The sequence below is a fragment of the Bradyrhizobium sp. USDA 4452 genome, assembly GCF_054063575.1.
In genome coordinates this window covers 4,127,332-4,183,636 of sequence record NZ_JBSSGK010000001.1, presented here as the reverse complement: position 1 = coordinate 4,183,636, position 56,305 = coordinate 4,127,332, and the positions used below count along the sequence as shown (strand labels likewise).

The following is a 56,305-nucleotide window of genomic DNA, read 5'->3' as shown; positions in this document are numbered from 1 at the left end:
CGACCTGCCGGCGATGATGAACTTCAAGCAGCAGGGCATCGACGGCAACGTCAAGGGCGTCGAGTTCCTGATGAAGAAGAACAAGATCGACGTCCTCAAGGGCACCGGCAAGATCCTCGGTGCGGGCAAGGTCGAGGTCTCCGGCGACGGCAAGTCCGAGACCGTCGAGACCAAGAACATCGTCATCGCCACCGGCTCCGACATCGCGCGGCTGAGGGGCATCGACATCGACGAGAAGCGCATCGTGTCGTCGACCGGCGCGCTGTCGCTGGAGAAGGTGCCCTCAAACCTTCTGATCGTCGGCGCCGGCGTGATCGGGCTCGAGCTCGGTTCGGTCTGGCATCGTCTCGGCGCCAAGGTCACCGTGGTGGAATTCCTCGACCGCATCCTGCCCGGCATGGACGGCGAGGTGGCGAAGCAATTCCAGCGCATCCTGGAAAAGCAGGGCTTTACCTTCAAGCTCGGCGCCAAGGTCACGTCAGTCGACACCTCGGGCAAGACGCTTCAGGCCAAGGTCGAGCCGGCCGCGGGGGGCGCTGCCGAAACCATCGAAGCCGACGTCGTGCTGGTGTGCATCGGCCGCGTGCCCTACACCGAAGGCCTCGGGCTGAAGGAAGCCGGCGTTGCGCTCGACAATCGCGGCCGCGTCGAGATCGACGCGCACTTCTCGACCAATGTGAAAGGCATCTACGCGATCGGCGACGTCGTGGCCGGGCCGATGCTGGCGCACAAGGCGGAAGACGAGGGCGTTGCCTGCGCGGAGATCATCGCGGGCCAGGCCGGCCATGTGAACTACGACGTCATCCCAGGCGTTGTGTATACCACGCCGGAAGTGTCGTCGGTCGGCAAGACCGAGGAAGATCTCAAGCAGGCCGGCGTCGCTTATACCGTCGGCAAATTTCCGTTCACCGCGAACGGCCGCTCCAAGGTCAATCAGACCACCGACGGCTTCGTGAAGGTTCTCGCAGATGCGAAGACGGATCGGGTGCTCGGCGTGCACATCATCGGCATTGAGGCCGGCGAAATGATCCACGAAGCCTGCGTCCTGATGGAATTCGGCGGTTCGGCGGAGGATCTGGCGCGCACCTGCCACGCCCATCCGACCCGCTCCGAAGCCATCAAGGAAGCCGCGCTTGCGGTGGGCAAGCGCGCCATCCATATGTGATCGAACATCCCGGTGCGAGCCGGGTCGAGATCACAGTGATGTTGCGCCGTCTGCTTCAGCCGTTCTGGGTCCTGCTTGCGATCATCTTCCTGATCGAGGCCTGGCTATGGGATCACGTCGAGCCGATCGTGGCCCGGGTGGTGGCGTGGATCCCGCTGCGCGCGCTCAAGCAATGGCTTGCCGAACGGGTCGATGCGCTGTCGCCGGCAATGACGCTGATCGTTTTCGTGGTGCCGCTGATCCCGCTGTTTCCGCTCAAGCTGGTCGGCCTCTGGCTGCTCGCGAATCAATACTGGTTCAGCGCGTTCTCGCTGATCCTGTTCGCCAAGATCGTCGGCGTCGGCGTTACCGCATTCCTGTTCGACGTGACGCGCTCGAAACTGCTGGAGATGCCTTGGTTCGAGGCGCTCTATAACTTCGTGATGGCGCTGCGCGCCAAGGCCACCGCGCTGGTCGAGCCGGTCAAGCGGCGCATCCTCGAGATGATCAGGGGCGATGGTGACGGCTGGACCGCACGCACGCTGCGCCTGATCGCGCGCTTCCGCAAAAGCGTCCACCAGACCAGCAAGATCCTCTGAGCAACGACCTCGTCTCGTCATCCTGAGAGTCTGACTCTGAGGAGCGCGTAGCGCGTCTCGAAGGATGAACAGCCCGGCTGGTGGCCGTCGATCCTTCGAGGCTCGCTTCGCTCGCACCTCAGGATGACGGGCGCATAGTTCTATCCTCGTCATTGCGAGCGAAGCGAAGCAATCCATAGCTCGGCAGAACGGACGGATGGATTGCTTCGTCGCTATCGCTCCTCGCAATGACGGAAATGCAAGGACTCACATCCTCTCAGGATGACGGCGCCGGAGCTGTGGGCCTCAATGCAGATGCAGCAGATGCGGCTGGAACAGGCCGAGCAAGGTCATCGCGACGCCGGCGAGCGTCACCAGGCCGGACACCCAGGCCAGCGCGGCGATGCCGGTGATGATGGTCGCGGAAGCCAGCACGATGGCGATCTGGAAAGCGGCGGAGGCAAGCTCGAAATGATGATATTTCGCGGTGGCCTCGTCGCGCTCGTGCTCGGCGTGCTTGGCGCGTTCGGAGAGCTGCTCTGAACCCTCGCCGGTCTCCGGCTCCGAGCGGTAGCGCGCCGCGGTCTTCTGCCAGTCGTCGATCTGCTTCTGCAGCGCGGCCTTGGCCGCCTCGTCGGTGGTGGTCGCAAGGTTCAGCTTGCCCTGCTCGGCTGCGGTCTGCACCGCGGTGCGGCGGATGCTCTTGGCCTGGAAGAAGGCCCAGAGGTTGGAGGCTTCGACGTTCTTGCTGATCGATTCGGTCTGGGCGCCCTTGCCGAGCGTTTCCGACAGCGCCAGGCAGAGGGCGATCACGGCAATCAGGAGCGCGATCTTCTTGTTCTCGCCCGACGCATGCTCGGCATGCTCCGCGTGCTCCATACTTTCCTGTGCGCTCATGATTCCCCCTCCGGATGAGACCGCGCCACGATTGCCGAATGCGGCGCACAAGGCAAGTGCCGAGCGATTTGTGGCAGCCGTATGAATATGAACGACGCAAGATGAACGGCGCCTTGGTGCCAACCCCGCGCCGTATTTTGAACTAAGGTCCGGGCGTTCAGCCGCGCGGATGCGCGGAGCGATAAACTTCCAGGAGGCGCTCGCTGTCGATGCCGGTGTAGATCTGCGTGGTCGACAGCGATGCGTGGCCGAGCAATTCCTGGATCGCGCGCAAATCGCCGCCGCGGCTCAGCAGATGCGTGGCGAAGGAGTGCCGCAGCGCATGCGGCGTTGCGCTGTCGGGCAGGCCGAGCGCGCCGCGCAGCCGCTCCATGGTGAGCTGGATGATGCGCGGGCTCAAGGGTCCGCCGCGTGCGCCGACGAACATCGGCCCGGTCGGGCTGAGCTGATGCGGACAGATCGCCGCATAGTCCGCGATCAACTGCAGCACGTTCTGCAGCACCGGCACCATCCGGGTCTTGTTGCCCTTGCCGGTGACGACAAGCACGTCGCCTTCGCCCGGCTTCGGCACGTCGCGGCGCTTCAGGCCCAGCGCCTCGGAGATGCGCAGACCCGAGCCATAGAGCAGAGCCATCACGGCGGCGTCACGCACCAGGATCCAGGTCTCGCGGGTTTCGCCGGCGCGCTCGTCGGCGTCGGCAAAGCGTTTCGCGGCTTCCATGTGGATCGGCTTCGGCAGGCTCTTCGCCACCTTGGGGGCGCGGATAGCCGACAGCGCACCGACCTTGCCCTTGCCTTCGCGCTCCAGGAAACGTCCGAACGAGCGCAGGCCCGCCAGCGCCCGCATCAGCGATCGCCCACCGATCTCGTCGGCGCGGCGCATCGCCATGAAGGCGCGGACATCGCTGGCCTCGAGCGCGGAGAATGCCGCAAGCGTCACGCGCCCGCCCCAGTGCCCGGCCAGGAAGACCAGGCATTGCCGTACATCGCGGGCATAGGCCTCGAGCGTCTTCGGCGACAGCCGCCGCTCGGCGCGCAGATGCGCCAGCCAGCGCGTCATCTCCTGCGTGACCGTGACGTCGGCGCAGTCGAGCTCGAGCGGTGGGATGGGCTGATCGGTTCTGGCCATGTCTCGAGGGCTGTTGGCGCTGCTAATCTCCTGATTATATCGCACTGCCTTCGTTTACTGTTCGCTAAGACCGCGCAGCGGTGCTAGCCCGACCGGGTTCAAGGTTTCTGATTCAATGGACCACCCTACGAGCCCCAGCCCCGTCCCCGCATCGACGACACGCGTAGTCGACGTGCTGGTGCCTGTCGCGCTGAACCAGACCTATTCCTACCGCGTGCCGCGCGGCATGGAGCTTGCGCCCGGCGACGTGATCTGTGTTCCGCTCGGACCGCGCGAGGTCGTTGCTGTGGTGTGGGCCGAGAACGCCAGGCCGGATCCGCGGCTGCACAACCGGCTCAAGGACGTCAGCGAGAAGCTCGATGTTCCGCCGCTCCGCGCGGAGCTGCGCCAGCTCGTCGACTGGGTCTCCAATTACACGTTGTCGGCGCGCGGCATGGTGCTGCGGATGACGTTGCGGATGGGCGAGAACCTCGGGCCGGAGCGGATGCGGCTCGGGGTGCGCCTGGTCGGCGAGCCGCCGCAGCGCCTGACGCCGGCGCGCCGGCGGCTGATCGAGGTGCTGTCGGATGGCTTGCTGCACGGCAAGTCGGAGGCGGCGCGGGAGGCCGGCGTCAGCTCGGGCGTGGTCGATGGCCTGGTCGACGAGGGCACGCTGACGGTCGAGGCGATGCCGCCGCCCGCGCCGCCTCCGATTCCTGATCCTGCCTTTGCGCAGCCGGATTTCTCGCGCGAGCAGCGCAGCGCGGTCGATGTGATGCGGACGCTGGCGGCGAGCGGCAGCTTTCACGTCGCCCTGCTCGACGGCGTCACCGGTTCGGGCAAGACCGAAGTCTATTTCGAGGCGATCGCGGAGAATATCCGCCGCGGCAAGCAGACCTTGATCCTGATGCCGGAGATCGCGCTGACCGGCCAGTTCCTCGACCGTTTCGCGCAGCGCTTCGGCGTGCGGCCGCTGGAGTGGCATTCGGAGCTCACGCCGCGCACGCGGGCGCGGAACTGGGCGGCGATCTCCGAGGGCAAGGCGCCGGTCGTGGTCGGCGCCCGTTCTGCGCTGTTCCTGCCCTATGCCGATCTCGGCCTCATCATTGTCGATGAGGAGCATGACCAGGCCTACAAGCAGGACGACGGCGCGCATTATCACGCGCGCGACATGGCGGTGGTCCGCGCGCATATCGCAAAGATCCCGATCGTGCTGGCGTCGGCGACGCCCTCGGTCGAGAGCGAGGTCAATGCGCGCAAGGGGCGCTACCAGCGCGTCGCGCTGCCGTCACGGTTCGGCGGCCAGCACATGCCGCATATCGAGGCGATCGACATGCGCCGCGCGCCGCCGCCGCGCGGGCGCTTCATTTCGCCAATTCTGGCCGAGCAGATTCGTCATGCGATCGAGCGCCGCGAGCAGGCGCTGCTGTTCCTCAATCGCCGCGGCTACGCGCCGTTGACGCTCTGCCGCGCCTGCGGCCACCGCTTCGCCTGCACGATCTGCGACGCCTGGCTGGTCGATCACAGATTCCGTCAGCGGCTGGTCTGTCATCACTGCGGCTTCTCGATGCCGCGGCCGAACATCTGCCCGCATTGCGCCGCCGAGGAATCGCTGGCTGCGGTCGGCCCCGGCGTCGAGCGCCTGCAGGAGGAGGCCGCGAGTATCTTTCCCGAGGCCCGCACGATGGTGCTGTCGAGCGACCTCATCACCTCGATCGAGACCATGCGCAGCGAGCTCAACGAGATCGCCGAGGGGCGCGTCGACATCATCATCGGCACCCAGCTGGTGGCCAAGGGGCACAACTTCCCGCGGCTCAACCTGGTCGGCGTCATCGATGCCGATCTCGGCCTCAGCAACGGCGATCCGCGCGCCGCCGAGCGGACGTTCCAGCTCTTGAACCAGGTGGTCGGCCGTGCCGGCCGTGAGCAGGGCCGCGGCGTCGGCTATCTGCAGACCCATCAGCCGGAGCATCCGGTCATCAAGGCCTTGATCGCCAACGACCGCGAGGCGTTCTACGCCAGCGAGATCGATATCCGCGAGCGCACCGGCTATCCGCCGTTCGGCCGGCTGGCGAGCCTGATCGTCTCCGCCGGCGATCGGCCGACGGCGGAGGGCTTCGCACGCAAGCTTGCGGCGGTGGCGCCGCTCGACGAGCGCATCCAGGTGCTCGGCCCCGCCGAGGCGCCGCTTGCCGTCATCAAGGGCCGCTACCGCTTCCGCCTGCTGGTGAAGTCGCTGCGCAATGTCGACCTGTCGCAATATCTGCGCGAATGGCTGGAGGCGGGTCCCAAGACCAAGGGCAATCTGAAGCTCGAGGTCGACGTCGATCCGCAGAGCTTCCTGTAGGCGAGCCACCAAAGAAAAAGCCTGCCGTCATTTGCGACGGCAGGCCTTTGGCGCGAGGCAGGCCTCGCGGCCGATACGCAACGCAACGCTTACTGAAGCGCTTACGAGACGACCTCGGCGGTGACGCGGCCGACGCCGCGGCCGGTCAGGCCGATGGCCCGGGCTGCGCCGGTCGAGAGGTCGAGCACGCGGCCGCGGACGAACGGGCCGCGATCGTTGATGGTGACGACGACGCTGCGGCCGCCATGGGTGACGCGGAGCCTGGTGCCGAACGGCAGCGAGCGGTGGGCGGCGGTCATGGCGTTCTGATTGAAGCGCTGGCCGGAAGCGGTGCGGCTGCCCGACTCATTGCCGTAGAACGAGGCCATCCCCGAGAATGAGTGGCCGCCGGACGGCTGGACCGATGCATTGGCGTCGCGCCAGGACGAACCTTCGGCGCGAGCCTGATGATGATGATGGCGATGATGGTGGTGCCTGGACTTCGCGGACGCCTCCGTCACGCTGCCCCCGACCAGAATAGTTGCGGCTACAAACGCAAGCGCCGTACGCGAGCGGGTCACATTGCCCGCCGCCTTCTTGATATTCAGCATTGATAAGACCCTCAGACAGTATTGCCACTAACGTGGCAAGTGGAACCCCCGTCCCTTCGTTGACCAAGGCCGTTTGGTTTCGCAATGAGGCACGAATTGGGCAGTAAATCCTGATTGTCTCCGGTTGAAATATCTTGTTACCGCCTTGGGGTATTCAATCGAGGTTCCGTAATCTTGTGCATTAACCAATTTTTAACGATCAGCATACTTACTTATACTGATTAAACGGCTGACGGTAAGTTTTCAGTAAGTAATAGCCAAATGAAACGGCGGCGCGCTTCGGGTTCCTTGCGCGCCCGGCCATAGGCCCATGCAAATTTCGATGGAACAAATCCGCGTCGGCGCGCATCGGAGCGGTTGCGCTGAATTTCCGCGCGTCGAATTTTTCTGATTCGACCGTCCGCTGCGGTCGCCAAAAACCGCGTGCGACAAGGCGGCTCTCACGATGCCGTCATGTTGCACCTGCGCGATTGCTATGTTAGCAAAGCCGCGATTTTAACGGTCCCGGCACGTCCTGTGTCGGTCGAAAATCGAAGTCCCGCTTGAATTCCAAGGGCTTGGATCGCTAGGCGCTGCTTTGGTGGCGACGGTTTTTCCCTTGCGAGTTTGACAGCAAAAAAGAGCGAGCTCGTGGCTGCTGAAGATCCGTCCGTTTCGGGAGTGTCCGGTCGTTACGCAACGGCCCTGTTCGAGTTGGCGCGCGACGAGCAATCCGTCGATCAAGTCCGGGCCGACCTCGACAAGTTCGAGGCCATGCTCAACGAGAGCGCCGATCTCAAGCGCCTCGTCCGCAGTCCGGTGTTTGCCGCGGACGCCCAGCTGAAGGCGCTGACCGCGGTGCTCGACAAGGCCGGCATTGCCGGCACGTCGGCAAAATTCCTCAAGGTGCTCACCGCCAATCGCCGGCTGTTCGCCGTGGCCGATGTGATCCGCGCCTATCGCGCGCTGGTGGCGAAGTTCAAGGGCGAGGCGACAGCGGAAGTCACCGTCGCCGAGCAGCTCAGTGACAAGAATCTCGACGGGCTGAAGGCCGCACTGAAGTCAGTGACGGGCAAAGACGTCGCGCTCAACGTGAAGGTCGATCCCTCCATTATTGGTGGCCTGGTGGTCAAGCTCGGCAGCCGCATGGTGGATAGTTCGCTTCGCACCAAACTCAATTCGATCAAGAACGCGATGAAAGAGGCAGGCTGATGGACATCCGCGCCGCAGAAATTTCTGCGATCCTCAAGGACCAGATCAAGAATTTCGGCCAGGAAGCCGAAGTCACCGAAGTTGGCCAGGTGCTGTCGGTCGGTGACGGTATTGCCCGCGTCTACGGTCTCGACAACGTTCAGGCCGGTGAAATGGTCGAGTTCGAGAACGGCACGCGCGGCATGGCGCTCAACCTCGAAACCGACAACGTCGGTATCGTGATTTTCGGCGCCGACCGCGAGATCAAGGAAGGCCAGACCGTCAAGCGCACCCGCGCGATCGTGGACGCGCCCGTCGGCAAGGGGCTGCTCGGCCGCGTCGTCGACGCGCTCGGCAACCCGATCGACGGCAAGGGCCCGATCCAGGCCACCGAACGCAAGCGCGTCGACGTCAAGGCGCCCGGCATCATTCCGCGCAAGTCGGTGAACGAGCCGATGGCGACCGGCCTGAAGGCGATCGATGCGCTGATCCCGATCGGCCGCGGCCAGCGCGAGCTGATCATCGGCGACCGTCAGACCGGCAAGACCGCGATCGCGCTCGACACTATCCTGAACCAGAAGCCGCTCAACGCCCAGCCGGACGAGAGTCAGAAGCTGTACTGCGTCTACGTCGCGGTCGGTCAGAAGCGCTCCACCGTTGCGCAGTTCGTCAAGGTGCTCGAAGAGCAGGGCGCGCTGGAATACTCGATCGTCGTTGCAGCGACCGCGTCCGACCCGGCGCCGATGCAATACATCGCGCCGTTCACCGGCTGCACCATGGGCGAATACTTCCGCGATAACGGCATGCACGCCGTGATCATTTATGACGATCTGTCCAAGCAGGCCGTCGCCTACCGCCAGATGTCGCTGCTGCTGCGTCGCCCGCCGGGCCGCGAAGCCTATCCGGGCGACGTGTTCTATCTGCACTCCCGTCTGCTCGAGCGCGCCGCCAAGCTCGGCAAGGATCATGGCTTGGGCTCGCTGACGGCGCTGCCGGTCATCGAAACCCAGGCCAATGACGTGTCGGCCTACATTCCGACCAACGTGATTTCGATCACCGACGGTCAGATCTTCCTGGAAACCGATCTGTTCTTCCAGGGCATCCGTCCCGCGGTGAACGTCGGTCTGTCGGTGTCGCGCGTCGGTTCGTCGGCGCAGACCAAGGCGACCAAGAAGGTCGCCGGCAAGATCAAGGGCGAGCTCGCGCAGTACCGCGAAATGGCGGCGTTCGCGCAGTTCGGCTCCGACCTCGACGCCTCGACGCAGCGTCTGCTCAACCGCGGCTCGCGTCTGACCGAGCTCCTGAAGCAGCCGCAGTTCTCGCCGCTGAAGATGGAAGAGCAGGTCTGCGTGATCTGGGCCGGCACCAACGGCTATCTCGATGCGCTTCCGCTCAACAAGGTGAAGGCGTTCGAGGATGGCCTGCTGTCGCTGCTGCGTGGCAAGCACGTCGAGATCCTCAACGCGATTCGCGACAGCCGCGATCTGTCCGACGACAGTGCTGCCAAGCTGAAGGCGGCGGTCGACGGCTTCGCCAAGACGTTTGCTTAACGAGTGGGGCGTCGCCCGGCTCGCCGCCGGGCGTGACGAACAGAGGCTTGCGATCTGACCATTGTGGTCGGATCGCCGGGGTGAACGAAGAATGGCGTCACTAAAAGACATGCGGGTCCGCATCGCCTCGACCAAGGCGACGCAGAAGATCACCAAGGCCATGCAGATGGTCGCGGCCTCGAAGCTGCGCCGCGCGCAGAACGCCGCCGAAGCGGCGCGGCCCTATGCCACCAAGATGGATGCGGTGATTTCCAACATCGCTGCCGCGGCCAACGGCTCGCCCGGCGCGCCGGCGCTGCTCGCAGGTACCGGCAACGACCAGGTGCACCTGCTTCTGGTCTGCACCGGCGAGCGCGGCCTGTCCGGCGCTTTCAATTCCGCCATCGTGCGTCTGGCGCGCGAGCGGGCGCAGTCGCTGCTCGCGCAGGGCAAGGAAGTCAAATTCTTCTGCGTCGGCCGCAAAGGCTACGAGCAGCTGCGTCGGACCTATGAGAAGCGGATCGTCGAGCATCTCGACCTGCGTTCGGTACGGCAGATCGGCTTCGTCAACGCCGAGGACATCGCGAGCAAGGTGCTGGCGCGGTTCGAGGCCGGCGAGTTCGACGTCTGCACGCTGTTCTATTCGCGCTTCCAGTCGGTGATCGCGCAGATCCCGACCGCGCAGCAGATCATTCCGCTCGAAGTGGCGGCGCCCGCGGCCGGCGTGGCTCCGACGACCTCGTACGAATACGAGCCGGAAGAGGATCAGATTCTCGGCAGCCTGCTGCCGCGCAACCTCGCGGTGCAGGTCTTCCGCGCGCTGCTGGAGAACAACGCCTCGTTCTACGGCGCGCAGATGAGCGCGATGGACAGCGCGACGCGCAACGCCGGCGAGATGATCCGCAAGCAAACCCTGATTTACAACCGAACCCGTCAGGCCCAGATCACGAAGGAGCTGATCGAGATCATCTCCGGCGCTGAGGCGGTCTAAGGCAGATTTTCGAAGGAGAACAGTTCATGGCTACAGCAGCCAACCAGATCGGTCGCGTTACCCAGGTCACGGGCGCCGTGGTCGACGTGCAGTTCGAAGGCCACCTTCCGGCGATTTTGAATGCGCTCGAGACCAAGAACGGCGGCAACCGCCTGGTGCTCGAAGTCGCGCAGCATCTCGGTGAATCGACCGTCCGCACCATCGCGATGGACATCACCGAAGGTCTGGTCCGCGGCCAGGAAGTCATCGACACCGGTGAGCCGATCCGGGTGCCGGTCGGCGAAGGCACGCTCGGCCGCATCATCAACGTCATCGGCGAGCCGATCGACGAAGCCGGTCCGATCAAGTCCGACGGCCTGCGCGCCATCCACCAGGAAGCGCCGACCTACACCGACCAGTCGACCGAAGCGGAAATTCTCGTCACCGGCATCAAGGTCGTCGACCTTCTTGCTCCGTACGCGAAGGGCGGCAAGATCGGCCTGTTCGGCGGCGCCGGCGTCGGCAAGACCGTGCTGATTCAGGAACTGATCAACAACGTCGCGAAGGCGCACGGCGGTTACTCCGTGTTCGCCGGCGTCGGCGAGCGGACCCGCGAAGGCAACGACCTCTATCACGAGTTCATCGAATCGAAGGTCAATGCGGATCCGCACAATCCGGATCCGAGCGTGAAGTCGAAGTGCGCGCTGGTGTTCGGTCAGATGAACGAACCGCCGGGCGCCCGCGCCCGCGTCGGTCTGACCGGCCTGACGGTCGCCGAGCACTTCCGCGACCAGGGCCAGGACGTGCTGTTCTTCGTCGACAACATCTTCCGTTTCACCCAGGCGGGTTCGGAAGTGTCGGCGCTGCTCGGACGTATTCCGAGCGCCGTGGGCTATCAGCCGACGCTCGCCACCGACATGGGCGCGCTGCAGGAGCGCATCACCACCACCCAGAAGGGTTCGATCACCTCGGTGCAGGCGATCTACGTGCCGGCCGACGACTTGACCGACCCGGCGCCCGCCACTTCGTTCGCGCACTTGGACGCCACCACGGTGCTGTCGCGCGCGATCTCGGAAAAGGGCATCTACCCGGCGGTGGACCCGCTCGACTCGACCTCGCGCATGCTGTCGGCGCTGGTCGTCGGTGAAGAGCACTACAACACCGCGCGCCTCGTCCAGCAGATCCTCCAGCGCTACAAGTCGCTGCAGGACATCATCGCCATCCTCGGCATGGACGAACTGTCGGAAGAGGACAAGCTGACGGTGGCTCGCGCCCGCAAGGTCGAGCGCTTCCTGTCGCAGCCGTTCCACGTCGCCGAAATCTTCACCGGTTCGCCGGGCAAGTTCGTCGACCTCGCCGACACCATCAAGGGCTTCCGCGATCTCTGCCAGGGCAAGTACGACCATCTGCCGGAAGCGGCGTTCTACATGGTCGGTACCATCGAAGAAGCCGTCGAGAAGGGCAAGAAGCTCGCCGCGGAAGCGGCCTGAGCTTCAGGATGTCGTCATCGCCGGACTTGATCCGGCGATCCATCGAACCAAAACTTTTTTGACTGATGGACCCGCGGGTCAAGCCCGCGGGTGACAGCGCAAAGAACGGAAAGACCATGGCCACCTTCCACTTCGATCTCGTCTCTCCCGAAAAGCTCGCCTTCTCCGGTGAGGTCGATCAGGTCGACGTTCCCGGTGTGGAGGGTGATTTCGGTGTGCTCGCCGGCCACGCTCCGGTCGTCGCCACGATTCGTCCGGGTATCCTGACCATCACGACCGCCGGCAAGCGCGAGAAGGTGATCGTGCTCGGTGGTCTCGCCGAGGTGTCGGATAAGGGCCTCACCGTGCTCGCCGACGTCGCGACCACGATTGCCGAACTCGATCGTGCGAAGTTCGCGGAGACCATCAAGGAGATGGAAGAGAAGCTCGCCGAGAAGGAAGGCTCTGAGCTCGATCACGCGATCGAGCGGCTCGACCACTTCAAGAGCATCCAGCACGAGCTCAACACCACGGCTATGCACTAAGGCGCGATTGCCGGCTGCGATCGCGCCATAGCGTCGAGTGAGCCGGCCCCTTCTGAAATCGCTCACACTTTTCCAGCTATCGTCTGCCAAGATTTGATGCATTCAACGCTCGCCAAACCCCGGCGTGCGTTGAGTGCCTGTTGCGCCCTGAGCCGTCTGACGGCATCGTGCCGGCATATTTTCTGGGTTCCGCGGCTGGCACTCATGAAACGTAAGATCGCAGCGACCATTGCGGCGGATATTACGGTCTGGTCCGCTCCACGCGATGTCTGCGCCAGGCGCGACAGCCATTGCCAATGCGAACGGCTCCGCGGTCGGTCGGAACCAGGCGGCAACCCGGAACATGTGAAGCAGCTTACAGCGAGGATCGGGCACACATGCCAAGCTGCGCCGCGATGACGAACTGGCCCGACCGCATCGCGATTTCATCCCCCGACGTCACGGACAAGAAGCTGTGCTGACTTTCTCGACCGACGCTCTCCGCCCGCAGGACCGCTTCGAGCACTGGTGCGACGTGCGCGGCAAAAACCTGTTCGGCGTTACCATCGAGCTCGAGCGCGACAGGCGATCCGATTTCCACGGACGCTTTTCCGCGACGCCGGTCGGCGATGCCGTGCTGGCGGAAATGTCGGCTTCGTCCTACCGCGTCAGCCGGACGTCATCCGACATCGGGCGTGTTCCGAGCAACAGCCTGCATCTCGGCTGGCAGGTGCGCGGCCCCGGCCACATGAATATCGGCCGCGACCGCGTCCAGTGGGTCGGCAACGGAGATATGGTGTTCGGCCATTCCAATCTTCCGTTTGCCTCGACGCCCGATCGGACCGACGGCTTTCGTTTCTTCAGCCTCAAGATTCCCGTCACCGACGAACTCGTGCTCGGTGCCCGGATCGAGGACGTGCCGCTGGTCGCGCTGGCGCGCGATGCGAGCCTGACCCGGCTGGTCGGAGCCATGCTCCGCTCCATGACGCGTGATCCGGCGCAAGCCGGGCAGTTCGCCGACGAGGCCACGCATATGGTGCGCCTGGCGCTGCTTGCGCGCGGACGGGTGCGGCCGCGCCAGGATGAGATCCGCGCCGCGCTGCATGCGGGCTACCTCCATGCTGCGCGCGAAATCCTGCTGCGCGATCTGCATCGTGCCGCGCTCACGCCGGCTGCGGTCGCCGCCGAGCTCGGCATTTCACTGCGGCAGTTGCATGCCCTGTTCGAGCCGACCGGACTGTCGTTCGCGCGAACGCTGACGGCGGCCAGGCTGAAGGAGGCGAAGCGGCTGCTCTCGTCGATGCAGGAGCCCGGCATCGACGAGATCGCGTTCGCGTGCGGCTTCGACAGCATCGCGACCTTCTACCGCGTCTTCCGCGCGACCTATGGCATGACGCCGGGCGACGCGCGGCGCCTTCCGTCGCAGGATCAGCACGCGCATGATCCGGAGAGTGCGAAGCGGCTTTCCGAAAAGATCGTGCTCGCACAAGCGTATAAAGCACGATGACGGTTCAACCTGATCTCATCGCGCTTTAGCGAATTCCGCGAACCGGATCGCGACTGTGCGATAGACCTCGCGGCGGAACGGCACCACGAGGTCGGCGACGCGATCGAGACGCTCCCAGCGCCATTGATCGAATTCCGCGGGCTGGCCGTTGCGCGGCGTCAATGGATCGATCTCGTCGTCGCATCCGGTGAAGCGCAGCGCGAACCATTTCTGCCGCTGGCCGCGGAATTTGGCGAGCCGATGCGATGCCGGCCCGTCATAGGCCGGGAATTCGTAGCTCAGCCAGTCGGTCTCGCCGAGATAGTCGGCATTGACCGCGCCGGTTTCTTCCCACAATTCGCGCATCACGGCCTGGCGCGGATCCTCGCCGTCGTCGATGCCGCCCTGCGGCATCTGCCATTCGAGGCCGGGCAGCACGATCTCCGGACCGTCGTCCTTGATCCGGTGGCCGATCAAAACGCGTCCGTCGCCGCTGAACAGCGCGATGCCCACATTGGGGCGATAGGGTTTATCTGATGACATTTCGACCGGTGCGCCGCGCGTTGATCTGGCCGATTGCCCGGCCAATTACTTGGCCGCCAGACCGGCGAATTCCTTCACGACGCGCTCATAGACCGGACGCTTGAACGGCACAATCAGCTCCGGCAGATTCTTCATCGGCTCCCAGCGCCAGGTGACGAACTCGGCCTTGTGGCCGCCGCCGGGGTGGGCGACGTTGATCTCGTTCTCGTCGCCGGTGAAGCGCAGCGCGAACCACTTCTGGCGCTGGCCACGGTAGCGGCCCTTCCAGGCGCGGCCCGCGACGGTGCGCGGGATATCATAGATCAACCAGTCGGAGACCTCACCGAGCTTCTCCACGGATTTGATGCTGGTCTCTTCATAGAGCTCGCGCCGGGCGGCCTGAAACGTATCCTCGCCGGGATCGACGCCGCCTTGCGGCATCTGCCAGACATGCGCGTCGTCGACATGCTCAATGCCGCCGGCACGGCGTCCGATGAAGACCAGTCCGGCCGTATTCAGCAGCATGATGCCGACGCAGGTTCGATAGGGCAGGTCTTCATAACGTGCCATGCCGCCGCTACCTCGCAGTTCCCGGCGCCACTCCGACCCGGCCCCCCGGCAAGGTCTTGAGTTGCACCAACAGATTGATCTCTAGCCCGATTTTGATTTCAGCATCGCGGTTGTCAATGGCACGAGCATGATGCCTTTGGAGTCCAATGTCTTGAGCCAGGCGCCGAGCCGCTCGATCGAGACCGGCAGCGCCGAGGCGACGCCCACGGCCGTGCCGCGTTCCTTGGCGATCGTTTCCAGTTTGACCAGCGCGCGGTCGATTTCCGCCGATGTCGGCACCACGTCGATAGCGAAATCGGCCTTGGCGAACGGCAACGACTGGCCGGCCGAGAGGCTCTGCGCGACGCTGCGCGGGGTGGAACCGTCGTCGAAAAAGCTCAGGCCGCGCTTGGCCGCTTCGCGCACGATGGGCTGCATCACGGGATCGGTCGCGACGAACCGGGCTCCCATGAAATTGGCGATCCCGGCATAGCCCTGCAGGCGGCTGAGGTGCCAATAGAGACGATCAAGGTTCTGCTCGGCACTCAATGTGGTCAGCAGGGTCTGCGGGCCCGGATCGTTGTCGGGATAGTCGAACGGCTCCATCGGGATCTGCAGCAGGATCTCATGGCGCTGGCCCCTCGCGCGTTCCGCGAGTTTGCCGGGATCGGCGCCGTATGGCGTGAAGGCCAGCGTCACCGCCGGCGGCAGCTTCATGATGGCGTCAGTGGTCTTGGCGGCGCCGACGCCGAGGCCCGCGACCACGATGGCGACCACCGGCATCCGGGCCGCCTTGGCGCGGTCGGCCTCGCCCGCATAGACCGTGAACGGCTTCAGGCCGTCAGCGACCACCGGGATCATGCCGTAGCGCGACTTTTCCAGCAGGCGGGGGTCGATCCCGGTCATCGCCAGTGGCGGCGCGTCGCCATCCATCGCCTTTTCGGCTGGATCGCCGGCGCCGATCACCACGTCCTGGCGCTTGCCGCTGGAGCCGTCGATGATGGTGACAGTCCTGGCATCGTTCTTGGCGTCGCCGGCTGCGGCCGGACCCTTGGCAGCGGATTTGACCGCCGGCTCCGCCGGGGCCTGCTTGTCGTCGGAGGCCGGGGGCGGGGGATTGCGCAGCGTGATGCGGGCCATCGGCTCGCCGCCGAGCGGATTGTCGTTGAACAAAGCGACACCGGCGAAACTGACCAGCACGAGGCCGAGCAGGACGGCGAGCGCCTGCATCGCCGTGAACGGCAGACGGAAACGGCGCGTCCTGCCCACGGTGTTCTGCCCAAGCGGCGTACTCAGTTCGTCGGCCGCTTCTGCCATGACCCTCCCCGAATCAACAGCGCGAACGATAGCACGATGCGGTGCATTCCCGCGCGCCGGCCGCCCCGTCAAAGCACCGGCGGCGGTGGACGGCGAAAACAGAAAGGGCGGCCCGAGGGCCGCCCTGTTCGTCGAATCAATTGGATGGGATCAGTTCGCGGACTTGTTGGCCGGCTTGTCGGCGGCGGCCTTGTCGCCGGGCGCCTTGTCGGACGGGGCGGCTGGTGCCGGTGTTGCGTTCGAGGTCGACTTGATGCCGTGCAAGAGGTCGTCGGCCATCTTCAGCGCCTTGTCGTCCTTGGCGTCCGGCGGGACGTAGGACTGCGAGCCGGTCTTCTCGTCGCCATCGTTCTTCAGATGGCCGCGCAGCGAGGCCTCGCCCTTGGTGTCGGTGCGCGCCTTCAGCTCTTCCGGCACGTCCTGCAGCACCTCGATGTCGGGCACGATGCCCTTGGCCTGGATCGACTTGCCCGACGGCGTGTAGTAGCGCGCGGTGGTCAGGCGCAGCGCGCCGTTGCCCGAACCGAGCGGAATGATGGTCTGCACCGAGCCCTTGCCGAACGAGCGGGTGCCGACCAGGGTCGCACGCTTGTGGTCCTGCAGCGCGCCGGCGACGATTTCGGAGGCCGATGCCGAGCCGCCGTTGATCAGCACGATGACCGGCTTGCCCTTGGTCAGGTCGCCGGGATGAGCGGCGCGACGCTGGGTTTCCTCGGCATTGCGTCCGCGGGTCGAGACGATCTCGCCACGCTCCAGGAAGGCGTCGGACACGGTGACGGCTTCTTCGAGAAGGCCGCCGGGGTTGTTGCGGAGGTCGATGATGTAGCCCTTCAGCTTGTCGCCGATCTGGCCCTGAAGGTTGGCAACCTCCTTCTTCAGGCCTTCGGTGGTCTGCTCGTTGAAGGTGGTGATGCGGATATAGGCGATGTCGTCGGCCTCGACGCGCGCACGCACCGAGCGGACGCGGATGTTGTCGCGCACCAGCGTGACGTCGATCGGATTGTCCTGGCCCTTGCGGATGATCTTGAGCTTGATCTTGGTGTTGACCGGGCCGCGCATCTTCTCGACCGCCTGGTTCAACGTCAGGCCCTGCACGGCCTCGTCGTCGAGTGTGGTGATGATGTCGTTGGCCATGATGCCGGCCTTCGAGGCCGGGGTGTCGTCGATCGGCGAGACGACCTTGATCAGACCGTCTTCCATCGTGACCTCGATGCCGAGGCCGCCGAACTCGCCGCGGGTCTGCACCTGCATGTCGCGGAAGCTCTTGGCATCCATGTAGCTCGAGTGCGGGTCGAGGCCGGACAGCATGCCCGAGATCGCGGACTCGACGAGCTTGCTGTCATCCGGCTTCTCGACATAGTCGCTGCGCACCCGCTCGAACACGTCGCCGAACAAATTGAGCTGGCGATAGGTGTCCGACGTCGCGGCGCGCGCGCTCGATCCCATCAGCACAGCGCGGGGCTGCGTGACGAAAAGCGTCAGGGCCGCGCCGGTGGCGGCGCTAAGGAGAATTACCGAAGTCTTGCGCATCATCCGCGAACCTTTTCGCCTTCATTTGCGGTCCACCATGGACCTGGATCGATTGGAGTGCCGTCTTTCCGGAACTCGACATAGAGCACTGGCTGGCTCGCATTGGTCGCGAGAATCGATGCAACCTGGGATGTCGACCCCATGGTCGCAACCGGCTCCCCCGTTAGCACAAACTGGCCGATGTTTACCGAAATACGCTCCATCCCGGCGATCAGGACATGATACCCGCCCCCGGCATTGAGGATCAAGAGTTGTCCATAGCTGCGGAAAGGACCAGCGTAAACAACCCATCCGTCACACGGGGTTGTGACCTGCGCGCCCGGTTTGGCGGCCAAAGAAATGCCTTTTTGTACGCCGCCCGCACCGTCGGAACCGCCAAATTCGCGAATCTTGGTGCCGTTCACCGGATAGGAAAACAGGCCTTTGGCCGAGGCGAAGGCGACCGCCGGGCTCATGCGGGCCGGATCCTTGAGAGCACCCAGATTCGGCTTGCCGTTAACGGTTGCCGGGGCCCCCTGGAGGCTGGCCGTGACGGCGGCCTTCGCCGCGCTCTTGAGGTCCTGCTCCATCTTGGCGATCAGGCTCTGCAGATCGGCGGCCTGCTTCGACAGCGCGATGGCGCGGGCGCCTTCGGCTTCCATGTCCTTTTCGGCCGCGCTCTGCTGCCGCTGCCGTTCGTCGACCAGTGCGGCCAGGCGGGTCTGGTCTTCCTTCAGCTTGTCGCGGTCGGCCGCCAGCGCATCGCGCTCGGTCGAGATGGTCTTGCGCAGCGCCACCAGTTCGCCGAGATCGGCCGCCAGCTTCTCGGCGCGGACGCGCAATTCCGGCACCACCGCGCCGAGCAGCATCGCGGTACGCAGCGATTGCAGCGCGTCCTCGGGCCGCACCAGCAGCGCCGGCGGCGTGCGCCGCCCGGCGCGCTGCAAAGCGGCCAGCACCTCGATCACTTCGGAGCGGCGTGAATCGAGCGAGCCGCGAATGTCGCGCTCGCGGCCGTCGAGCGGCTGCAGACGCGCTTCGGCATCGGCGATCCGCGTCTCGACGCCGCGCACCTGGCCGGCAATGTCGATCAGCTGCTGGTTGAGCTTGCTGCGGTCCTGGCCCATCGCGGCGATGTCGGCCTTCAGCTTCTCCTGCAGCTCGGTGGCCTTGCGCTGTTGTTCGCGCGCGGCCTCGAGCTCCTGCTCGCGCTGCTTGATGGCGTCCGGCGATGTCTCCGTTGCGGCCTGCTGTGCCGCCGGGGCGGGTTGTGCGGGTGGTGCCGCTTGCGCATACGCTGCTGCCAGCGGAGCGGCGGCGAGCATGATGATCGACACGGGCAGGGATGCCGGCAGCCAGCGCCGGCACGCGGTGCCGAGATGCGAATCCGAAGCTGTGTCCCGCTTGTGCTGCATTCGCGTGGGTTCAGCGCTTTCGACTGTCCGTCACCGCGGCTCAGGCGCGATGATAGGGATGGCCGGCCAAAATGGTCGCGGCTCGATAAATCTGTTCCAGAAGCATGACGCGGACCATTTGATGCGGCCAGGTCGCGGAGCCGAATGCAATACGCAACGAAGCCTTGCGCTGCAATTCTGGCGAAAGTCCGTCGGCGCCGCCGATCACGAAGACAGTATGCGCTGCTCCCTCGTCGCGCCAGCGGCCGAGCTGCTGCGCAAAGCTTGCGCTGTCGACGCTCTTGCCGCGTTCGTCGAGCGCGACCAGCATGTGCTTCTCAGGCAGCAAGGCCGCGATCGCCGCGGCCTCCTCGGCGATGCGCGCGCCCGTGTCGCGCGCGCGGCTCTCCGCAATCTCGTGGACGTCGAGGCCGCGAAACCCGAGCTTGCGGCCGATATCCTCGAAGCGCTCGCGGTAACGCTCGGCGAGCTCCCGTTCAGGGCCCTGTTTCAGGCGGCCGATGCAGATGACGACGAGGCGCATCAGCGCAAGCTATATGCGCTGCAGCCGATTCGCATCGGCTTCGATACGCCTTAGACCGCCGCGACCGCCGGGTTCTGAGTCCACAACCGCTCGAGGTTGTAGAACTCGCGCACCTCAGGCCTGAACACGTGCACGATCACGTCGCCGGAATCGATCAGCACCCAGTCGCAATTGGGCAAGCCCTCGACGTGGATGTTCTTGACCCCGTTTTCCTTGAGGCTCTTCGTCACATTTTCCGCGATCGCGCCAACGTGCCGGTTAACCCGGCCGGTGGTGACGATCATGTAGTCGGAATATGCGGATTTGCCGCGAAGGTCGATGGTGACCGTTTCTTCCGCCTTCATATCCTCGAGGCGGGAGAGGATCAGGCTCAGCGTCTTGTCGGCATCCGGTTTGTCGGCATCCGGTTGCGCCTGCAAGGCCGCGGTTTTCGTCGATGTTTTACGCGCAGTCTTTGGACCTGAAGTCTTTGGAACCTTGGGTAAAACAGACTTGGACAATACAGATGTGGCCAGGGACCATTCCTTTCACTGTATCGCGGGCGCCGAATCCTCGGCCCCACGCGCCATACTACGCATGTGGGGTTAATGGTTTCAATATTCCAGTAACCCTTTTGCGCTTCATGCCGTTCTCCAGCTCCCATCCGGGTTCCGCAGTCCGGTCGAAGACAGATTGGATTTCATTCCTGTCAGGAAGACCCAGGCCGGCGCCCGTTGGTCGGCCAGCCGTGTCGCCTGATTTTCGGGCATGCGATAGCGCGAAAGCGCCTGCGCCGCTGGTGCGGCAAGGGCGCGGAAACTCTGGGGCGGACGGTCGATCACGGCAATCGGCACATCGGACGCGATGCGCCGCCAATCTTTCCAGCGATGAAATTGCGCGAGATTGTCAGCGCCCATGATCCAGACGAAGTGCACGCCGGAGACGCGGCGGCGCAAGTGGATGATCGTGTCCACAGTGTAGCGGACACCGATGACAGCTTCGAGACAGGAGATGTCGATGCGCGGATCGTCGGCAACGCGGCGCGCAGCCGCGGCGCGCTCGTTGAGCGCATGCAGGCCGTCGTGGTTCTTCAGCGGATTGCCCGGCGTCAGCAGCCACCACACGCGGTCGAGCTGCAGCCGCTTGAGCGCGAACAGGCTGATGGCGCGATGCGCGGCGTGCGGCGGATTGAAGGAGCCGCCGAGCAGCCCGATGCGCATGCCGTTGGTGTAGAACGGAAGCGCCTGCGCTGCGGATAACGGCACGGTGGAAGCTTGCTGCAAGGGGCTACCGTGCGCGTGCGACAATGATCACGGCCGTGTCTGCCCGGTGCCGTGGACGCGGTACTTGAAGCTCGTCAGTTGCTCGGCGCCGACCGGGCCGCGGGCGTGGAATTTGCCGGTGGCAATTCCGATCTCCGCGCCGAAGCCGAATTCGCCGCCGTCGGCGAACTGGGTCGACGCGTTGTGTAGCACGATCGCCGAATCGACTTCGTTGAGGAATCTCTGCGCTGCAGCGGAATCCTCCGTCACGATCGCATCGGTGTGATGCGAGCCGTGATTTTGAATATGCGCGATTGCATCATCGAGACTGTCGACGATCTTCGCCGAGATGATCGCGTCCTCATATTCGGTGTTCCAATCCTCGTCGGACGCAGGTTTCACCCTGCTATCGGCGCCTTGCACGGTGTCGTCGCCGCGCACCTCGCAACCGGCCTCGATCAACATCTCGACCAGCGGCTTCAGCTTGGTCGCGGCAGCGTTGCGATCGATCAGCAGGGTTTCGACGGCGCCGCAGACGCCGGGACGGCGCATCTTGGCGTTCAGCACCACCGACTTGGCCATATCGAGTCTGGCGCTGGCATCGACGTAAATGTGGTTGACGCCCTCGAGATGCGCGAACACCGGAACGCGCGCTTCCGCCTCGACGCGTGCGACCAGGCTCTTGCCGCCGCGCGGCACGATCACGTCGATGCCGCCGTTCAGTCCCGTCAGCATCAGGCCGACGGCGGCGCGGTCGCGGGTCGGCACCAGGGTGATCGCAGCCTCAGGAAGGCCGGCTTCACGCAGGCCCTGCACCAGGCAGTCATGGATCGCGCGGCAGGAGCGGAAGCTGTCGGAGCCGCCGCGCAGGATCACGGCGTTGCCGGACTTCAGGCACAGCACGCCGGCGTCGGCAGCGACGTTGGGGCGGCTTTCGAAGATCACGCCGATCACGCCGAGCGGCACGCGGACGCGCTCAATGGTCATTCCGTTCGGACGCTGCCAGCTTTCGGTGACGGCGCCGACCGGATCGATGATCTCGCGCACGGTGGCAACGCCATCGGCCATGCCGTCGACGCGCGCCGGCGTCAGTGTCAGCCGGTCGACGAAAGCGGAGCTCATGCCGCCGGCCCGCGCCTCGGCGACATCCTCGGCATTGGCGGCGAGAATGGCCGCAGCGTTGGCGCGGATCGCGGCTTCGATCGCGGAGAGCGCTCGGTTCTTCTGCTCCGGCGGCGCCAGCGCCAGCACGCGCGCAGCGGCGCGGGCCTTGGCGGCGAGGTCGGTCATCAGGGCGGCGAGATCGGCGTTGCCGTCGATTGCCTTCAGGGGGGCGCTCATGAAACTACCAGCTTTGGACTAAGGCCATGTTCTAGCATGGCAATTGAGGGGTGGCGAGGCGCGGAACCGGCATGGCAGGTGGGCGGCAGGCCGCCCGCTCGGCCAATGGCCGACCCGACCGCCTATTTCGGCGGGATCGTGCCTGCCGGGCCGATCACGAGGTCGTCGCGGTGGATCATTTCCGACCGGCCGCTGATGCCCAGAATGGCCATCACGTCCGGCGAGGAGCGGCCCTTGATCTTCTCGGCGTTCTCGGCGTCGTAGGCGACGAGGCCGCGGCCGATCTCATGGGTGTCGGGGCCGCGCACCACCACGGCATCGCCACGGGCGAACTGGCCGTCGACCCGGATCACGCCGGCCGGCAGCAGGCTCTTGCCGGCACGCAGCGCCGCCACCGCGCCGGCATCGATGGTCAGCGTGCCCTTCGGCTCGAGCGAGCCCGCGATCCAGCGCTTGCGTGCGGTGACGGGATTGGCCGGAGTCAGGAACCAGGTGCAGCGGCCGCCGTCGGCGATCGCCTGCAAGGGATGCTCGATCTTGCCGGAGGCGATCAGCATGTGGGTGCCGGCGGTGGTCGCGATCTTCGCGGCCTCGATCTTGGTGGTCATGCCGCCGCGCGACAGCTCGGAACCGGCCGAGCCGGCCATGCCCTCGATCTCCGAGGTGATGCTTTCGACCACAGGAATCAGCTTCGCATCGGGATCGAGCGCGGGCGGCGCGGTGTAGAGGCCGTCGATATCGGACAGCAGGATCAACAGGTCCGCGCTTGCCATGGTGGCGACGCGGGCGGCGAGGCGATCATTGTCGCCGTAGCGGATCTCTGTCGTGGCGACCGTGTCGTTCTCGTTGATGACGGGCACCGCGCCCCATTCCAGCAGCTTGGCGATGGTCGAGCGCGCGTTGAGATAGCGGCGGCGCTCCTCGGTATCCTGCAGCGTCACCAGGATCTGCCCGGCGCCAATGCCGTGATGGCCGAGCACCTCCGACCAGATCCGCGCCAGCGCGATCTGGCCGACTGCCGCGGCAGCCTGGCTCTCTTCGAGCTTCAGCGGCCCGCGCGGCAGCTTCAGGCGGCTGCGGCCGAGCGCGATCGAGCCCGACGACACCACCATGACCTCGCAGCCCCGCTTGTGGAGTTTTGCGATGTCGTCGACGAGCGCCGCGAGCCAGGATGCACGGACCTCGCCGGCCTGCGAGTCGACCAACAGCGACGAGCCGACCTTGACGACGATGCGGCGAAAGTTCTTGAGCGCGGGGCGTTTCATGGGTTCGGTCTGGCAGGAAGGTAGAAGCAAAGAGGCGCCACGATGTGGCTTTAAGAGATCGATGTGCCGCTCAACCCTGCGGCAGCGGCGTCGCCCACGGCTCCGCCTGGCTCTTGGCCTTGTTGGACACCGGCGCTTCGCCGATCACCTCGACCAGCGCGCGCAACGCATCCGGCACGCCTTCGCCGGTCGCGCCGGAGAGCAGCAGCGGCGTCTTCTTCGCCGCGCGCTTGAGGCGGTCCTTCTGCTTCTTCAGTTCGTCAGCCGTGACCGCGTCGATCTTGTTGAGCGCGACGATCTCGATCTTGTCGGCGAGCTGGCCTTCATAGGCTTCGAGTTCGGTGCGCACCGTCTTGTAGGCCTTGCCGGCATGCTCGCAGGTCGCATCGACCAGATGCAGCAGCACACGGCAGCGCTCGACATGGCCCAGGAAACGGTCGCCGAGGCCGGCACCCTCATGCGCGCCTTCGATCAAGCCGGGGATGTCGGCGAGCACGAACTCGCGGCCGCCGTAATTCACGACGCCGAGCTGCGGATGCAGCGTGGTGAAGGGATAGTCGGCGATCTTCGGCCGTGCCGCGCTGACCACCGACAGGAAGGTCGATTTGCCGGCGTTGGGCAGGCCGACCAGGCCGGCGTCGGCGATCAGCTTCAGCCGTAGCCAGATCCAGCGCTCCTCGCCCGGCGCGCCGGGATTGGCGTTGCGCGGCGCGCGGTTGGTGGAGGATTTGAAATGCGCGTTGCCGAAGCCGCCATTGCCGCCTTCAGCCAGCACGAATTTCTCGCCGAGTTCGGTGAAGTCGTGCAGCAGCGTCTCGCGGTCCTCGTCGAACACCTGGGTGCCGACAGGGACCTTCAGCACGATCGGCTTGCCGTTGGCGCCATGGCGGTCCTTGCCCATGCCATTGGTGCCTTTTTGCGCCTTGAAGTGCTGCTGGTAGCGGTAGTCGATCAGCGTGTTCAGGCCGTCGACGGATTCGATGATGACGTCGCCGCCGCGGCCGCCATTGCCGCCGGAGGGACCGCCGAACTCGATGAACTTCTCGCGCCGGAACGCGACGCAGCCATTGCCGCCGTCGCCGGAGCGAATATAGACCTTGGCTTCATCGAGGAATTTCATGATCCGCTACTATAGCGCTTTCGTGCGAAGCGGACGCCGGTTCGCCGGACAAAAACGCGTCAAAATGAAAATCGGGAGCGTACCGGCTCTGACCCGTTCAGGACCGGTCCGCTCTAGTTAAGCCAGGGCGGCCTTGGCGGCAACCCGCCAGCGCCCCGACTTCGGCGAAAAGCCTTAATTTTCGGGCCTTTTTGCGGCCTGACGGCTAGGCCGGCCGCCGCCGGACCAGGAATTTCTGCATCCCCTCCAGCACCAGCTCGCGGCGCTGGTTGTGCACGGTCGAGCGCAGTGTCACGACGCCAGTGGTCCTGCCCGGCTCGAGCTCGATCACCTCCAGCGCGGGGTAGATGGTATCGCCGGCATAGACCGGTTTCAGGAACTTGCTCGCCTGTTCCAGGAAGCCGACCAGCGACTCCTCGACGACATAGGGAAACAGCCCGGCGCCGGGCGCGGTGTGCACCAGGGTCTGGAAGCCGTGCGCGAGCAGATCCGGCATGCCGCGCGCCCGGCAATATTCGACGTCGTAATGGATCGGATGGGTGTCGCCGCTGGCGGTCTGGAACGCCGCGAACACCGCCGAGGTCTGGGTCCGGCTCGGAATCACGAAGCGCTCACCGAGCACGAAATCCTCGAACCAGCGCTGCGCGGGGACCATGCGATGCTGGGTGGGGTCGAATTCGCTCATGCGGCGTTTCCTGCTCTTTTTGTTGCCGGGATCAGCTACCGGTATCGCAGCGATGCAGGTGCGGCAATCCGTTCAATTGGTCTTCGTTCAATTCGTCATGGGCGGGCTTGTCCCGGGCACCCACGGCTCTTAAACCGGACGACCCCCCGGAATTCCTCCATGAGCCTGTTCGCAAAACTGTCCTCCTACGACGATCGATCGGCGCGGCTTGCCGGCATCGGGTTGATGCTGCTGTCGATCTTCATGTTCTCGTTCGGCGATGCGATGGGCAAATTCCTCGTCGCCACCTATTCGGTCGGACAATTGCTGTGGCTGCGCGCCTGCGCGGCGCTGCTGGTGCTGCTGCCGATCGTGTGGAAGCGGCGCGCGGATTTCCTGCATCTGGAGCGGCCGTGGCTGCAATTGCTGCGCGTCACGCTGTCGACGCTGGAGGTCGCGGCGTTCTTCCTGGCGACCGTCTATCTGCCGCTCGCCGACGTCATCACCTATTACCTGGCCGGACCGATCTTCGTCACCGCGATGTCGGGCCTCGTGCTCGGCGAGCACATCGGCTGGCGGCGCTGGACCGCGATCCTGGTCGGCTTTTGCGGGGTGCTGATCGCGCTGCGGCCATCGGCGCAGACCATCAGCTGGCCGGCGATGATCGCGCTCGGCGGCAGCCTGTCGTTTGCGGTGCTGATGCTGATCACGCGCTCGCTGCGCGCGACGCCCGATATCGTGTTGGCGACGTCGCAATTCGTCGGCACGTTCATCCTCGGCCTCGTGCTCTCGCCGATCGGCTGGGTGACGCCGTCAGCCGGCAGCCTCGTGCTGTTCTTCACCGCCGGCATCATCTCGGTCGCAGCGCTGCTGTGCGTGAACCGCTCGCTGAAGCTCGCGCCGGCGAGTGTGGTGGTGCCCTACCAGTATTCGATGATCGTCTGGGCGGTGATCTTCGGCTTCGTGGTGTTCGGCGACGTGCCGTCCTGGGCCACCATCGTCGGCGCCGCCATCATCATCGCGGCCGGCCTCTACATCTTCGTGCGCGAGCAGCAACTCGGGCGCGGGGACTCCGCGCTGAACCCGCCGGCGTAGGGTTGTTCGACAGATTCCGTCATTGCGAGCGAAGCGAAGCAATCCATGGTGCCGCAATTGGCGATATGGATTGCTTCGTCGCTTCAGCGCAAAATTGCTTTGCAATTTTGTCGCGAGCTCCTCGCAATGACGGGTGCTAGCTCTCCCGCCGCTTCGAACTATTCCAGCTCTTCAGCGACGCCCAGACGCCGCGCGACAGCCGGAAGGCATCGACCGGGCTCGATGAGCCCAGCGCCTCGAAGCGGTGCAGTTCGACGCCGCTCCACTGGAAGCCGCACTTCTCGAGGATGTTGCGCGACGACGGGTTGACGACGCGGGCGCCTGCGATCAGCTGGTCGAGATCGAATTCCTCGAAGAAATAGTCGATCACGGCGCGCGCGGCCTCGGTGCCGTAGCCCTGGCCCCAATAATCGACGCCGAGCCAGTAGCCAAGTTCGGCGGCCGCGGTCTCCTCGCGCCAGTCGATGCCGTCAGGCTTGCGCCAGTCAATGCCGACCATGCCGATCGGCGTGTGATTGTTCTCGATCAGGAAAACGGTCTCGCGTCCGCCGGCGCCGAGCGTGCGCACGAAGTCGATGGCGTCGTCCTGGGTATAGGGATGCGGCAGGCGGCGGGTGTTCTCCGCGATGCGGCGGTCATTGGCGAGGCGTGCGATGGCTTTTACGTCCGCGAGCGTCGGCTTGCGCAAGGTCAGCCGTTCGGTCTCGAGGACGCAAGCTCTTGCCTCGCGCAAGGTCGGCGTCGGGATGTCCTGCAACATGTCGAGCTCCTGTGATGCGAAAAATCGATACGCAACGCTTGGAACGTCACGCGCGGTCGAACCGGATCGCGCGCAACAAAAAGGGGAGGCCGGTCATCCCGCCTCCCCTTGGAGCCCTTTGCGACTCCGCCGGTTCAACAGGACCCGGCGGACTCATGTGTGTCCACCGTCTACTCGGCCGCCTCTGCCATCGGAATAACCGAGATGAACGTGCGGCCATTGGCTTTGGCACGGAACTCGACATGACCCTCGACCTTGGCGAAGAGAGTATGATCGGTGCCCATGCCGACATTAAGGCCAGGATGCCAGGTGGTGCCGCGCTGACGCGCGATGATGTTTCCGGGGATCACGCGCTCGCCACCGAACGCCTTGATGCCAAGGCGCTTGCCCTTGGAATCACGTCCGTTGCGCGATGAACCGCCTGCTTTTTTGTGAGCCATGGCTCGTCTCCGACTTCGCTTTGATCTCTAGATCAATTCCTTGACGGAATCATTTCACGTTTTGTCACGCTTCACATCTGAAAGCGCGACGATCACTTCTTCTCAAGCCTTGGCCGCGGCCTTCTTCGCCGGAGCCTTCTTTGCGGCCGGCGCCTTTGCGGGCGCCTTCTTCTTGGCCGCCTTCGGTGCTGCGTCCTCGCCATCCTCGGCGGGCGCTGCGACCTTTTCCTTCTTCGGCCGCGGGCCGATGGTCGGCTTGGCGTTATCGGCGAGGATCTCGGTGATGCGAAGCACCGTGAGCTCGTCGCGATAGCCGCGCTTGCGGCGTGAATTCTTGCGGCGACGCTTCTTGAACGCGATCACCTTGGCGCCGCGCTTGTGCTGCAGCACCTCGGCCGCAACGGTGGCGCCTGCCACGGTGGGCGTTCCCAGCACCGGCGTGTCACCGCCGAGCACCAGAACTTCGCCTAGCTGCACGATCGTGCCGACATCGCCGGCGATCTTGCCAATCTCGAGTACATCATTCGGAACGACACGGTACTGCCGGCCGCCGGTTTTGATGACTGCGAACATCGTTTGATTCCTTCGTGTTCGGTTCCGGCCTCGGACGGATCGCCCGGGTCGGCTTTTTGTTCAGTCGCTATGGGTTATGTGTTTCGCGCGAAGGGAATGAATTCCCAAATTGGATCGCACAAAAACGATCGGCGCGAGAAATCCCCGCGCCGGATGGGCGGACTTATAACCGCAATCGACCCAGAGTCAAGGCAAAGCAGGGCAAAAACCCGCCAAAAATGAAGGGTTTGGCGTGATTTTGGCCTGCATTGCCCCTCAAGCGGCGGTCCTGGCCGCGGCCCGCGCATGCCGGCGGATGGTCTGGGGCGGCTGGCCCAGCACCCGCAGGAACGCCCGCCGCATCCGTTCCCGATCGGCAAAGCCGGTCTCACCGGCAATTTCGTCCATCGAATGGCGGCCATCGCCGATCAGTTCGCGCGCGGCCTCGACCCGGAGCTGCTCGATCGCCTTGGCCGGTGACTGGCCGGTCTCTGAACGGAACGCGCGGCTGAACTGGCGCGGGCTGAGCCGTGCGACCTCAGCCAATTCCTCGACCGAAAGCTCGTTGCGCAGATGCGCCTTGGCGTAGCGGAGCGCGTTCTGGATGCGGTCGGATTTCGGGTCGAGCTCGAGGAGCGCGGAAAACTGCGACTGGCCGCCGGTGCGGCGGTGATAGACCACGAGCTTGCGGGCCACCGAGCGGGCAATCTCGACGCCGAGATCATGCTCGACCATCGCCAGCGCCAGATCGATCGTCGCGGTCATGCCGGCCGAGGTCCAGATCGGCCCGTCGACGATGTAGATGCGGTCCTGCTCGACCTTGAGCCCGGGGAATCGGGCCTGCAATTCGGGGGCGAATTGCCAATGCGTCGAGACGCGGCGGCCGTCGAGCAGGCCGGCTTCAGCCAGCGAGAAGGCGCCGATGCAGGGTGCGGCGATCCGCTGCGATGTCGTCATGGCGCGTCGCATGTAGTCGATCAGCTTCGGAGATGCCGGATGTAGCTCGTGGCCGGCGCCGATGAACAGCGTGTCGAAGCTGCGATCGCCGAAGGCTTGCGTTTCGACATTGAAGCCGGCTGAGGACCGCACCGGGCCACCGTGCTCGGACAGCAGCGTGACCTCATAGAACGGCGTGCCTGCGATCAAATTGGCGACCTCGAAGGCGGTGATGGCGGTGAAGCCCATCACCTGGAAGTCCGGGAAGATGACGAAGCCGATTTCCTTCATGGAACTCTCCGACGACAATCCATGTCCTAAAAAGGTGTATATATGACATTTGAGACATGCAAGGGGGCCTGTAGAACCTGAGCAACGGCCAAGTCCGGCCGTTCAGGTCAAACAGGAGACCAACATGACCAAGTCAGCCAAGGGGACGGCGCTCGTTACCGGTGCGTCGTCCGGAATCGGTGCCATTTATGCGGACCGACTCGCACGGCGTGGCTACGATCTGATCCTCGTCGCACGTAACCGCGAGCGCCTTGATGGGCTCGCCAAGCGTCTTGTGAAGGAGACAAGCCGATCGATCGAGATCGTTGCCGCCGACCTCAGCAAGCGCGCCGATGTATCGCGGATCGAATCCATTCTGCGCGACAATGCCGGCATCAGCCTGCTGGTGAACAATGCTGGCGTCGGGGCGACCGCGCCGCTGCTCGCATCCGATGTCGACAAGATGAGCGATATGATCGCGCTCAATGTCGACGCGCTGATGCGCCTGACCTATGCGGCGGTGCCGGGATTTGTCGCGCGCGGCGGCGGCACCATCATCAACATCGCCTCGGTCGTCGGCGTTCAGCCGGAACTGCTCAACGGCGTCTACGGCGGCAGCAAGGCCTTCGTGCTGGCGCTGACCCACTCGCTGCAGCATGAGCTGAAGGACAAGAACATCCGGGTCCAGGCCGTGCTGCCCGGTGCTACCGCCACCGAGTTCTGGGACATCGCCGGCACGCCGGTCGCGCATCTGCCCGGCGAGATCGTGATGAAGGCCGAGGACATGGTCGATGCCGCTCTCGCCGGTTTCGACCAGGGCGAGGTGTTCACTGTGCCGTCGCTGCCGGAGGCTGCGGATTGGCAGGCCTATGAGGCGGCCCGCCAGAAGCTGATGCCGAACCTCTCGCGCAGTGCGCCTGCGGCGCGCTACGGGGTGAAGGCCGCCTGAGACCTGCGAAATTGCGTCCCGCGCGGGCGGAAGCGCCGCGCGGGAAGCAACCTTTTGAGTTCCCCATCGTTAATGCCGGGAACCTCAAGCGGGCAGGCAAAGAGCTAAATGGCTGAAGACACCGGACTGACCACGGGCATCGCGCACCACGGTGCCGCGCGGCTGCCCTCCGTCGACATCGACAGCTTCAACGTCGAGCTGAAAGACGACGAGGGTTTCCTCGGCGATCGCGCCTCCAAGGGCGCGTTCCGCAAGATCTTCGACCACTGGCGCAAGCCGCTGCGCAAATCCGGCGAGGATCCGTTCGGCGATGAGCCGTCGGACAAGATCAGCAAGAAGAAGCTCGATGAGATGCTGGTCGGCGACGACACCGAGGCCTCTGCGGTGGTGCACAGCGCGATCGAGGAGTTTGCCCAGGAGCTGGCCTATGTGACGCGGCGCTTCCTCAACACCAAGGCCTGGGCGAAGACCGAGCGCATCGTGGTCGGCGGCGGCTTCCGCGACTCCAGGCTCGGTGAGCTCGCCATCGCGCGGACCGACATCATCCTGAAGTCGGAGGATTTCAAGGTCGACCTGGTGCCGATCCGCTTTCACCCTGATGATGCCGGGCTGATCGGCACGCTGCATCTGGCGCCGTCGTGGATCTTCGAGGCCCATGACGGCGTGCTCGCGGTCGATATCGGCGGCACCAATATCCGCTGCGGCGTGGTCGAGACGCGCTGGAAGAAGGCGCCCGATCTCTCGAAGGCGATGGTCTGGAAATCCGGGCTGTGGCGCCATGCCGATGACGAGCCGACGCGCGAAGGCGCGGTGAAGCGGCTGGTGAAGATGCTGAAGGACCTGATCGCCGAAGCCGAAAAGGAAAATCTCAAGCTCGCGCCGTTCATCGGCATAGCCTGTCCCGGCGTCATCAAAGAGGATGGCTCGATCGAAAAGGGCGCGCAGAATCTGCCCGGCAATTGGGAGAGCAGCAAATTCAATTTGCCGGCAAGCCTGGTCGAGGCGATCCCGCAGATCGGCGATCATGACACCGCGATCGTGATGCACAATGACGGCGTGGTGCAGGGGCTGGCCGAGGTCCCGTTCATGCAGGATGTCGCGCGCTGGGGCGTACTGACGATCGGAACCGGGCTCGGTAATGCCCGCTACACCAACCGCAAGAAAGACAACGGCAAGGACGAGAAGAAGGACAAGGACAGCGAGGGCGAAAAGGACGAGAAGAAAGCCAAAAAAGCCAAGAAGGCCGATGCCTGAGCCCCGCGCCTCGGCGATCGCGCGGTAAGGTTGATCGGTTAGGTTAAGATCGGCTTCGCGTTGCCGTTTCGGCGCCCGCCGCTACCGTGGACCGTGTCGCTCCCGCCGACCGGCGAAGCCGCACTTCCCGGCCAGCAATACTAAGAAGCGGCACGGGACCGCCAGTTTTTGTCGCGTCCTGGCGGTCCCACCATTTTCTACCTCCAATTGATCCGCCCGAAGAAGCCGGCGATCTCGCTGGCAGCGCGGTCAGGATCCTCGCGATGCGGGAAGTGCCCGACATCGGGAAACATCTTCAGGTCCAGGTTCGAGAAGGTCTCGCCCAGCCGGTCGGTCCAGGCATAGGGAAACAGCGGATCGTGCTCGGCCCAGCGGATGCAGGTCGGCACGGTGATCGGCGGCAGCGAAGGCGCCTCGCCCTGCATCATCTTCACGCGCCCTGCATGCGAGGCGCGATAATGCGCAAAGCCGCCGGCGAGGTTGCCGGGCTTGTAGAAGTTGTCGGCAAAGTCCTCGATCACGTCGTCGAACGCAGCCTTGCGATGCGCCCAGTTGTGCAGGAAATGGCCGATATAAAGGCGGCAGGTCTCTCTGTTGGCGCCGACCAGCGCGGGCGCCATCTCCATCTGGTGGAACGACTGGTACCAGATGTGGTTCAGCCGGTCGGGCGCGGCCATCCGTGCCCCGATGCCGGGATAGACGAAATCGAAGAACAACAACCCGGCGATGCGGTCGGGCGCCCTGCGCGCGAGCGGCTGCATCACGGCGCCGCCGACGTCGTGGCCGACCACGCCGGCTTTCTCGATCCCGAGGGCGTCCAGCAGCGCCAGCATGTCGTCGGTATGCTGGTCGGGGCCGAACGGGCCTTGCGGCTTGTCGCTGTCGCCGAAGCCGCGCAGGTCGGGCGCGATCAGGGTGTAGCGGTCGGCGAGGCGCGCCATCACAGGCTTCCAGGTCAGCCAGAATTCCGGCCAGCCGTGCAACAGCAGCAGCTGAGGGCCGCTCCCGGTCCGCGCGACGTGGAACGCCGCGCCATTGGCTCGAATCGTCACATGCTCCATCGGCCGCTCCCGCTTATTTGCTTCGCCCGTGCGCCGACCGGACCAGAACCGTCCCGCTAGCGCATTGTTTCCGCGCACTTTCTCAGCTCATCCCGGTGCTCCGATAGCGCTCGGCACCGGCGACGGAAATATTATTGCAGCGCCTTGTCTGGCCCGCCATCCTCGCCTAGAACACGCCCCGACCGCGGGTGGCGCAAATCACCCGGGCCATCGGAGAGGTGGCAGAGTGGTTGAATGCACCGCACTCGAAATGCGGCATAGGTGCAAGCCTATCGGGGGTTCGAATCCCTCCCTCTCCGCCACCCTTCGCCCTGCCGGGCTTCGGGTGGCAGGCCACTCTTCAAACCAGGGCGAAGGGTGTCTCCCGAATCTTCGGAGAAGCGTGGGGCCAATGACCCCGGACATTCCAACGATCTCGACCGCTCGTCTGACGCTTCGTCCGCAAGCGTTCGATGACTTCCCCGCCTACCAGGCATTCCTGGCGTCGCGCCGGTCCGCGGGCATGGGCGGGCCGTTCGATATCCGCGCGGCATGGGGGATGTTCTGCCACGATCTGGCATGCTGGGATTTCTTCGGCCACGGCGCGCTGATGATCGAACTCGCTGCGACAAAGCAGTGCGTCGGCCAGGTCGGTATCAACCATGGGCCGCTGTTTCCGGAGAAGGAGCTCGGCTGGCTGCTGTATGACGGACATGAGGGACAGGGCTACGCCACGGAAGCCGCTACTGCCTTGCGCGACTGGGCCTTTGCGAGGCTGAAACTGTCCTCGCTCGTGAGCTACATGTCGCCTGACAATACGATGTCGGCCGCGGTGGCGAAGCGATTGGGCGGCGTGCTCGATCCGTCAGCGCCGCGGGATGACGCGGATGATCTGGTCTATCGCTATCGGCCGCTTTGAGTAGGGATCTACGAGGCGCGCGGTCGATTCCGCCATTCGTCACGTCAGGCAAATTGAGCAGCGATCAACCGCCGCTCGGGCTGGGACGGCGCCTGCCGGCTACTGTGCATGGGGTTGTTTTCGATATTTTGGCGGGAGCGGCGGCCGCAAGGCCCGATCGGCATTTGCCGGGGCTCGGCCGCGCGCCGGTAACCTTAATTTTCTCTTTCGATTGTCGGTAAAATTTTATCGATTATCCTCGTGACAGTTGGGCGGCGTGACGAACCGCACGATGAGAGGCAACAGCCGAGTGGCCTGACGACCTCTCTGAAATCGAAGGGTGGGCAGAGCGCAGTGCCAGCCACCTTTCGGGCTGTCCGGTGGCGGCCGGCGGGGCAAATCCATTTTGAAGTGCATGTGATTGCCAGGTTGCGGCGCATATCGCGCCGCACGATGCTCCTCATTGGGGATGTTCCAACATGACGTTCGCGTATTTTTTGATCGCGGTCGGCGGCGGCTTCTTGCTGCTGGCAAGCTTTGTCGCGTTTGCCCTTTGGCGCAACGCACTCCACTCGACGGCGCGGATTTAGCAACAGGCGAGATCGAGATTCAGCTCCGACGGCCCTGCTCGGGGGACGAGCGAGGTTGGCGGAATGGCCGCACCGCCGCGCGGCCTGACAGCCGGGGCACCGCGCCTTTACGACCTACCCCAAGGCGACGCGTGCTCGGCTGTTCATTTCCCGACCAGGCTTGGTCGATTGCCCCCTCCGCGTCACCTCGACGAAGCGAGCTCGAACCTGCGGGTGATCGCGATGGCTTCGAGGAAGGTCTCGTCGTGGCTCACCACCAGCAGCGCGCCGTCATAGGCGCGCAGTCCGGCCTCGACCGCTTCCATCGATTCGATGTCGAGGTGATTGGTCGGCTCATCCAGGATCAGGAGCGGCGGCGGGCTCACGCCGCCCAGCACGCAGGCGAGGCCGGCGCGGAGCAGCTGGCCGCCGCTCAAGCTCGCGACGCTCTGCAAGGCCGCATCGGCACGAAACATGAAACGCGCCAGTGCGGCGCGACAGGCGTTCTCGCTCGCATCCGGGTTGATGCGCCGGAAATTGTCCAGGATGGAGGCTGACGCATCGAGCAGGCTGACCGCCTGATCGAACATCGCAAAGCGGGTCATCACCTCGACGCTGCCGCGCGACGCGGACAGCTCGCCGCTGACGAGCTTGAGCAACGTCGTCTTGCCGGCGCCGTTGGGGCCGGTGACCGCGACACGCTCCGGTCCCGACATGGAGAAGGTGAGATCGCGCAGGATCGGCGCGTCGGCGCTGTAGCCGGCATCGGCGGCTTCGAACCGCAGCACCATCCGGCCCGCCGGCAGATTGGTCGACGGCAACTGCACCGAGAACGGTTGCAGCACCTCGATGCGCTGGCGCGCCGCGGTGGCCAGTTCGAGCGCCTGCGTCCGCCGCCGCTCGGCGAGGCGGGCGTTCTCGCCGCCGCTGTCCTCGCTGCGATCCTTGCGCAGCCCGGCGGCGATGCGCGGCAGGTCGTCCTTGGCACTCTTCCTGGCGCCGGCGCCGTCCCGGCGCGCCTGCCGCTCGGACGTTTCCCTCGCCTTGCGGTCGATCTCGGCGACGCGCTTCTCGGCATCGGCCAGATCGTGCCGTGCGGCCGACAGCTCGACGGCCTTGCGCGCCCGGTACTGGCTCCAATTGCCGCCATAGCGGCGGGCGTCCAGCGAGGTCAGCTCGACGATCGCGTCCATGGTCTCGAGCAGCTCGCGGTCATGGCTGACGACGATGGCGCCACGCCGCCAGTCGGCGAGCAGGTCGATCACCGCCTTACGTCCGGCGCGGTCGAGATTGTTGGTAGGTTCATCCAGCAGCAGGAAGTCGGGCTGCGCGAAGCTCAGCGCGGCGAGGCGTGCCCTCGTGGCCTGACCGCCGGACAGCCTCGCCAGCGGGGCTTCGAGCACATCGCTCAGTCCGACACGCGCGAGCGCGGACGCAATGCGCGTGTCGAGCGTCCAGTCGATATCCGCAAGCTCTTCAGTACTCGCAACGCCCTGTTCGGCACGGCGCAACGTGGCGAGTGCGTCGCGCGCGCCGAACAGATCGACGACGCATTCGTCCGGCTGCACCTGAACCGTCTGATGCAGCATCGCGACGCGTCCCTGAACCGAGATCGTGCCGGATTGCGGAGCGCGCGCGCCTGCGATCAGGCCGAGCAGCGTCGTCTTGCCGACGCCGTTCCTGCCGACCAGGCCAGTGCGCTCGGGGCCGAAATTGAGGTCGACGTTGGAGAGGAGAACCCGGCCGTCAGGCGCGGACAGGGTCAGATGGGAGAGCGTGATCGATGCTGGCATGGATATCCCCGAGGGCAAGGCTGATGGGCATTGCGGTCAGGGTGAAATCCATGGTCGTCGGCATCCGCTCGAATGATGATTGAACCGATGTAGTCGTCTATTGAGCCGGGATCAAGGCACGAGGCTTGTCGTCACGCTGCTTCGGCGAAGGTCCAGCGGTCGGGATCGGGCGTGTGGCCGATCAGAGCGAGACCATAGGCGATCGATTCGAACTGATCCGCCGAGGTCAGTCGCGCTTCGCCGAAGCGTTCCGCGAACAGGCGCTGCACCGCCGGCACGAACGAGGTGCCGCCGGTCAAAAACACCTTCTCGACGTCGCGCGCGGTGATGCCGGATTTCGCCAGCGCCTCATCGACCGTCGCGCCCAGCCGCTCGATGTCGTCGGCGATCCAGGATTCGAAATCGTCGCGGGTCACCGTAGCGCCGATATCGATGCCCTCACGGGCAAAGCGGAACTCGACCCGGTCGCGGCTCGACAGCGCGACCTTGGTGTCGGAGACGGCGCGGTACAGCGCAAAGCCGAGATCGTGGTCGACGATGGTGATGAAGTCGTGCAGCGGCGCCGGATCGAGCGCGGTGCGCGCCAGCTGCTGCAATTCGCGCAGATCGCCATTGCCTCGCATCATCGCGAGCTGATGCCAGCGCGCGAGGCTCGAATAATAGTGATTGGGAATCGGCAGCACCTTGTCGAACGAGCGGTAGTTGGTGCCCTTGCCGAGCCGTGGCGAGACGATGTGGTCGACGATGCGGTAGTCGAAGGTGTCGCCGGCGATGCCGATACCGGCATGTCCGAGCGGCTCGGCGCGCAGCACGCCGCCCTTGCGTGAGAAGCGCATCACGGAGAAGTCGCTGGTGCCGCCGCCGAAATCGGCGACCAGCACGGTCGCATCGTGATCGAGGCTGCGCGCGAAGGAGAACGCGGCGCCGACCGGCTCGTAGACATAGCGCGCGTGGCCGGCGCCGAGCCGCTCGAACGCGGCCCGGTAGCGCTGCATCGCGAGCTCGTCATTGGGATTGCCGCCGGCAAACTTCACCGGGCGGCCGACCATGATGGTCGGCGCACCCAGGTCGAAGCTCTCGCCGGCATGGCGCGTCAGCGTGCGCAGGAACGCCGCCAGCAGATCCTCGAACTTGTAGCGCTGCCGGAAGATCTGGGTGGTGTTGAACGCCGAGCTTGCCGCAAACGTCTTGAACGACTGGATGAAGCGATGGATCGTGCGTCCCTCGAGGAACTGCTCGATCGCCCACGGGCCGCCCTCGGCGCGCGGATGCAACCCGGCGCCCGGCCGGTCCTCCCAGAAGCACAACGCGGAGACATAGACGCTATGCGTGCGGCCGCCATGGTCGAATCGAACAGCCTCGACGCGTCCGTCAGCATCGGACAGCGCGACCACGGTGTTGCTGGTGCCAAAATCGACGCCAATCGAGACGGCGGGCGGGGCGCTCGTCATGTCATGCTCGGATTGTCTGTGAAAGGGGGCGGACCTTTAGCGGCTTTGGCTGGGTTTGCCAACCCTTCCGAACGCCGCGGAACTCATTTGGAGCGCGACGTCCCATCACCACTGCGTCATATCCGGATGCGGCGCTTGCCGCGTCCTGGTCGTGACACTTGTCGCATCCCGGATCGGTTTCAATCCTTCAACGCGTAGGCGATGACGTAGTCGCCGCGCTTGGTGCCGAACGAGCCGTGGCCGCCGGCCGCGGTGACGATGTATTGCTTGCCGCCGGCCTCGTAGGTCATCGGCGTCGATTGCGCGCCGGCGGGCAGGCGATCTTCCCACAGCACCCTGCCGTCGCGCACGTCGTAGGCGCGGATCGTGTACTCGTAGGTGCCGGTGTAGAACGCGACGCCGCCGGCGGTGGTGATCGGCCCGCCCAGCATCGGCACGCCCAACTTGAACGGAAGCGGCAGCGGCGTGGTGTCCCTGATCGTGCCGTTGGGGTGCTGCCAGACGATCTTCATCGTCTTCAGATCGATCGCGGCCATCGACCCCCATGGCGGCCGGTAGCACGGCACGGAGAACGGCGAGAGGAAGCTCGAAATATCCACGCCGAACGGCGTGCCGTACATCGGCTGCACCCCGACCTCGCTGCCGACCGGCTTCTCGGCGGTCGGCGCCGGAGGATTTTGCGGGCCGCGCGGAATCAGCCGTGACGCGAACGGCAGCGACATCGGATTGGCGATCGCGATCTGCCTGACAGGATCGATCGCGATGCCGCCCCATTCGAACATGCCGAGATTACCCGGGAAGACCAGCGTGCCCTGCAACGACGGCGGCGTGAACGTGCCTTCATAGCGCAACCGGTGGAACATGATCCGGCACAGCAGCTGGTCGAAGATCGTGCCGCCCCACATGTCGGCGCCGGTCAGCTTGGCCTCCGGCCGGAACGTCAGCTCGGAAAACGGCTGGGTCGGTGCGGAGCGGTCGCCGGGCGCGGGGCCCTGGGGCACCGGACGTTCCGGCGCCGGCACGATCAATGCGCCGGTCCTGCGGTCGAGCACGAAGATGTTGCCTACCTTGGTCGGCTGGATGATCGCGGGAACGACGCCCTTGGCCGTCATCACATCGACCAGGCTCGGTTGCGAGGGAACGTCCATGTCCCAGAGATCGTGATGCACGGTCTGGTACGACCAGATGCGCTTGCCGGTGTCGACATCAAGCGCGATGATCGAGCTGGAATAGCGCTCGACCAGCGCGTCGCGATTGCCGCCCCAGATGTCGGGTCCGTTGTTGCCGGTCGGGATGTAGACCAGGTTGAGTTTCGGATCGAACGAGGCCGTGATCCAGGAATTCGGCGAGCCGTTGGTGTAGTGCCGCGTCGGCGACGGCAGCGCGTTCTCGTCGGCCGCGGCGGAGTCCCAGGCCCAGACCAGTTTGCCGGTGTAGACATCGAAGCCACGGATCACGCCCGACGGCACGTCGACGGCGTAATTGTCGATCACCGCGGCGGCAACGACCAGGATCCTGTCGCTGACGACCGGCGGCGAGGTCGGCTCGAAGAACCCGGCGGTCTTGATTCCCATGCCCTGCTGCAGGTCAAGGACGCCGTGATCGGCAAAGCCGTCACAGAGCTTGCCGCTGTCGGCATCAAGCGCGATCATGCGGCCGTCATTGACCGGCAGGAAGATCCGGCGCGGACATTCGGCGGGGGCCGGATTGTTGCTCGAGTCGACGGCGGCGGTCGCGGTCTCGTGATAGGAGACCCCGCGGCAGGTCATGTGCTGGAACGTCTTGTTGTGCACCAGCTTGGGGTCGTATCGCCAGCGCTCGGTGCCGGTCCTGGCGTCGAGCGCGAACAGCACCTGGTGCTGCGAGCAGAGATAGAGCGTGTCGCGCACCTTGATCGGGGTGACCTCGAAGGTGGTCTCGCCGGAATCCTCCGGTGTCTTCACGTCGCCGGTCCGGAAGGTCCAGGCGACCTTGAGGTTGCCGACATTGTCCGATGTGATCTGCTTCAGCGGCGAATAGCGCTGTCCGAATTGCGTGCGGCCATAGGCGCGCCAATCGCCATCGGGTTGCGGATCGGCCTCGCTCTGCGGCACGGCAGGTCCGGCTTCGGCGATCGTGCCGTTGATATCGTGATAGCTCGACAGCAGCCCGGCCACGAGCACGGCTGCCGCCGCCACCACGCCGACCCAGAGCGGCGCCGTGGCGCGTGCGTATGACACCGGCTCGTTGCGCGAGAGGCCGCGAACCATCACCGGCGTCAGCAGCCACAGCGCCATCGGGAAGATGATGTCGCCGCGCGCCGCAAGCGGCCACCAGTCGAAGCGCACCTCGTAGATCGCCCATGCGAGCGTGCCGACCAGCACGATCGCAAACAGCCACAGCGCGGAACGGCGCCGCGCCAGCAACAGCGCAGCCGTGGCGAGAATGCCGATGCCGATGACAATGTAAGTGATGGATCCACCGAGCGCCGCCAGCCAGATGCCGCCGCCCGCGAGCACGAGGCCGATCAAGGCGTAGACGATACCCGTGACAAAGACGGCGCCGGATCGCTGCATGACTGCACCAGTGCGGAAGAGGCACCGGGCTTGTCCCGCGCAAGCGCAACAGACCGCGTCCGCTTTCGAGAACTGTGGTTCAATCAACCGCAACTTGCAACCGGGAACTGCGCCGTTGAGGCAACACAAGCATGCAAAGTTGCGAGATCGATTCCTGGCGCAGCAAGGTCATTCAAACTGCGCGCACTTTGCTTAATAGGGGGCACGCCAGGTCGCCTGGCACTGACACAAAGGTGACGGGCTTCAGCGAATCTTGACTCGGCGTGCTCTTTCAGTTCTGCGCCTGCGCTGCTCTATAGAGATCGCAGATGCCCGGCTCGCAGGAGAACCAACCATGACACTGAACCCGACGGCCAGGAACTATCGTGTCGCGGTCGCCGCCTATGAGGCGGGCCGGCCGAGCTATCCGGCGGAGATCGTCGCCGCGCTGCCGCTCCAGGCCGCGCGTTGCGTCGTCGATCTCGGAGCGGGAACCGGCAAGTTCACGCGCCTGCTGCTGCCGCATTTGTCAGAGACGGCTCGCCTTATCGCGATCGAGCCCGTCGCCGAGATGTCGGCTAAACTCGCGAACGAAGCCGGGATCGAGGTCATCAACACCCGCGCCGATGCGATCGGCCTCGAGACCGGCAGCGTCGATCTCGTGACCTGCGCGCAGGCGTTCCACTGGTTCGACAACGAGCCGTCGGTCGCCGAGATCGCACGACTGCTGCATCCCGGCGGGACACTGGCGCTGGTCTGGAACAACAGGGATGACCGCGCGCCGTGGGTCGACGCATTGTCGGTCATGATCGAGAAATACGCGGGAGACACGCCTCGGCAGCGCTCGGGGCGGTGGCGCTGGATCCTGCAGGATCCCCGCTTCGTGCTCGAGAAGGAAATCGTGCGGGACCATCCGCATCGGATGCCACGGCAAGGCGTCTATGAGCGCGTCGTGTCGACGAGTTATGTCGCCAATCTTCCCGATGCGGAGAAGGCGGCCATTCGCGACAGGACCGACGCCATCCTGCGTGAGGCTGGCCTCGGTGATGCCGACGAGGTGGTGTTTCCTTATGTCACGCAGCTCTTCTTGCTGAAGCGGACCTGAGCGGCTCCAACGCAGGCTATGGCGTGGCGCGCCCTTGCTCGACGGCCTGCTTCAGGCGCGGCAGCGTCATGCGCCAATAGAAGGCAACATGCCTGGCTCCCGACTCGGCGCCGATTTCCCATCCGTTCCCGCGGCGGATCGGTGACGGCGGCACCTGCTGGGTGACGGTCAGCACCGTCTCGCCGCCGTCGGCCGCGAGCGCCATCGCGATCGTTGCATAGGATTGCGGAACATCCGGCAGGCCGGAGACCCGCGACCAGTAGGAGTATTCAAGCCGCGATGGTGGATCGACATGGAGGACGCGTCCCTTGTCGCGATAGCGCTTCGAACCGATCTCCGCCTCGATCTCGATCGGCGCGCCGATCCGCCAATCGGTCTTGAAATGCGCGTTGCGCCACGTCTCGCCAGCCTTGGGGTCGATGATCGCGTCCCAAACATGCTTCGGCTCCGCGGCGATGCGGATCGACTCGGTCACCGATTGCAAGGTCCTCGGGGCGCCTTTCATTGAATGCTCACTTGCTGCCTACGATCTTCCATTTTCCATCCGCGCCACGCCGCAACGCAGGATCGCCGATGCGGATGTGTTGCGCCAGAAAATCGATGAAGGCGCGGACCCGTGCCGGTAGCGGACCGGCATGGCCGACATAGACCGCGTGGATGTCCTCGCGGTCGCCCGGGTTGAGATTTTGCAGCACCGGCACCAGATGCCCGGCCTCGATGTCGGGACCGATGTGGAACAGCGCCAGCCGCGCGAGCCCGATGCCGCCCAGCGTGAGCTGGCGCGCGGCTTCGCCGTCGCTGGCGCGGGCGACCGGCGGCGGCAACGCTTCCTCGATCTTTTCGGCGCGGCGGAACGGCCAGCCGCGGATGCTGCGCGGAAAGGTCCAGCCGATACCGCGATGCGCGGCGAGGTCCGCCGGCGTCTTCGGGGTGCCAAAGCGCGCGAGATAGGAGGGTGCTGCGACCACCACCATGCGGCTGGTGCCGAGCTTGCGCGCGATCAGCCGCGAGGCGCCGAGCGGTCCGACGCGGATCGCGACGTCGGCGCGCTCCTGCATCAGATCGACCAGCGTGTCGGTCAGCACGATGTCGAGCGTGATGTCGGGATGCTCGCGCATGAAGCGCGGCAGCAGCGGCATCACATGCAGCATGCCGAACGGGATGTTGCTGTTCACGGTGAGATGGCCGCGCGGCACGCGGGAGGCGGCCTCGCGTTCGGCCTCGTCGATATCGGCGAGGATGCGTTGGGCGCGCTGATAGAACGCCTGGCCTTCCTCGGTCAGCTGCAGCTTGCGGGTGGTGCGGTTGACCAGCCGCGTGCCGAGCCGCGTCTCGAGCCGCGAGACCAGCTTGCTGACGCCCGACGGCGTCAGACGCAGGCTGTTCGCGGCTGCCGTGAAGCCGCCGAGATCGACGACGCGGACGAACACGTCCATCTCGCCGGAGCGGTTGGTGTCTGTACGGGACATCTTGAATTCAAGTCACAAATGATCGGATTGCGGCCATTCTAATCCTTCCGCGTCCGGACCGCTATCTCGCATTGCGGAATCCTCACCTCCGGAGCGACGCATGCCTCTCGCAGTCCTTGCCTTGACCGCCGGTGCCTTTGGCATCGGCACCACCGAATTCCTCATCATGGGACTTTTGCTGCAGGTCGCCGCCGACATGCAGGTATCGGTATCCGCGGCGGGCCTTTTGATCTCCGGCTATGCGCTCGGCGTGTTCGTCGGCGCGCCGATCCTGACGCTCGGGACACGACGGATGCCGCGCAAGGCGGTGCTGCTGGCGCTGATGGCGATCTTCACGCTCGGCAATGCGGCCTGCGCGCTGGCGCCGAACTACGAATTGCTGATGGCGGCCCGCATCCTGACCTCGTTGGCGCACGGCACCTTCTTCGGCGTCGGCTCGGTGGTCGCGACAAGCCTCGTGCCAGAGGACAAGCGTGCGTCGGCGATCGCCACCATGTTCATCGGACTGACGGTCGCGACCCTGCTCGGCGTACCCTTTGGCGCCTGGTTCGGCCTGATGCTCGGCTGGCGCGCGGCGTTCTGGGCGGTGGCTGTCATCGGCGTGGTCGCGTTCATCGTGCTGGCCGTTCTGGTGCCCGGCCATGTCGGCGCCAACGACAAACCGGCGCCGTTGCGCGAGGAGATCGCCGTGCTCGGCCGCCCGCAGGTATTGCTCGGCCTTGCCATGACGGTGTTCGGCTTCGGCGGGTTGTTCGCGGTGTTCACCTATGTGCAGCCGATCCTGACCCGGCTTACCGGATTCTCCGACGCCGCGGTGTCGCCGATCCTTCTGGTGTTCGGCGCCGGCCTTGCGATCGGCAACGTCGCGGGCGGGCGGCTCGCCGACAAGGGGCTTGCGCGGGCGCTGCTGGTGTCGCTTGGCGGTCTCGCCGCCGTGCTCGTCGTGCTGGCGGCGGTGATTTCGATCAAAGTGCTGGCAGTCGTGCTGCTGTTCGTGCTCGGTATTGCCTCATTTGCGACCGTCGCACCGCTGCAGCTGCGCGTGCTGGAAGCCGCCGGTGTCGAAGGTCGGACGCTGGCCTCGAGCCTGAACATCGCGGCGTTCAATCTCGGCAACGCGCTCGGCGCCTGGGCTGGCGGCGTCGCCATCGATCGCGGCCTCGGCCTTGGCACGCTGCCGCTGGTCGCTGCCGCGATCACCGCGCTCGGGCTGTTGCTCGCGCTGTGGAGCCTGCGCCTCGACCGGCCGGTCGTCCTCGCCACCCAGTGCCCGGCGGAATGAACAGCATCACAAGGAGTATGACCATGGACTATCGCAATCTCGGGGCGTCCGGCCTGAAGGTCCCGGTGCTCAGCTTCGGCACCGGCACCTTCGGCGGTCAGGGACCCTTGTTCTCGGCCTGGGGCCGCAGCGACGCCGGCGAGGCGCGGCGGCTGATCGACATCTGCGTTGATGCCGGCGTCAATCTGTTCGACACCGCCGATGTCTATTCGAACGGTGCGTCGGAGGAGATCCTCGGCGCCGCGATCAAGGGTCGCCGCGACAAGGTCTTGATCTCGACCAAGACCGGCCTGCCGATGGGCAACGGTCCGCTCGACGCCGGCACGTCGCGGTATCGCCTCGTCGCTTCGGTCGACGCCGCTCTGAAGCGGCTCGACACCGACTACATCGACCTCCTGCAGCTTCATGCCTTCGATGCCTTCACGCCGATCGATGAGGTTCTGTCGACGCTCGATACGCTCGTCCGCGCCGGCAAGCTGCGCTATGTCGGCGCCTCGAACTTCTCCGGCTGGCATTTGATGAAGTCGCTTGGCGTCGCCGAGCGATACGGCTGGCCGCGCTACGTCGCGCACCAGGTCTACTACTCGCTGGTCGGCCGCGACTATGAATCCGAGCTGATGCCGCTCGCGCTCGACCAGGGCGTCGGCGCGCTGGTCTGGAGCCCACTCGGCTGGGGGCGCCTCACCGGCAAGATCAGGCGCGGGCAGCCATTGCCGAAGACGAGCCGTTTGCACGAGACCGCGCAGTTCGGGCCGGCGGTCGACGACGAGAAGCTCTATGCGATCGTGGACGCGCTGGACGTCGTCGCTACAGAGACCGGCCGTAGCGTGCCGCAGGTTGCGATTGCGTGGCTGCTGACGCGGCCGAGTGTCTCGTCCGTGATCATCGGCGCGCGCGATGAAGCGCAGCTTCGCGACAATCTCGGCGCAGTCGGTTGGTCGCTCTCACCGGACCAGATCGCGCGCCTCGACAAGGCAAGCGCGGTGATGCCTCCCTATCCGTACTACCCTTACCGAATCCAGGAAGGTTTCGCGCGGCTCAATCCGCCGGCGGTATAAGCTCAACCCTGAACCCCGGGGAATACCATGCGCATGCAGGCGCCGCCGGATGGCGCCTGGTCGACTTCGATCCGGCCGCCGTGCAGACGCATGATGCTCTGCACGAGATCGAGGCCGAGGCCGGCACCGCGTCCGCCCGGATGCAGCCGGCGGAACGGCTCCAAAATCTGCTCGCGTTCGTCGGGCGGAATGCCGTCGCCGTCGTCGCTGACCTCGATCCGGCCGGCTGTCGTCACCCGAACCAGGATCGTGCCGCGCCGCTGCCCGTGGTCGACGGCGTTCTGCACGAGATTGGTGAGCGCGCGTTCGAGCGAGGTCTGATCGCCGGTCACCATGACCGTGTCGCTATCGTGCTCAAACGACATTTCATATCCCGCGGCGAAAGCCAGCGGCGCGAGGTCGAGCACGACCTGCCGCGCGATGCCGACGAGATTGACGGGGCCGAAGGTGTCGGCGCGCTGATCGAGCCGTTGCAGGTCCAGCAGCTGGCCGGCCATCACGCTGAGGCGGGTCGCATCCTCGAGCAGATGGGTCTTCTCCGGTCCGGCGTCGAGCGAAGCGACACGTGTCGAGAGTATAGCGATCGGCGTGCGCAGCTCGTGCGCGGCATCGGCGAGGAAGCGGCGGTGGCGTTCGTAACCCTTGTCGAGGCGGTCGAGCGCGGCGTTGATGGCCTTGACCAGCGGGGTGATCTCGACCGGGACCTCGTCGAGCGACAACTGCACGCCGCGCTGGTCGATATCGATGCGTTCGGCTTGCGCGGCGACCTGTGCGAGGCCCTTCATGGCCCGGCGCACCACGAACGGGGTCGCGACCAGCGTCGCCAGCGTCATCAGCACGATGATCGGCAGGATCATGTTGAGGAACAGCAGCGGTGTGCTCTCCAGCGCGCGCCACATCGAGAGCTCGCCGTATGTGCCGGTCAGGATCTGGATCCGTCCTGCAGAAGTGTCGACCCATTTGACGAGACCCGCGGGCCGCGCGGCTTCCGCGGCATTCCATTTGAGCCGCGCCTCGCTGACATGATCGAGGCTTGATGCGATCGGCGCGAATTGCGCGGGTACCGTGCCTTCGGCGAGCCGGTGGCCCTCGGTGTCGCGGATGATGAACCAGAGGTCGGCGTGCTCGGCGCGCAGGGCGGCCAGCTCCGGCGTCTGGTGCAGCGTCAGTCCGCCGGCTTCGTCGCGGGTGACGGCGTCTCGCAGTCGATCGAGCGTGCTGCCCTCGTACTCGCCGATCAGAAGTCCCGCTCGCAGCAGCCCGATGGCGGCGGCTCCGATCAGCAGGATCAGGAGGGTCAACGCGACGGCTTGCAGGCCGGCGAGGCGTCCGACCAGGCGCCAGGTGAGGGATCGCGGTCGCAGCACGCTCACGGAGTTTCCCGCAGCACATAGCCGAGGCCGCGAACGCCGTTGATGGTGACGCCGGCGTCGGCCTCCGCGAGCCTGCGGCGCAAACGCGACACATGGGTGTCCAGCGCATTGGGCTGCACGTCGTCGTCGAGGCCGTAGACCGCCTCCATCAGCGCGGAGCGCTGCACCATGCGTCCCATCCGGTGCACCAGCGTCTCGAGCACCAGCCGCTCGCGACGTGGCATCTCCAGCGGGCGTCCGTCGACGCTGGCCTCGCGATGGGCGAAGTCGAACGACAGGCGGCCGATCCGCGCGGCATCCTGCTGCACGTTGGCGGGCCGGCGCAGCAGCGCGCGCAGCCGCGCCAGCAACTCCTCGAACGCAAACGGCTTGCCGAGATAATCGTCCGCGCCGCTGTCGAGACCCGAGATGCGGTCGGCGAGCTCGCCACGGGCGGTCAGCACAAGCACAGGCACGGTGTTGCCGCTCGCGCGCAATTTCGGAATCAGTGACAGCCCGTCGCCGTCAGGCAACTGACGGTCCAGCACGATCGCATCGTAACTTCCGGCTGCGGCAATCGCCTCGGCTTCCAGAAGATCCGGCGCGTGATCGACCAGCATGTCGTGGCGCGCGAGTGCCGCGCGCAGCGCCACGACCATGTCCGGCTGGTCCTCCACCAACAGCACCCGCATTTCGTCGTCTGCCTCAGTTCGTCGTTCGATTTGCCGGTTTTATGTCCGCTTCATTGCGGCAACCTTGCGGCTTGCTCAAGCTGAATACGTCGCGGCGTGAAAAATCGCACGCGCGCGGATTCACGACAGGCTCGCGCAAGCTTCGCATGAGACAGAGGCGTGCATCGGGCCGATCGAATCGTCCCACTACCGATCGGCACTGCTCAACCGATGGGAGCCTACCACACATGATGATGGGCACCCGCAATGCGAAAGGCATGCGAATGACCTTGTTAACGAACTTCCGCCGAGACATCGGCAACGCGCTTATCGTGCGGGAGCTCCGGCATGTCGGCCGCTGACATCCTGCCGTTCGTCCGCGCCTGGGTGCGTAATCCGTTGCGTGTCGCCGCGGTCGCACCGTCGGGGCCGGCGATCTCGTCGCTCATGACGCAGGAGATCACCGCGGATACCGGCCCCGTGCTCGAGCTCGGCCCCGGCACGGGCGTCTTCACCCGCGCTCTGCTGAAGCGTGGCGTGAGGCAGCAGGATCTGACGCTGGTGGAGTATGGCTCCGAGTTCATCCCGCTGCTGCAGCGGCGCTTCCCGGGTGCGCGGGTGCTCTGGATGGACGCGGCCTGGCTGCGCAGGGACAGGCTGTTCGACGGCGCGCCGGTCGGTGCGGTCGTGAGCGGCCTCGGGCTTCTCATCATGCCGCCGGAGAAAGTCATAACCATCCTCCACGGCGCCTTCGGCTATCTCCGCGCCGGCGGGGCGTTCTACCAGATCACCTATGGCACGCGCTGTCCCGTCGCGGACGCGATCCTTGATCGCCTCGATCTGCAGGCGAGCTGCATCGGACAGACGTTCCTCAACCTGCCGCCGGCTTCCGTATACCGGATCAGCCGCCGCCGCCACGCCCACGCATGATCGAGGCGCCATGGACACGTCGAGCACGATCGCGATGTTTCTGCACTTCGGCCTGGTGGGAGTCGGCTGCCTCGCCGTCGCCGAGAAGTTCATTCCGCTGCTGCCGTCCTACGTGCTGCTGATGCTGCTGGGCTTGACGGTCTCCGACGGCTCGATGCTCGCGATGACCATCCTCGCGACCAGCGTCGGGTCTGTCGTCGGTGCCATCGGCTGGTACGGGCTCGGGCGCGCGCTCGGCTCGCGGCGCATCGAACGGCTGGTGACGCGCTACGGCAAGTTCGTGTTGCTGCGGCTATCCTTCTACCGGCAGCTGACCGACGCCTATCGCGGCAATCATTTCTGGGTGACGCTGATCGGTCAGACCCTGCCCACCGTGCGGATCTACCTCGCGCTCCCAGCCGGCGTGTTGCGCCTGGAGCCGCGCGCCTTCGTGATGGCGACGGCGATCGGCACCCTGATCTGGAACATGCCGTTCCTCACGCTCGGCTATGTCCTGCGCGGCAGCGGCCACGATCCGGTCAGCCTCGGCTTCTGGGCGGTGATCATCCTGATCGCCGTGGAGGTCGCGCTCTTCCTCGGATTTCGCTTCTACAAGCGTTCGCTCGCGCCGCGGTGCGTCGCGCCGCCGCGCGCTTTATCCTCGCGCGTGCCGGTGGAGGAAGGTGCATGAGAGCCCTGTTGTCTCGCCTGCGGCCGAGTTCGGATGCGCTCGAGCGTGCTGCCGCGATACTGCTGGTCCTGGCCGCGAGCTATCAGTTCGGTCATGCGGCTTCCGTCGGGCGATATCGTGCGGCGGAGTTCGCGCTGCTGGTCCTCATTGCAGGCATCTATTGGCATCGCTCGATCTTCCGGCGATGCGCCAGCCGCGATGTCACGAAGCTTCTGGCGGGATTGGCCGAGGCCATGGCGGCTGCGTTTCGGCCGGACGGCGGCAATGCTGATCCTCAGCCGCATGGCCTGCACGCCGGCGCTATGCAGGCCATGCCGCGAGACGTCGTCAAGGTCAAGAGCCTGTTCGTCTCCGACGTCCATCTCGGGACCCGGGGATGCCAGGCCGAGCGGTTGATCGACTTCCTTCGTCACCATGATGCCGAAACTGTATTTCTGGTCGGCGACATTGTCGACGGTTGGCACCTGCGGTCGAACTGGTATTGGCCCTCAGCGCACAATGCGGTCGTGCGGGAGCTGATCGAACTCGCGCAACGCGGCTGTCGCCTGATCTACATTCCCGGCAATCATGACGAGTTCCTGCGTGACTATGCCGGCGCGGCGTTCGGTGGCGTCGAGATCGTCGAACGGGCGATCCATCGTGGCCTCGACGGCCGCGACTACCTCGTCGTTCACGGTGATCATTTTGATCTCGTGGTGCGCCATGCGCGCTGGCTCGCGCTGATCGGCGATGCCGGCTACCGGGCCGCGCTGGCCTGCAACGTCTGGCTCAACTGGATCAGGCGCCGATTTGGCTTCGGCTATTGGTCGTTCTCGTCCTGGGCGAAGTTGCGGGTCAAGAATGCGGTCAACCACATCGGCCGGTTCGAGGAGGTGCTGTCGTCGGAGGCCGCGCGCAGCAACGTTCAAGGCGTGATCTGCGGCCACATCCATCATGCAGCGCTGCACGATGATTTCGGCGTCCGCTACATCAACACCGGGGATTGGGTGGAGTCCTGCACGGGCGTGGTCGAGCGCTATGATGGGCAGTTCGAAATCGTCCGATGGACGGAGGCGCGCACGACGCTGGGTGCGGCAGAGCTTGCGCCGCTCGCGCAGGCGGCCGCCTGATGCGCGTGCTGGTGGCAACCGACGCCTGGCGGCCGCAGATCAACGGCGTGGTCCGCTCGCTTGAATATCTCGCCAGCGAAGCGCCGTCGCTCGGCGCGGAGATTAGGTTTCTGACGCCGGCCGATTTCCGCACCGTGCCGCTGCCCGGCTATCCGGAGATCCGGCTCGCGCTGCCGACGATCGGACGGATCGCGCGCGCCATCGCGGCTGCGCGACCCGACTCGGTGCACATCGCGACCGAAGGTCCGATCGGCTGGATCGCCCGTCATGTCTGCCAGACCCGCGGTTATCCGTTCACCACCAGCTATCACACGCGGTTTCCCGAATATCTCGCCGCGCGGTTGCCGGTGCCGCTGCGGTGGAGTTACGCGGCGTTGCGCCGCTTCCACAACAGCGGAGACGGCATCATGGTCGGCTCGCCGTCGCTCGAGCAGGCGCTGCAAGCTCATGGCTTCCGCAAGTTGATGCCGTGGTCGCGCGGCGTCGACGCCGAGCTGTTTTGTCCGCGTACAGAGCGGCCGTTCGCCTTCGCGGCGCCGGTGTTCCTCTATGTCGGCCGTGTCGCGGTCGAGAAGAACCTCGACGCCTTCCTCGGTCTCGACCTGCCGGGCTCGAAAGTCGTGGTCGGAGACGGCCCGCTGCGCGGCAGTCTGCAGGCCCGGTTTCCGCAGGTCCATTTCCTCGGCACCCGGACCGGACGCGCGCTCGCCGATGTCTACGCGTCCGCTGACGTCATGGTGTTTCCAAGCCTGACCGATACGTTCGGGATGGTGATCCTCGAGGCGCTGGCCAGCGGCCTGCCGGTTGCGGCTTTTCCAGTGATGGGACCGCTCGACGTGATCGGCAAGTCAGGCTGCGGCTGTCTCGATCACGATCTGCGTCGCGCGGCGCTCAATGCGCTGCATGTGCCGCGCGAGAAATGCCGCGCCCACGCCCTGACCTTCACCTGGCGGGAGAGCGTGCGGCAGTTCCTCGACAATATCGGGCGAGCGCACGCCTCGCCGGCGCGCGCAGCCGTCGCGGGAGCGGACTGACTAGCTGCCGAGAAGCTCCGTGATCATCCCGGCTGCCTTGATCCCGGTCCCGCTGATGATGACGACGGTGCGCTCCGAGGGGCGGAGCGCGCCGCGGTCCTTCAGGACGTCCAGTGCCGCGGCGGCCGAGGCCGAGGTCGGCTCGACGAACAGACCGGTCCGCGCCATCCGCTTCAATGCGGCGACGATGCCGTCTTCGGAAATCGCGACCGTGCCGCCGCCGCTCTCCTTCAGCGCCGCGATCATCTGCTTCAGGCGCAGCGGATGCTTGATCGCGGTGCCTTCGGCGATGGTCTTGCGGACCGCGCGATCGACCGGCGTGTCGACACCGGCCGCGAAGCTGGCATCGACCGGCGAGCAATTGAGCGGCTGCGCGGCGAACAGCCGCGGCAGCTTCGTGATCTGCCCGGCCGCCAGCAGCTCCTTGAAGCCGATATAGCAGCCGAGCAGGCTGCTGCCGGCGCCGACCGGCATGATGACGTTGTCGGGCGCGGTGAAGCCAAAATCTTCCCAGATCTCGTAGGCCAGCGACTTGGTGCCCTGCAGGAAGAACGGCTGCCAGTTGTGGCTGGAGTAGAAGATCTGCTTCGACTGGCGGATCGCTTCCGCCTCGGATTCCTCGCGCGGGCCTTCGACCAGCTGCACCTCGGCGCCGAAGGCGTGCATCTGCGCCACCTTCATCGGCGATGTCGTCGCCGGCGCAAGGATCCTGACCCGCATGCCGCCCGCCGCGCCGTAGGCCGAGACGGATGCGCCGCCATTGCCGGAAGAATCCTCCAGCACCGCGTCGACGCCGAGCTGGCGCAGGAACGACAGCATCACGGTGGTGCCGCGATCCTTGAAGCTCGCGGTCGGGTTGAACCATTCCAGCTTGAAATGCGGCCGCAGGTCGCCCCACGGCTTCTCGACCGCAGGCGTGCAGCCTTCGCCCATCGTGATCTGCTGCCTGATCTCGACCGGCAGCGCCGCGCGATAGCGCCACAGCGACCGCGTCCCGCGCTCGACCTCGTCGCGGGAGATGCCGGGCAGCGGCGTAACGAGCAGCGGCTTGCCCTCGTCCGAGCACCAGCGCGGAACATCCAGCGGATAGAGTTTGCCGTTGAGCGGGTCGATATAGCTGGGTGATGACATGTCGTCACATCCTGAACATGTTTGGCCCGCGCCGGCGTTATGCCGCGCCGGCCTGCTTGCTGAGATAGGTCTTTGCGAAGTCGAGGTACCAGTCGAGGCAGCCGGGATTGGCCATCGCATCGCGGTTGATGACCTTCTCGACGGGGTGCCCGAGCAACAGCTTCTTGACCGGCAGCTCCTGCTTCTTGCCGGACAGCGTGCGCGGAATTTCCGCGACCACGAAGATGTCGTTGGGCAGGAAGCGGCGCGACAGCCCGGCCTCGACCGCCTTGTTGATCTTCGCCTTCATCGCGGCATCCAGCGTGACGCCCTCGCGCAGCACCACGAACAGCGGCATGTAGCTGTCGCGGCCGAGATATTCGAGATCGACGACCATCGAATCCAGCACCTCCGGCAGCGCCTCGATTGCCGAATAGAGCTCGCTGGTGCCCATCCGCAAGCCGTGGCGGTTGATGGTGGCGTCGCTGCGGCCGTAGATCACGCAGGAGCCGTCGGGATTGATCTTGAGCCAGTCGCCATGCCGCCACACCGGGCCGCGGCCAGAGCCATCGAAATTGTCAGGATAGGTCTCGAAATAGCTCGACAGATAGCGCGCGTTGCCGGGGTCGTTCCAGAACCGCAGCGGCATCGAGGGCAGCGGCTCGGTGCAGACGAGCTCGCCGACCTCGTCGATCACGGCGCGGCCCTGCTCGTCGAACGCCTCCACTGCGCAGCCGAGCAGGCGGCATTGCATGATGCCCGGGGTCTGCGGCAGCTCGCGATTGCCGCCGATGAAGGCGCCTGCGAAGTCGGTGCCGCCGGAGATATTGGCCCACCAGATGTCGGCTTGCGCGGCGTTGCCGTTGCGCTTGGAGAGCGCGGCGAAGCGTTCGTTGAACCAGGCCTGCGTGTCGGCTGAGAGCGGCGAGCCGGTCGAGCCGAGTGCGCGCAAACCCGAGAGGTCGCCGACCTCAGCGAGATCGATCTCGGCCTTGGTGCAATTGGCGAAAAACGCTGCGCCGGCGCCGAAGAAGGTCGCCTTGGCGTCGGCGACGAAGCGCCACAGCGTGGTCCAGTCCGGCTTGTCCTTGGTGCCGCCGGGGCTGCCGTCGAAGATGCAGCAGGTCGTGCCATTGAGCAGGCCGTTGGCCTGGCAGTTCCACATGATCCAGCCGGTCGACGAGTACCAGTGGAAGCGTTCGCCCAACGAGTTCGGGTGGTAGCTGCAACCGATGTCGTTGTGCAGGGTCGAGAGCGGCAGCGCCACGACGATGATGCCGCCATGGCTGTGCAGGATCGGCTTCGGCAATCCCGTGGTGCCCGAGGAATAGACGATCCATAGCGGATGATCGAACGGCAGCCATTCCGGCTCGAAGGCGTCGATCTCCGCGCTCTCGCCCGCGAGGATGGACGACAATCGCGTCTCCGACGTCGCGGCATCGCTGTGCAGGATGACATGATCGACCGTCGGCAGCGCCCGCCGCAATTCCTCGATCACGCCTTGCCGGTCATGGCGCTTGCCCGCATAGCTCACGGCGTCGCAGGCGATCAGCACTTTCGGCTCGATCTGCTTGAAGCGGTCGATCACCGCGGGCGCCGCCATGTCGGGCGCGCAGACGCTCCAGATCGCGCCCAGGCTCGCGGTCGCCAGGAACGCGATGATCGTCTCGGGGATGTTCGGCAAGTATGCCGCGACGCGATCGCCGGCGCGGACGCCCTTGGCCTTCAGATGCAGCGCCAGCGCTGCCGATTTGCGCTGCAGCTCGGGCCAGCTCGTCTCCGAGAGCTTGCCGTCCTCGCCGCTCGAGATCAGGGCCGGCAGGCCGGCGGCATGCGCCGGCGCGACGTGCCGGAAGACCTGGCGCGCATAGTTCACCGACGCGCCGGGAAACCACACCGCGCCCGGCATCTTGCGCGCGGCCAGCACCGCCGAATGCGGCGTCGGCGAGCGCAGGTCGAAATAATCCCAGACGCTCTGCCAGAAGGCGTCGATATCGGTCACCGACCAGCGCCGCATCGCCTCGAAATCCGCAAACGCGAGGCCGCGCGTCTGCTGCAGCCAGTCGCGGTACAGGGCCATTTGCGGGACGTAAGGTGCGGTCATGGGCGTTTCCGAAGTTTCTTGTGGGGCGGCCGGCGCGATCGCGGCGTGCCGGCATGTCTTAACATGGTGATGCGAGCGCGGGGAACGCAGTCGCGCAGCAAGCTGGCGTCATATTCTTACCGCCGTCGCAGCGTGCTATTCCGTCTGTATGGGCTGATTCCATGCACATCCGATAGCGAGCGGCCATGTCCGTCGGCGAACTCTTCATCCTGGGCTTCTACGGCAAGGTCATCCCGCTTTGGTTGAAGGAATTTGCCGCGCAGTTCGGGCTCGGCGGGGTGATCCTGTTCGATTACTCCTGCCAGACCCGACAATACGACAACAATGTCGCATCGCCGGCGCAGCTGCAGTCGCTGTGCGCCGAGATCGCGGCGCTGCCGTCGCAGCCGCTGGTCTTCATCGACCAGGAGGGCGGCCTGGTGCGCCGGCTCAAGGACGGCCTCGGCTTTCAACCGCTGCCGAGCGCGAAAGATTTCAATCGGCTCTCACATGCGGAAAAGCGCGCGATCCTGGCCGCAAGCTATGGCGAACTGCGGCGGCTCGGTATCCGCTACAATTTCGCGCCGGTCATCGACGTCGACTACAATCCCGACAATCCCAACATCGGCAAGATCAAGCGGTCTTATTCGTCCGAGATCGGCGAGGTCGAGGCCAACGCCCGCCTGGTCGACGCTGCGGCGCGGCAGGCAGGCGTCGGCCTTTGCCTGAAGCATTATCCGGGCATCGGCGGCGCGCATGTCGATTCACATCTGGAGTTCATGGACATTTCCGATGCGCTGCGGCCGGAGCAGGAAGAGCTGTTCTACGCCTTGGCCCCGGATATCTTCGGCGATGCGGTGCTGGTCAGCCACGCCATCGTCCGTCAGTGGGACGCCCAGCGCCCGATGACTTTGTCGCCGGCCGGGATCGGCCGGCTTCGCCGCCGGCTGCCTGAGACGCTGCTCATCACCGACGATATGCAGATGCAGGGGCTGCAGAAGGCGCTCGGCACCAGCGCGGCCAGCCTGCAGGCGATCGCCGCCGGCATGGACATGATCTGCATCGGCAACAATCTATTCGACGAGGAGCGGGCGATGACCGGTATCGCCGCCGCGATCGCGGGTGCGGTGCGAGAGGGATCGCTGGATCAGGCCGCGCTGCGCCGATCCATTGCGCGGGTGCAAAAGCGCAAGGCACTGCTCGTCTGATTGCATTGAACCAAATTTTGCGCCGGGCGACCACAAGGAGCGGAACCAAACTTCATTACCGCGATTTAACACAGACGCTCATCGGGGCTAACAACCATGAAGATGCTCAAGCGTCTCTTCCGATTGACCTGGCTACGCCGCGTCGCACGCAACCCAGCCGACTTCCCGCCTGCCTGCATCGATCCCGACGAATTCAGCCGCCTGCTTTGCAGCGGGCGCCGCGAGGATTTGCGGACACTGGCCAAGCGGCTGAGCCAGCGCTCGCGGGCCCACGCCTAAAGCATGATCCGGAAAAGTGCGAAGCGGTTTTCCGAAAAGATCGTGCTCAGTCAAAAAGCTAAAGCGCGTGACGATTCAACCTAATCACATCGCGCTTTAGGCCGCGGAGCAGGTCCAATGGTAAGCCGGTTCTGACTGAGCCGGAACCGGCACGTCGGGGCGTGCTCTTCGTCTAGTCCTGCCCCCAGGCGGACAATGCCGAGGTGAAAGCGGAATCTCCCGCAGCCCCTTTTTCGACCGCCAGGATCGCGCGGTGCTGATTGCCGTCGACGATCGCGATATCGAACCAAGCTCGCTCCTTGAGCGCCAGCAGGTTGCGCTGCCGGTCGACCTGGCCATTCGACAGGCCGATCATGAACATATTGTCGGTGACCCTGGCGGAAATGCCGGCGAGCGCGGTGCCTCGTCCCTGCTCGGTCGATTTCGTCAATATCCCCGCCACGTTGTTGATGCGCTGCCCGATGTATCCGGGGACCGGCACGAATGTCAGCTCAATCAGATGGCTGGCCGGAAGCACCTTGTCCGTGTTGCGCTTGAGCGTCAGCGTCATCTTGAAGCGCTTCGGGATGTCGACGTCGGCGAGCACGATCGTTTCATCGGGCGCGCCGGCCGATTTGATCGTATCGGTGTGCCAGACGACCGAACCCAGCAGCTTCCGGCCATACGGATCGCTCGTGTCCTCCTCGTACAACACGGCCCAGGCGGCGAAGGGCGTGGTATCGTCGGCAGCAGCGGGCGCTCGGCCCGGATGGGAGGCGATCGACGCCAGCAAGGCAAGCGCGAAGGCCAGTCGGCCGCGCAGCCGGCGCCTGCGGGGCGCGCTTGAGGTACGCTCGGTTCTTGTCATGATTGGACTTCCGTCGCCGCGATGGCCTTATCTACCGAAGAGTGAAAAGTCCAGCAAGCGCACCTGACCCGACCGGTCACTGCTTCGCCTTCTCGTGATTGCCGATGCCGACCGCCTTGTAGTCGTAGGTCGGATAGAACTCGGTGTGATAGGCGCCCCAGGCGCTGTTCTCGATGACGCGATTGACCTCGCGCAGCCGCGATGCCGGCAGCCGCAGGGTCACCACCTGCCCGACTCCCATCATCACATACCAGCTCACGACCTCGACACCATCCGGCG

The 56,305-nt window shown here is 65.3% G+C and carries 53 protein-coding genes and 1 tRNA gene (2 of these 54 running past the window's edge); 23 read left to right on the top strand and 31 right to left on the bottom strand.

From position 1 onward, the window contains the following. Both lpdA and ACVISU_RS20035 read left to right on the top strand, forming a co-directional pair. Positions 1–1,165, top strand: partial view of a dihydrolipoyl dehydrogenase gene (gene lpdA / locus ACVISU_RS20040; protein WP_456708065.1) — the 3' portion only. 236 nt of this gene lie to the left of the window's left edge; the window shows 1,165 of its 1,401 coding nt (coding positions 237–1,401); its start codon lies beyond the left edge, outside the window; the stop codon is at positions 1,163–1,165. A 38-nt stretch (positions 1,166–1,203) separates the two neighbouring features. Next, positions 1,204–1,743, top strand: coding sequence for a hypothetical protein (locus ACVISU_RS20035; RefSeq protein ID WP_456708064.1), 540 nt, complete (start codon positions 1,204–1,206; stop codon positions 1,741–1,743). Between the two features lie 285 nt (positions 1,744–2,028). Here ACVISU_RS20035 and ACVISU_RS20030 read toward each other — a convergent pair whose 3' ends face one another. Then, positions 2,029–2,619, bottom strand: a complete 591-nt coding sequence (locus ACVISU_RS20030; RefSeq protein ID WP_050400875.1) for a DUF4337 domain-containing protein — start codon at positions 2,617–2,619, stop codon at positions 2,029–2,031. Positions 2,620–2,776: 157 nt separating this feature from the next. Next, a complete protein-coding gene (locus tag ACVISU_RS20025) occupies positions 2,777–3,748 on the bottom strand; it encodes a tyrosine recombinase XerC (RefSeq protein ID WP_456708063.1) in 972 nt (323 codons plus the stop codon). A gap of 115 nt (positions 3,749–3,863) precedes the next feature. Between ACVISU_RS20025 and ACVISU_RS20020 the strand changes: the two genes are divergently transcribed. Continuing rightward, a complete protein-coding gene (locus ACVISU_RS20020; protein ID WP_456708062.1) occupies positions 3,864–6,074 on the top strand; it encodes a primosomal protein N' in 2,211 nt (736 codons plus the stop codon). A 101-nt stretch (positions 6,075–6,175) separates the two neighbouring features. Here the strand turns inward: ACVISU_RS20020 and ACVISU_RS20015 are convergent, their stop codons facing one another. Continuing rightward, positions 6,176–6,664, bottom strand: coding sequence for a septal ring lytic transglycosylase RlpA family protein (locus ACVISU_RS20015; RefSeq protein WP_456708061.1), 489 nt, complete (start codon positions 6,662–6,664; stop codon positions 6,176–6,178). A 630-nt stretch (positions 6,665–7,294) separates the two neighbouring features. On the opposite strand from ACVISU_RS20015, the gene ACVISU_RS20010 reads away from it, so the two are divergent. From ACVISU_RS20010 to ACVISU_RS19985, 6 genes are all read left to right on the top strand, one after another. Continuing rightward, on the top strand, positions 7,295–7,855 hold the full coding sequence (locus ACVISU_RS20010; RefSeq protein WP_050400899.1) for a F0F1 ATP synthase subunit delta: 561 nt from the start codon (positions 7,295–7,297) through the stop codon (positions 7,853–7,855). Next, positions 7,855–9,384: a F0F1 ATP synthase subunit alpha gene (gene atpA, locus ACVISU_RS20005; RefSeq protein WP_050400871.1), complete on the top strand. Its 1,530-nt coding sequence runs from the start codon at positions 7,855–7,857 to the stop codon at positions 9,382–9,384. The genes ACVISU_RS20010 and atpA overlap by 1 nt, the downstream gene beginning before the upstream one ends. 91 nt (positions 9,385–9,475) lie before the next feature. Next, positions 9,476–10,354: a F0F1 ATP synthase subunit gamma gene (locus ACVISU_RS20000; protein ID WP_456708060.1), complete on the top strand. Its 879-nt coding sequence runs from the start codon at positions 9,476–9,478 to the stop codon at positions 10,352–10,354. Positions 10,355–10,380: 26 nt separating this feature from the next. Then, positions 10,381–11,823 carry a F0F1 ATP synthase subunit beta gene (atpD, locus tag ACVISU_RS19995; RefSeq protein ID WP_050400869.1) on the top strand — a complete coding sequence of 481 codons (1,443 nt, stop codon included), beginning with the start codon at positions 10,381–10,383 and terminating at the stop codon, positions 11,821–11,823. A gap of 116 nt (positions 11,824–11,939) precedes the next feature. Further along, positions 11,940–12,347 carry a F0F1 ATP synthase subunit epsilon gene (locus ACVISU_RS19990; protein ID WP_050400898.1) on the top strand — a complete coding sequence of 136 codons (408 nt, stop codon included), beginning with the start codon at positions 11,940–11,942 and terminating at the stop codon, positions 12,345–12,347. 454 nt (positions 12,348–12,801) lie between these two features. After that, on the top strand, positions 12,802–13,833 hold the full coding sequence (locus tag ACVISU_RS19985) for a helix-turn-helix domain-containing protein (RefSeq protein WP_456708059.1): 1,032 nt from the start codon (positions 12,802–12,804) through the stop codon (positions 13,831–13,833). A gap of 15 nt (positions 13,834–13,848) precedes the next feature. Here the strand turns inward: ACVISU_RS19985 and ACVISU_RS19980 are convergent, their stop codons facing one another. The 12 genes from ACVISU_RS19980 to ACVISU_RS19925 all read right to left on the bottom strand — a co-directional run bounded on the left by ACVISU_RS19980 (position 13,849) and on the right by ACVISU_RS19925 (position 25,299). Next, on the bottom strand, positions 13,849–14,355 hold the full coding sequence (locus tag ACVISU_RS19980) for an RNA pyrophosphohydrolase (protein ID WP_456708058.1): 507 nt from the start codon (positions 14,353–14,355) through the stop codon (positions 13,849–13,851). Positions 14,356–14,400: 45 nt separating this feature from the next. Further along, the gene (locus ACVISU_RS19975) at positions 14,401–14,904 is read right to left on the bottom strand and encodes an RNA pyrophosphohydrolase (RefSeq protein ID WP_050400866.1); all 504 of its coding nucleotides are present in this window, start codon (positions 14,902–14,904) and stop codon (positions 14,401–14,403) included. Between the two features lie 81 nt (positions 14,905–14,985). After that, positions 14,986–16,200, bottom strand: a complete 1,215-nt coding sequence (locus ACVISU_RS19970; protein WP_456708057.1) for a divergent polysaccharide deacetylase family protein — start codon at positions 16,198–16,200, stop codon at positions 14,986–14,988. Positions 16,201–16,350: 150 nt separating this feature from the next. Beyond that, positions 16,351–17,733 (bottom strand): S41 family peptidase, encoded by a 1,383-nt coding sequence (locus tag ACVISU_RS19965; RefSeq protein WP_050400864.1) that lies wholly within the window; start codon positions 17,731–17,733, stop codon positions 16,351–16,353. Next, entirely contained in the window at positions 17,730–19,124 is a 1,395-nt protein-coding gene (locus ACVISU_RS19960) for a murein hydrolase activator EnvC family protein (protein ID WP_456708056.1), read from the bottom strand. Before ACVISU_RS19960 ends, ACVISU_RS19965 begins: the two co-directional genes overlap by 4 nt. Before the next feature lie 40 nt (positions 19,125–19,164). After that, on the bottom strand, positions 19,165–19,647 hold the full coding sequence (rlmH, locus tag ACVISU_RS19955) for a 23S rRNA (pseudouridine(1915)-N(3))-methyltransferase RlmH (protein WP_456708055.1): 483 nt from the start codon (positions 19,645–19,647) through the stop codon (positions 19,165–19,167). Positions 19,648–19,697: 50 nt separating this feature from the next. Continuing rightward, entirely contained in the window at positions 19,698–20,066 is a 369-nt protein-coding gene (gene rsfS, locus ACVISU_RS19950; RefSeq protein ID WP_050400862.1) for a ribosome silencing factor, read from the bottom strand. A gap of 201 nt (positions 20,067–20,267) precedes the next feature. Then, positions 20,268–20,891: a nicotinate-nucleotide adenylyltransferase gene (locus ACVISU_RS19945; protein ID WP_456708054.1), complete on the bottom strand. Its 624-nt coding sequence runs from the start codon at positions 20,889–20,891 to the stop codon at positions 20,268–20,270. A gap of 45 nt (positions 20,892–20,936) precedes the next feature. Further along, a complete protein-coding gene (locus tag ACVISU_RS19940; protein WP_456708053.1) occupies positions 20,937–22,229 on the bottom strand; it encodes a glutamate-5-semialdehyde dehydrogenase in 1,293 nt (430 codons plus the stop codon). Between the two features lie 122 nt (positions 22,230–22,351). Next, on the bottom strand, positions 22,352–23,494 hold the full coding sequence (gene proB, locus ACVISU_RS19935; protein WP_456708052.1) for a glutamate 5-kinase: 1,143 nt from the start codon (positions 23,492–23,494) through the stop codon (positions 22,352–22,354). 70 nt (positions 23,495–23,564) lie between these two features. Next, the gene (gene obgE / locus ACVISU_RS19930; RefSeq protein ID WP_456708051.1) at positions 23,565–24,614 is read right to left on the bottom strand and encodes a GTPase ObgE; all 1,050 of its coding nucleotides are present in this window, start codon (positions 24,612–24,614) and stop codon (positions 23,565–23,567) included. Between the two features lie 205 nt (positions 24,615–24,819). Next, positions 24,820–25,299, bottom strand: a complete 480-nt coding sequence (locus ACVISU_RS19925; RefSeq protein ID WP_050405457.1) for a MaoC family dehydratase — start codon at positions 25,297–25,299, stop codon at positions 24,820–24,822. 159 nt (positions 25,300–25,458) lie between these two features. Here ACVISU_RS19925 and ACVISU_RS19920 point away from each other — a divergent pair, with 159 nt between their 5' ends. Further along, complete coding sequence (locus ACVISU_RS19920) at positions 25,459–26,373, top strand: DMT family transporter (RefSeq protein ID WP_050405458.1); 915 nt, start codon at positions 25,459–25,461, stop codon at positions 26,371–26,373. A 136-nt stretch (positions 26,374–26,509) separates the two neighbouring features. On the opposite strand, the gene ACVISU_RS19915 is transcribed toward ACVISU_RS19920, so the two are convergent. The 4 genes from ACVISU_RS19915 to ACVISU_RS19900 form a co-directional block, all read right to left on the bottom strand. Next, complete coding sequence (locus tag ACVISU_RS19915; RefSeq protein WP_050405459.1) at positions 26,510–27,133, bottom strand: GNAT family N-acetyltransferase; 624 nt, start codon at positions 27,131–27,133, stop codon at positions 26,510–26,512. Positions 27,134–27,303: 170 nt separating this feature from the next. Beyond that, positions 27,304–27,573 (bottom strand): 50S ribosomal protein L27, encoded by a 270-nt coding sequence (rpmA, locus tag ACVISU_RS19910; protein ID WP_024583287.1) that lies wholly within the window; start codon positions 27,571–27,573, stop codon positions 27,304–27,306. A gap of 102 nt (positions 27,574–27,675) precedes the next feature. Beyond that, positions 27,676–28,146, bottom strand: coding sequence for a 50S ribosomal protein L21 (gene rplU / locus ACVISU_RS19905; RefSeq protein WP_050405460.1), 471 nt, complete (start codon positions 28,144–28,146; stop codon positions 27,676–27,678). A 255-nt stretch (positions 28,147–28,401) separates the two neighbouring features. Beyond that, positions 28,402–29,352 carry a GlxA family transcriptional regulator gene (locus tag ACVISU_RS19900; protein ID WP_050405461.1) on the bottom strand — a complete coding sequence of 317 codons (951 nt, stop codon included), beginning with the start codon at positions 29,350–29,352 and terminating at the stop codon, positions 28,402–28,404. A 124-nt stretch (positions 29,353–29,476) separates the two neighbouring features. Here ACVISU_RS19900 and ACVISU_RS19895 point away from each other — a divergent pair, with 124 nt between their 5' ends. Together ACVISU_RS19895 and ACVISU_RS19890 are read left to right on the top strand one after the other, a co-directional pair. After that, on the top strand, positions 29,477–30,280 hold the full coding sequence (locus tag ACVISU_RS19895) for an SDR family NAD(P)-dependent oxidoreductase (RefSeq protein ID WP_456708050.1): 804 nt from the start codon (positions 29,477–29,479) through the stop codon (positions 30,278–30,280). Between the two features lie 108 nt (positions 30,281–30,388). Continuing rightward, positions 30,389–31,534 (top strand): ROK family protein, encoded by a 1,146-nt coding sequence (locus ACVISU_RS19890; RefSeq protein WP_456708049.1) that lies wholly within the window; start codon positions 30,389–30,391, stop codon positions 31,532–31,534. A 197-nt stretch (positions 31,535–31,731) separates the two neighbouring features. Here the strand turns inward: ACVISU_RS19890 and ACVISU_RS19885 are convergent, their stop codons facing one another. Then, positions 31,732–32,595 (bottom strand): alpha/beta fold hydrolase, encoded by an 864-nt coding sequence (locus ACVISU_RS19885; protein ID WP_050405464.1) that lies wholly within the window; start codon positions 32,593–32,595, stop codon positions 31,732–31,734. 212 nt (positions 32,596–32,807) lie between these two features. On the opposite strand from ACVISU_RS19885, the gene ACVISU_RS19880 reads away from it, so the two are divergent. Together ACVISU_RS19880 and ACVISU_RS19875 are read left to right on the top strand one after the other, a co-directional pair. Beyond that, positions 32,808–32,897, top strand: a tRNA-Ser gene (locus ACVISU_RS19880). Between the two features lie 89 nt (positions 32,898–32,986). Beyond that, positions 32,987–33,493, top strand: coding sequence for a GNAT family N-acetyltransferase (locus tag ACVISU_RS19875; RefSeq protein WP_456708048.1), 507 nt, complete (start codon positions 32,987–32,989; stop codon positions 33,491–33,493). A gap of 751 nt (positions 33,494–34,244) precedes the next feature. On the opposite strand, the gene ACVISU_RS19870 is transcribed toward ACVISU_RS19875, so the two are convergent. The 3 genes from ACVISU_RS19870 to ACVISU_RS19860 form a co-directional block, all read right to left on the bottom strand. Continuing rightward, a complete protein-coding gene (locus ACVISU_RS19870) occupies positions 34,245–35,834 on the bottom strand; it encodes an ABC-F family ATP-binding cassette domain-containing protein (RefSeq protein ID WP_456708047.1) in 1,590 nt (529 codons plus the stop codon). Positions 35,835–35,965: 131 nt separating this feature from the next. Next, positions 35,966–37,285: an Hsp70 family protein gene (locus ACVISU_RS19865; protein ID WP_050405470.1), complete on the bottom strand. Its 1,320-nt coding sequence runs from the start codon at positions 37,283–37,285 to the stop codon at positions 35,966–35,968. 179 nt (positions 37,286–37,464) lie between these two features. Further along, complete coding sequence (locus ACVISU_RS19860; RefSeq protein WP_456708046.1) at positions 37,465–39,840, bottom strand: glucose/quinate/shikimate family membrane-bound PQQ-dependent dehydrogenase; 2,376 nt, start codon at positions 39,838–39,840, stop codon at positions 37,465–37,467. Between the two features lie 334 nt (positions 39,841–40,174). On the opposite strand from ACVISU_RS19860, the gene ACVISU_RS19855 reads away from it, so the two are divergent. Next, entirely contained in the window at positions 40,175–40,924 is a 750-nt protein-coding gene (locus ACVISU_RS19855) for a class I SAM-dependent methyltransferase (RefSeq protein WP_456708045.1), read from the top strand. 16 nt (positions 40,925–40,940) lie between these two features. On the opposite strand, the gene ACVISU_RS19850 is transcribed toward ACVISU_RS19855, so the two are convergent. Both ACVISU_RS19850 and ACVISU_RS19845 read right to left on the bottom strand, forming a co-directional pair. Then, positions 40,941–41,429 (bottom strand): SRPBCC family protein, encoded by a 489-nt coding sequence (locus ACVISU_RS19850; RefSeq protein ID WP_050405473.1) that lies wholly within the window; start codon positions 41,427–41,429, stop codon positions 40,941–40,943. Positions 41,430–41,436: 7 nt separating this feature from the next. Further along, a complete protein-coding gene (locus ACVISU_RS19845; protein WP_456708044.1) occupies positions 41,437–42,393 on the bottom strand; it encodes a LysR family transcriptional regulator in 957 nt (318 codons plus the stop codon). Positions 42,394–42,493: 100 nt separating this feature from the next. Here ACVISU_RS19845 and ACVISU_RS19840 point away from each other — a divergent pair, with 100 nt between their 5' ends. Both ACVISU_RS19840 and ACVISU_RS19835 read left to right on the top strand, forming a co-directional pair. Continuing rightward, a complete protein-coding gene (locus ACVISU_RS19840; protein ID WP_456708043.1) occupies positions 42,494–43,675 on the top strand; it encodes an MFS transporter in 1,182 nt (393 codons plus the stop codon). Between the two features lie 23 nt (positions 43,676–43,698). Beyond that, complete coding sequence (locus ACVISU_RS19835) at positions 43,699–44,733, top strand: aldo/keto reductase (protein ID WP_456708042.1); 1,035 nt, start codon at positions 43,699–43,701, stop codon at positions 44,731–44,733. Between the two features lie 2 nt (positions 44,734–44,735). Here the strand turns inward: ACVISU_RS19835 and ACVISU_RS19830 are convergent, their stop codons facing one another. Together ACVISU_RS19830 and ACVISU_RS19825 are read right to left on the bottom strand one after the other, a co-directional pair. Beyond that, complete coding sequence (locus tag ACVISU_RS19830; RefSeq protein ID WP_456710864.1) at positions 44,736–46,097, bottom strand: sensor histidine kinase; 1,362 nt, start codon at positions 46,095–46,097, stop codon at positions 44,736–44,738. 5 nt (positions 46,098–46,102) lie between these two features. Then, complete coding sequence (locus ACVISU_RS19825; protein ID WP_050405476.1) at positions 46,103–46,777, bottom strand: response regulator transcription factor; 675 nt, start codon at positions 46,775–46,777, stop codon at positions 46,103–46,105. Between the two features lie 327 nt (positions 46,778–47,104). Between ACVISU_RS19825 and ACVISU_RS19820 the strand changes: the two genes are divergently transcribed. The 4 genes from ACVISU_RS19820 (at position 47,105) to ACVISU_RS19805 (ending at position 50,499) form a co-directional block, all read left to right on the top strand. Further along, positions 47,105–47,686: a class I SAM-dependent methyltransferase gene (locus ACVISU_RS19820; RefSeq protein WP_456708041.1), complete on the top strand. Its 582-nt coding sequence runs from the start codon at positions 47,105–47,107 to the stop codon at positions 47,684–47,686. Positions 47,687–47,696: 10 nt separating this feature from the next. Continuing rightward, positions 47,697–48,356, top strand: coding sequence for a DedA family protein (locus tag ACVISU_RS19815; RefSeq protein WP_456708040.1), 660 nt, complete (start codon positions 47,697–47,699; stop codon positions 48,354–48,356). A gap of 302 nt (positions 48,357–48,658) precedes the next feature. Continuing rightward, entirely contained in the window at positions 48,659–49,465 is an 807-nt protein-coding gene (locus tag ACVISU_RS19810) for a UDP-2,3-diacylglucosamine diphosphatase (RefSeq protein WP_456710863.1), read from the top strand. Then, a complete protein-coding gene (locus ACVISU_RS19805; protein WP_456708039.1) occupies positions 49,465–50,499 on the top strand; it encodes a glycosyltransferase family 4 protein in 1,035 nt (344 codons plus the stop codon). The genes ACVISU_RS19810 and ACVISU_RS19805 overlap by 1 nt, the downstream gene beginning before the upstream one ends. Here ACVISU_RS19805 and ACVISU_RS19800 read toward each other — a convergent pair whose 3' ends face one another. Continuing rightward, the gene (locus ACVISU_RS19800) at positions 50,500–51,630 is read right to left on the bottom strand and encodes a threonine synthase (protein WP_456708038.1); all 1,131 of its coding nucleotides are present in this window, start codon (positions 51,628–51,630) and stop codon (positions 50,500–50,502) included. A 37-nt stretch (positions 51,631–51,667) separates the two neighbouring features. Beyond that, positions 51,668–53,713: an acetoacetate--CoA ligase gene (locus ACVISU_RS19795; protein WP_456708037.1), complete on the bottom strand. Its 2,046-nt coding sequence runs from the start codon at positions 53,711–53,713 to the stop codon at positions 51,668–51,670. Between the two features lie 185 nt (positions 53,714–53,898). Between ACVISU_RS19795 and ACVISU_RS19790 the strand changes: the two genes are divergently transcribed. Together ACVISU_RS19790 and ACVISU_RS19785 are read left to right on the top strand one after the other, a co-directional pair. Next, the gene (locus ACVISU_RS19790; RefSeq protein ID WP_456708036.1) at positions 53,899–54,900 is read left to right on the top strand and encodes a glycoside hydrolase family 3 N-terminal domain-containing protein; all 1,002 of its coding nucleotides are present in this window, start codon (positions 53,899–53,901) and stop codon (positions 54,898–54,900) included. A gap of 96 nt (positions 54,901–54,996) precedes the next feature. Further along, positions 54,997–55,179 (top strand): hypothetical protein, encoded by a 183-nt coding sequence (locus tag ACVISU_RS19785; RefSeq protein ID WP_050405482.1) that lies wholly within the window; start codon positions 54,997–54,999, stop codon positions 55,177–55,179. 172 nt (positions 55,180–55,351) lie between these two features. Here ACVISU_RS19785 and ACVISU_RS19780 read toward each other — a convergent pair whose 3' ends face one another. Then, positions 55,352–56,026: a hypothetical protein gene (locus ACVISU_RS19780; protein ID WP_456708035.1), complete on the bottom strand. Its 675-nt coding sequence runs from the start codon at positions 56,024–56,026 to the stop codon at positions 55,352–55,354. 76 nt (positions 56,027–56,102) lie between these two features. Further along, positions 56,103–56,305 carry the 3' portion of a hypothetical protein gene (locus ACVISU_RS19775; protein WP_456708034.1) on the bottom strand. 229 nt of this gene lie beyond the right edge of the window, so only the last 203 of its 432 coding nucleotides appear in the window; the start codon falls outside the window, past its right edge; the stop codon is at positions 56,103–56,105.

Coding starts and splice junctions, on each gene's coding strand:
- ACVISU_RS20035 (WP_456708064.1), top strand. CDS start 1,204: ATGTTGCGCCGTCTGCTTCAGCCGTTCTGGGTCCTGCTTGCGATCATC.
- ACVISU_RS20030 (WP_050400875.1), bottom strand. CDS start 2,619: ATGAGCGCACAGGAAAGTATGGAGCACGCGGAGCATGCCGAGCATGCG.
- ACVISU_RS20025 (WP_456708063.1), bottom strand. CDS start 3,748: ATGGCCAGAACCGATCAGCCCATCCCACCGCTCGAGCTCGACTGCGCC.
- ACVISU_RS20020 (WP_456708062.1), top strand. CDS start 3,864: ATGGACCACCCTACGAGCCCCAGCCCCGTCCCCGCATCGACGACACGC.
- ACVISU_RS20015 (WP_456708061.1), bottom strand. CDS start 6,664: ATGCTGAATATCAAGAAGGCGGCGGGCAATGTGACCCGCTCGCGTACG.
- atpA (WP_050400871.1), top strand. CDS start 7,855: ATGGACATCCGCGCCGCAGAAATTTCTGCGATCCTCAAGGACCAGATC.
- ACVISU_RS20000 (WP_456708060.1), top strand. CDS start 9,476: ATGGCGTCACTAAAAGACATGCGGGTCCGCATCGCCTCGACCAAGGCG.
- atpD (WP_050400869.1), top strand. CDS start 10,381: ATGGCTACAGCAGCCAACCAGATCGGTCGCGTTACCCAGGTCACGGGC.
- ACVISU_RS19990 (WP_050400898.1), top strand. CDS start 11,940: ATGGCCACCTTCCACTTCGATCTCGTCTCTCCCGAAAAGCTCGCCTTC.
- ACVISU_RS19980 (WP_456708058.1), bottom strand. CDS start 14,355: ATGTCATCAGATAAACCCTATCGCCCCAATGTGGGCATCGCGCTGTTC.
- ACVISU_RS19975 (WP_050400866.1), bottom strand. CDS start 14,904: ATGGCACGTTATGAAGACCTGCCCTATCGAACCTGCGTCGGCATCATG.
- ACVISU_RS19970 (WP_456708057.1), bottom strand. CDS start 16,200: ATGGCAGAAGCGGCCGACGAACTGAGTACGCCGCTTGGGCAGAACACC.
- ACVISU_RS19965 (WP_050400864.1), bottom strand. CDS start 17,733: ATGATGCGCAAGACTTCGGTAATTCTCCTTAGCGCCGCCACCGGCGCG.
- ACVISU_RS19960 (WP_456708056.1), bottom strand. CDS start 19,124: ATGCAGCACAAGCGGGACACAGCTTCGGATTCGCATCTCGGCACCGCG.
- rlmH (WP_456708055.1), bottom strand. CDS start 19,647: ATGCGCCTCGTCGTCATCTGCATCGGCCGCCTGAAACAGGGCCCTGAA.
- ACVISU_RS19940 (WP_456708053.1), bottom strand. CDS start 22,229: ATGAGCGCCCCCCTGAAGGCAATCGACGGCAACGCCGATCTCGCCGCC.
- proB (WP_456708052.1), bottom strand. CDS start 23,494: ATGAAACGCCCCGCGCTCAAGAACTTTCGCCGCATCGTCGTCAAGGTC.
- obgE (WP_456708051.1), bottom strand. CDS start 24,614: ATGAAATTCCTCGATGAAGCCAAGGTCTATATTCGCTCCGGCGACGGC.
- ACVISU_RS19925 (WP_050405457.1), bottom strand. CDS start 25,299: ATGAGCGAATTCGACCCCACCCAGCATCGCATGGTCCCCGCGCAGCGC.
- ACVISU_RS19920 (WP_050405458.1), top strand. CDS start 25,459: ATGAGCCTGTTCGCAAAACTGTCCTCCTACGACGATCGATCGGCGCGG.
- ACVISU_RS19915 (WP_050405459.1), bottom strand. CDS start 27,133: ATGTTGCAGGACATCCCGACGCCGACCTTGCGCGAGGCAAGAGCTTGC.
- rpmA (WP_024583287.1), bottom strand. CDS start 27,573: ATGGCTCACAAAAAAGCAGGCGGTTCATCGCGCAACGGACGTGATTCC.
- rplU (WP_050405460.1), bottom strand. CDS start 28,146: ATGTTCGCAGTCATCAAAACCGGCGGCCGGCAGTACCGTGTCGTTCCG.
- ACVISU_RS19900 (WP_050405461.1), bottom strand. CDS start 29,352: ATGAAGGAAATCGGCTTCGTCATCTTCCCGGACTTCCAGGTGATGGGC.
- ACVISU_RS19895 (WP_456708050.1), top strand. CDS start 29,477: ATGACCAAGTCAGCCAAGGGGACGGCGCTCGTTACCGGTGCGTCGTCC.
- ACVISU_RS19890 (WP_456708049.1), top strand. CDS start 30,389: ATGGCTGAAGACACCGGACTGACCACGGGCATCGCGCACCACGGTGCC.
- ACVISU_RS19885 (WP_050405464.1), bottom strand. CDS start 32,595: ATGGAGCATGTGACGATTCGAGCCAATGGCGCGGCGTTCCACGTCGCG.
- ACVISU_RS19875 (WP_456708048.1), top strand. CDS start 32,987: ATGACCCCGGACATTCCAACGATCTCGACCGCTCGTCTGACGCTTCGT.
- ACVISU_RS19870 (WP_456708047.1), bottom strand. CDS start 35,834: ATGCCAGCATCGATCACGCTCTCCCATCTGACCCTGTCCGCGCCTGAC.
- ACVISU_RS19865 (WP_050405470.1), bottom strand. CDS start 37,285: ATGACGAGCGCCCCGCCCGCCGTCTCGATTGGCGTCGATTTTGGCACC.
- ACVISU_RS19860 (WP_456708046.1), bottom strand. CDS start 39,840: ATGCAGCGATCCGGCGCCGTCTTTGTCACGGGTATCGTCTACGCCTTG.
- ACVISU_RS19855 (WP_456708045.1), top strand. CDS start 40,175: ATGACACTGAACCCGACGGCCAGGAACTATCGTGTCGCGGTCGCCGCC.
- ACVISU_RS19850 (WP_050405473.1), bottom strand. CDS start 41,429: ATGAAAGGCGCCCCGAGGACCTTGCAATCGGTGACCGAGTCGATCCGC.
- ACVISU_RS19845 (WP_456708044.1), bottom strand. CDS start 42,393: ATGTCCCGTACAGACACCAACCGCTCCGGCGAGATGGACGTGTTCGTC.
- ACVISU_RS19840 (WP_456708043.1), top strand. CDS start 42,494: ATGCCTCTCGCAGTCCTTGCCTTGACCGCCGGTGCCTTTGGCATCGGC.
- ACVISU_RS19835 (WP_456708042.1), top strand. CDS start 43,699: ATGGACTATCGCAATCTCGGGGCGTCCGGCCTGAAGGTCCCGGTGCTC.
- ACVISU_RS19825 (WP_050405476.1), bottom strand. CDS start 46,777: ATGCGGGTGCTGTTGGTGGAGGACCAGCCGGACATGGTCGTGGCGCTG.
- ACVISU_RS19820 (WP_456708041.1), top strand. CDS start 47,105: ATGTCGGCCGCTGACATCCTGCCGTTCGTCCGCGCCTGGGTGCGTAAT.
- ACVISU_RS19815 (WP_456708040.1), top strand. CDS start 47,697: ATGGACACGTCGAGCACGATCGCGATGTTTCTGCACTTCGGCCTGGTG.
- ACVISU_RS19810 (WP_456710863.1), top strand. CDS start 48,659: ATGCAGGCCATGCCGCGAGACGTCGTCAAGGTCAAGAGCCTGTTCGTC.
- ACVISU_RS19805 (WP_456708039.1), top strand. CDS start 49,465: ATGCGCGTGCTGGTGGCAACCGACGCCTGGCGGCCGCAGATCAACGGC.
- ACVISU_RS19800 (WP_456708038.1), bottom strand. CDS start 51,630: ATGTCATCACCCAGCTATATCGACCCGCTCAACGGCAAACTCTATCCG.
- ACVISU_RS19795 (WP_456708037.1), bottom strand. CDS start 53,713: ATGACCGCACCTTACGTCCCGCAAATGGCCCTGTACCGCGACTGGCTG.
- ACVISU_RS19790 (WP_456708036.1), top strand. CDS start 53,899: ATGTCCGTCGGCGAACTCTTCATCCTGGGCTTCTACGGCAAGGTCATC.
- ACVISU_RS19785 (WP_050405482.1), top strand. CDS start 54,997: ATGAAGATGCTCAAGCGTCTCTTCCGATTGACCTGGCTACGCCGCGTC.
- ACVISU_RS19780 (WP_456708035.1), bottom strand. CDS start 56,026: ATGACAAGAACCGAGCGTACCTCAAGCGCGCCCCGCAGGCGCCGGCTG.